We start from the raw sequence: 56,989 nt of genomic DNA on the forward strand, positions 1-56,989 counted from the left end.
CCATACGTCCCTCGAAAAGTCTGCACAAATCGCGATTTTTTTTCATTTGATTCTTATTCAAAATAACGATGAATTTTTCCGGCGTTTCGGATTTTCTGTTTTAATTTGCACAAACGCCCGTAAAATCGCAGAAAAAAAACCTGCAAAAAACTTTTTTTGTTCTCTGCAGGTTTTCTATTGCAAATAAAAAGATATCAGATTTCTCCAGAAACTTCCGGTGCTGTTCCTGTCATCTGTGCTTCCTGCTCAAAAATGGCTTCGAATTCAGCACGGCTCAGCTTCTCTTTTTCCATCAGCTGCTTTGCACACTCATGCAGCACATAGGAATGCTCCAGAATAATCTGTTTCGCCTGATCGTGGCATTTCTCGATCATCTGGCGGACTTCCTCATCGATGGCTGCGGCTACATTCTCGCTGTAGCTCTTCGTATGGCCCCAGTCGCGGCCGATGAAGACCTCATCCGAGTCGGAATCGTAAGCGACAAGACCAAGGTTCTCAGACATACCGTACTTCGTAATCATGGAACGCGCGGTAGCCGTCGCCTGTTTGATATCCTGGGATGCGCCCGTTGTGATATCGTCGAAGATCAGCTCCTCTGCCACACGGCCGCCGAGGCATACGGTGATGTACTGCATCATTTTGCCTCTCGTCTGGAACATATCGTCATTCTCCGGCTGCGGCATCGTGTAGCCCGCTGCGCCAGGACCTGTCGGGATAATGGAGATCGTATAGACCGCCTCCATATCCGGCAGCATATGGAACAGGATCGCATGGCCTGTCTCATGGTATGCGGTGATCCGTTTTTCTTTATCCGAAATGACTTTACTGCGCTTCTCCGCACCGATGCCCACTTTGATGAAAGCAGACTTGATATCGGCCTGGCGCACAAATCTTCTGCGGTCCTTTGCCGCCATGATTGCTGCCTCGTTCAGCAGGTTCTCCAGCTCTGCGCCGGTGAAGCCTGCGGTCGTCTGCGCGATCTGTTTCAGATCCACATCCTCGGCCAGCGGTTTGTTCTTTGCATGGACTTTCAGGATTTCCTCACGGCCCATGACATCCGGCGGTCCTACAACCACGCGGCGGTCAAAACGGCCCGGACGGAGAATCGCCGGATCCAGGATATCGACACGGTTCGTCGCTGCCATCACGATGATGCCCTCATTGACGCCGAAACCATCCATCTCAACGAGAAGCTGGTTTAATGTCTGCTCTCTCTCATCGTGGCCGCCGCCCATGCCGGTGCCTCTTCGTCTTGCCACGGCGTCGATCTCATCGATGAAGATGATGCACGGCGCATGTTTTTTTCCTTCATCAAACAGGTCGCGGACACGGGAAGCGCCGACGCCGACGAACATTTCCACGAAATCGGATCCGGAAATGCTGAAGAACGGCACGCCTGCCTCTCCTGCAACAGCTTTCGCCAGAAGGGTTTTACCGGTTCCAGGAGGGCCCACAAGAAGAACTCCTTTCGGGATTCTCGCGCCGACCTGTGTATATTTCTCCGGTGCTTTCAGGAAATCGACCACCTCAACGAGGTCTTCTTTTTCCTCTTTTAAGCCCGCAACATCGCGGAACAGGACTTTTTTGTCTTTGTCGGTGGACATATGGGCGTTGCTTTTTCCAAAATTCATCATTTTGTTTCCGCCGCCTCCACCGCCGCCCATGGAGCGGTTCATCATCGACATGCCGAAAAGAAGGATCATACCGAGCAGCAGGGCCGGCAGGACGGACGTCATGAAAATGCTGTCTCTCTGGACATTCTGTACGGTGTACGTTACATCAGCATCCTCCAGAAGGCTGATAGCTGCGTTTACGTCGGTCACATTGACCGTATAACTGTCACCGCCCTGCTCCTGTACCACGACGGAGCCGGTCGGCACTTCTTTGTTCTGGACAATCTGCGCGGATGTCACTTTGCCGTCTTTTACGGCGGTTTCAAATTTCTGCTGACTTGGGCTGCTGCCTGCGCTGATTTTTCCGGTGATGTAGAACATAGCAAGCACGATAATCACCATAAACGCCGCGTAGAGTCCAAATCCACTGCGCTGTCTGTTCATATTTTCTTTTTACTCCTCGTCTTCGTGAAACTCCACTACTCCGATGTATGGAAGATTCCGATATTTCTGTGCGTAATCCAGACCGTAGCCTACGACGAACTCGTCCGGGATATCAAAGCAGGTATAATCTACTTTGACATCGCGCACTCTGCGCTCCGGCTTGTCGAGCAGAGTACACAGGTGTACGGATTTCGGATTTCTCTTTTTCAGGATGTCGATCAGATAGTAAAGCGTTCTTCCGGAATCGATGATATCCTCCACAATCAGAACGTCTTTTCCTTCCAGCGGCTGATCCAGGTCTTTTACAATACGGACAACTCCGCTGGACTTGGTGTCATCGCCGTAACTTGATACGGACATAAAGTCAAGGCTTACCGGCACTGTGATGCGTTTTGCCAGCTCGCACATAAAGAATACGCCGCCTTTTAAAACGCAGATCAGGTGCACTTCTTTTCCTGCGTAATCGCGGTTGATCTGGTCTGCTACTTCTTTAATTCGTCTGTCTACTTCTTCTTCGCTTAATAATACTCTGATTGTCTCTTTCATCTGTTTTCCTCCTTACCAACGCCAATCTGTATCTGCAGAACTGCTTTCGTGTCTTCCCCGACACGGCCGCTCTCTCCTCTGCGATACCCCACGACCCACCAGATCTCCGGTCCGTCGGCGAGCAGCAGAATGGAATCCCGCTCCTCTTTCGGTATCTTGGCATCAATCATATAATCTTTTAGTTTCTTTTTCCCGCCTTTTGCGGTTACTCTCAGATAATCTCCGCTTCTTCTCGTGCGGAGGACAAGACCGTCTTTTATTTTATCACAGTCAAAGCATTTCGTATACTTTTTTTCTTCAATTCTTTCGGGAAAAACCGATGTTTTTTTCACAATCGTGACTGGATTTTCTGCAAATGCGAGACTTTTTCCCTCTTCCCACCCGGCCGGAACCGGAATTGGAACTTCTTCGCCGCTTTTCCTTTTCCGTTCTTCTTTTAAATGCACTCCCTGCTTTTCCAGGCGGAGCGTCTCGTATCCGCGCACGGCGGTGATTCCATACGGTAGGCAGACACTTTTTCCGACCTGCTTTTCAAAAAGTTCCCGCACAGATTCCAGATGCTCCCTGGTAAGATCCTTCCGTTTTCCCGCCAGCTGTTCCAGAACGCGCCGGATCACGTAGCGCTGCAGAAGAGGCGCTTCGCTGCTCACCGCATCACGCAGCACAACCGCATTTTTCTCTGCGGATGCATACCGCTCCATCAGCTGATCCGTCTGCTGCTCCAGATATTCCTCCGTTTCCAGCAGGTCCAGCGATGTCTGTGCCATATGCGCGGCAGTACGCGGATTGACCTCTTCGGTCAGATACGGCAGCACATGGTGGCGGATTCCGTTCCTCGTGTAAGCATCCTCTGCATTCGTGCTGTCCTCACACCAGGAGCACTTCCGGCTTTCCAGTTCCTGCCGGATCTCTTTTCGTCCGACGCAGAGAAGCGGACGGATCACATTCCCCCGCACGGGGCGTAAGGAGGCAAGTCCGGCCAGTGACGTTCCCCGTGCCAGGTGATGCAGCATCGTCTCCGCAACGTCATCCTGGTGATGGGCGAGCGCAATTTTCTCTGCCCTCTGCTCCTTTGCGCACGCTGCAAAAACTTCCTGCCGCGCCGCGCGTCCCGCCTCCTCCGTCGAGAGATGCTTTTCTTTTGCGATCTTCTCCACGGGACAGGAATAGAGATAGAACGGAACATCATATTCCCGGCACAGATTTTCTGCAAATGCCGCATCCCGCCCGGCTTCCGCGCCGCGCAGGTTATGGTTGACGTGGACAGCCAGCAGCGAAAAGCCAAGCGGCTCCTGCAGTTCCCGCAGCAGATGAAACAGGCAGACGGAATCCGCGCCGCCGGAAAGGCCGAGCAGCACGCGTTCGCCTGCCATTACCATATGATACTGTTCCATAAAGGCTCTTACTTTCTCTCGCATCCTTCGTTTTTACTCCTATTTTTTCCAGATTCTGGCGACCAGAACCGTCATATCATCCCGTGCGCGGCAGCCGCCGAGGCGCAGCACGCGTTCCAAAAGCTCCCGGGCAAATTCCCGCGGCTCGCTGTTTTTCACTTCGAGAAGAAGCTGCTTCATCTGCTCCGTCCTGTCCCCGGGCAGCGCGTCCAGCACTCCGTCCGTCATCATCACAAGGTAATCACCGTCGTACAGCTTTTTCGTTGTGGTATCAAAATCCGTCTGGGAAACGAGACCTGCGGCAAGACTGGTCGACTCCACAACCTCCACCCACGTATCCCGCCTAAGGAACGTCGGCGATGCACCTCCTTTCAAAAAGCTGCAGACGCCTGTGTAGAGATTAATCGAAGCAACATCAAACGTGGAAAACATCCCTTCCTTTGGCTGCAGCAGAAGCATCGAATTGATCATCCGTGCCGCCATGATCCGCGGGAATCCGGCGCGCAGGAACTGTTCAAACAGCTCCACCACCGTCTCGCTCTCCCTGTTTGCCTCGATCCCGGAACCCATGCCGTCCGACAGGCAGAGGACAAACTGGCCGTTTTCGCAGAGCACACTGTAATTGTCCCCGGAGATACTCTCCTGCTCCTTGGTGATGCGTCCCACACCGTAGAGAACCTGGAATTTCACATCCTCCTGAAACAGCACCGTCTGGTATTCTCCGCTTAAGACCTGTGCCCCGTCGCGTACCGCAACCATCGGGATTCCGCACAGGGAACCGATCAGTTCCGCCGTCTGGCGAAGCGTGATCCGGCAGTGACGGCCCGCTTTGACCGTCATATAGATCTGTAAATGCTCTTTCGGCCGCTCCTGGAGCCAGATTTTCTGGACGAAAGCCCCGTTTTTCTTCATCTGGCGGCAGATTTTTTCCGAGAGCTCGTCCGGCAGACTGTTGAGGCTGTACAGATCACACGCGGCGCGGTCCATAATCCCGGCGACTTCACTTAACTGTTCTGCCACCACGCGGCGGCTCTCCGCCACACGCCCCGACCAGAGCGCCGTCTGGCGTTCCTGCTGGTAGCGGTTCCAGAACAGTTCCAGAAAGCGGGAGCCGTTCAGGCAGGAGGCATTCCATTCGCCTTTTGCACGGCTGATCTCGTCCTCATCCCCGTCGGCGATTGTCTGAAGAAGTTCCTGGCACCGCTCGCGCGTCAGGTTTCCGTACTGCTCCCAGCACCACGACGCCTTCGCACAGCGGCTACAGACTTCCTGCTGTTCTTTTTCCAGAATCTTGTCCACCCGGCCCGTCTCCGGCATCACACTTTTTGACGGCATCTGGTAAAAGCTCTCTGCCAGAACGCGGAACGAATCGGCGTAGTGCTCCATCTGCAGTTTCTGCGGATGATTGTCATAGACGGCCGCTTCCCGGCGGCTTCTTCTGGCTTCCAAAAAAATTTTAGCCATGTCCCCTGCTGACAGCAATGCGCCGATCAGGAACATGGCAATGATCCACTCCGGCATGTTCCGCTCCTCCTCTCTTTGTTCTGGACTTCAAAGGGGACTGCGAAATCATGCCCTTTCTTTATCTGTTTTGTTTATTTCGACTGGGATTCTTTAAATAAAATCTCATTATCCTTTACCATGCCAAGTTTTTCTCTTGCCGTTTTTTCTATGTACTCATCGGTCTGCATGTATTCTTTCAAGGCGGTAATATCATCGGTGCGCTGCTTCTCCTCTTCAATCTGGCTGTCCAGACTGGAAAGACGGGATGCATTTGCATTGACCTTCTGCTGAAGGCTGATTCCCTTTACGGTAAGGACTGCAACCAGGCAGCACAGGACTACGGTAATTGAGAACTCTGTTGTACGGCTCTTCTTTCTGACTTTTTTCTTTCGGCCAGAATTCTTTTCTTCCCTTTCTTTCATTCTTTTCTTTACCCTTGCTTTCTATTTTCCAACCGTCTGCAGCCAAACTATCTGTTGTTTTTCGTCCGCAGACTTGTTTCTTTTGTTCTTACATGTGTAGTTACATCTTACCGTTCTTCCCATGAAATTTCAACCTTTTTCTCCGTTTTTTCATACTTTTTACCAGCCATTTTCCTGGAAAAGCGAGGATTCGCCCTGCTTTTTTGATTCCCTTTGCCAGAAGTTCCGGAAGAAAGCGTCCAAACGATGCGTGGTACAACGCAGCGCCCCCAAGGATGCCGCCAAACAGATACCCGCGGAGAATACCGCTGTTCTCTCCGTAAATCCGTACAAACAGATACAGCGCTGCCGCAATCCAGTAGCAGAGGTCCTCTGCTGATACCGCCGCATGGCTGTGGCGGATCAGTTTCCGCGCTGTCTTGATCAGATCGTACCAGAACCCCAGGACTGCCCCCTGCCAGATGGAACAGGCGAGCAGAATCAGCTCCCGGGTGACATACGCACTCATTTTTACCGGAACAGCCGCGCAAGCGCAGACCCCTTCTTCTGCAGCGGCCCATGTTCCGTATAGACCAGGCTGTCGATGCTGCCTTCGATATCCGCCTCTCCCTTTTCCAGCTCCAGGCGGCCCACATGCAGCTCTTTTCCGCGGATGGTAAGAACACCGCAGACGGTCACGAGCAGAACTTCGTTCTCATCAAAGCTTTTCACATCCTGCACGCCGCCAAGAGAAAGTGTTTTCCGCTGTTCCAGTAAAAGGCGGTGCGCCTGTTCGTTCATCTCTCCCATGCAAAAAACCTCCATACAATGGTCTATACACCCATTATATGAAGGTTTTCTCTTTTTATTCGCTGCACATGAATCCTGCCGCACTTCTTATAAGTAGCGGTAAAGCTCCTGTGCTTCTTCTTTTTTCACGGTTTCCTGCACATTCAGCACTTCTACCCTGACGGATTTACTTCCGAACTGAATTTCCAGTACATCTCCTGCCTTGACCTGTGCGGATGCTTTTGCCGGTCTGTCGTTGACGAGGACACGGCCTGCATCACAGGCTTCATTGGCTACGGTACGCCGCTTGATCAGTCTTGATACTTTTAAAAATTTATCTAAGCGCATAGATTTTTACTTAGTTCATCATGTCCTTTAAAGCTTTTCCTGCTTTGAATTTCGGAGTTTTGGAAGCTTTGATTTCCATGGTCTCGCCAGTCTGCGGATTTCTTCCTTCTCTTGCTGCTCTTTCGGATACTTCGAAGGTACCAAAGCCTACCAGCTGAACTTTCTCACCTTTCTTTAATTCTTCAGATACTACATCGATAAATGCTTTTAAAGCAGCCTCTGCATCTTTTTTGGATAAATTTGTCTGCTCAGCCATAGCTGCAACTAATTCTGTTTTGTTCATGAGTTTTACTCCTCCTGTATCTTACATTTGTTTTTTACATGGTACGCGGGCCCGCTGATACACACGACCTGCCCTGCCGGCTGTTTTTCTTCCGGATGATCAGTCTGTTACGTTGACCGGCTTTTTCGCGTAGCTGTATATATTTATATACTAATGCGTCTCTCTTGTCAAGAAAAAAGTCCCCCATACCAGCGGTTTTATGGCGATTTCCGCCCAAAACAGACTCTTTTCCACCGCACGGTTAAAAGAAGGATCCCTTAACAAACCGCAGCCAGTCTGCCTGCTGCGCATTGAGTGTTTTTAGTTTCTCCGTATTCCGCCCGGATATCCACGATTTTCTGCTTCCGTAGTAGCGGTTTGCCAGTTTCCAGTATTTCCACGGATAGGAAAGATAGAGGCGGAGTGTCTCGATTTCCCCCTCATTGAGCGGCCGTCTGGCGCTGTAGGCGTTTAAGATCCGTTCTGCCGCGCGCTCGCTCCAGCCGTGTTTTTCCAGAATTTTCCGCATAAAATAGCCAAGATCTGCCACCTGGAGATCGAAGTTCCACTTGTCGAAATTGACCGCCGTTTCGCCTCTGCCGTTTTCCAGCAGAATATTGTGCTGGCTGAATTCCCCGTGGCAGACGGCGCCTTCTTCGTCCGCCCGCTGCCGCAGTTTTTCATAGGAAGAAGCTTTCATTTCCGCGGCCGCCCGCTCTCCCTGTTCCAGATACGGACCAACGCTTGCAAGCAGCAGTTTTTCAAACTCATTTTTCTTCTTTTTCGTCTGCAAATACTTTCGGATCTTTCGAATTTCCACATTGTGGCGGATGCACTCCTCCACGAGGGATTCCCTCCGGTATTCCGTTTTCACCGGCAGATGAGCTGCCGTATGTAGCCGCGCCAGCGCGTCCGAGGCGCGGATGAGATCCTCACTGTTTCCCGTCTCACATTCCCGGCCCGGGTACCAGTTCCGCACAATGTACGTTCCTCCGTCATCCCCGCGCGTTGCAAGCGCTCCCTCTTCGTTCCGCAGAATCTGATCGCACCGCAGGAGCCCCGACTCCGTGATGCGGCACTGCAGAAGATACCGCTGCTCCAGTTTTTCCGCCGCCGTCCCGAACTCGCTGATCAGCTTATCCCCCTGTTCGGTGTGGCACAATAAAGCGCCCCGCACCCGCATTGTGCCGGAAGCCGTAAGGCCGTAATGGGACAGCACACTCAATCCATAATCATACAAGAGCCTGACTCCTTTCCCTGTTGTGATCGTTTTTGGGGTCACGATTCAATGTATGCGTATCCGCCCTGTGCCATGCATACTGGTTTTTGTTTTTTCTTTCATCCCAAAAGCAATGTTGAAAGTGTTTTCTTTTTCTCTTATTTTATTGTTTTTAATTTCACCGCATGGTAAAATATTCCAAACTTGACAGGGTGAAAAACACCTGTTATGGGGTTCTCTAAAATCATTTTATTTTAAGGAGGGTTTTTATGATTTTCTTACCACAGCCATCTTCTCTTTCCTACGGAGAGGGCACCTTTACGATTCACTATGACAGCCGCATTTTTCTCGATTCCGAGAGCCCGGCTGAGCTTTTTTCTGCCGCACAGCTTCTGCAGCAGGAGATTGAGGCACAGACAGGATTCCGTCCTGCCATCTGCCGCCGTCATCTGCCGGTGGGATCACACCTGATCTATCTGACTGCTTCTCCGGAATTATCCCGTGAGGCTTATACCCTCGCTGTCACACCGGAAAACATCACGATCTGCGGATCTCTGGAAAGCGGCGTTCTCTACGGCGTGCAGACACTCCGTCAGATGATCCGCCAGGCAGGTGCTGTTCTTCCAACCGTCCTGATCTCCGACAAACCGGCCATGGAAAACCGCGGCTTCTACCACGATGCGACCCGCGGACGTGTTCCGACGCTTTCCTATCTGAAACAGCTTGCCGACACCTTGAGCTTCTATAAAATCAATCAGCTTCAGCTCTACATCGAGCACAGCTATCTCTTCGACGATCTGACCGAGATGTGGCGCGACGATACGCCGCTCACTGCAGAGGACATCCTCGAGCTGGACCGCTACTGCAAGGGACTTGGCATTGATCTCGTTCCGTCGCTTGCAAGCTTCGGCCATCTGTACAAGCTGCTCTGCACGAAATCGTATGCACATCTGTGCGAACTGGAAGGCTCTGCTTCGGCTCCGTTCTCCTTCTATGACCGCCAGGCGCACCATACGCTCGATATCACAAACCCGGAGAGCCTCTCCCTTGCCAAACACATTCTTTCCGAATATATGCAGCTCTTCTCCTCGAAGTATTTCAATCTCTGCGCGGATGAAACGTTTGACCTTGGAAAAGGGGCTTCCCGCGCACTCGCCGAGGAAAAGGGAACCACCGTCATCTACACCGAGTTTGTGACAGAGCTTGCCAACTATATCACTGAATCCGGCCGCACGCCGATGTTCTGGAGTGATGTCATCAGCCAGGAGCCGGAAGTTTATCATCTCCTGCCGAAGAACCTGATCTGCCTCCACTGGGATTATGCGTCAAATGTTTCATCGGAGCGTCTGACCCGCCTTGCCAATTCCGGTGCCGAGCATCTGTATGTGTGCCCGGGCGTACAGGGATGGAACCAGCTCATCAACAAGTATCATGAGGCGTATGAAAACATTTCCAGAATGGCGCGCTACGGCCACGAATGCCATGCAATGGGACTTCTGAACACTGACTGGGGCGATTACGGCCACATCAATCACCCGGACTTCTCCCGCATCGGCATGATCTACGGCGCGGCGTTCTCCTGGAATGCAGACATTCTGCCGGAGGAGGAAATCAACCGCCAGATTTCCGTGCTGGAATTTGGTGATGCTTCCGGAAAACTCGTTTCCGTGCTCGATCTTCTCTGCCATCAGGATGCGTATCCGTGGCGCACTGCCGTTATGGTGCAGGAAGCACTCGAACTGCATCAGGACAAAGAAGAGGCTGCCGAACTGCTCCGCTCCTGCGCAGAAGGCGATGCGGATGCTTCCAACGCTTCGATCGACGCGCTCTGCGCCGTTCTGTACGAGAAAGCCGGCACCGTCCGCCCGGAGAACCGTCCGATGATCTATGCGTACCTGCTCGCCGCAGACGGCCTGAAAGTACTGAACCGCCTGCTGCCGTTCCTGCGCGCTTTCCTCCTTTCCGAGGGCACTCTGCCGGAGAAAGAAGACTGTTTTGCACTCGCCGGAGATCTCGAACGATGGCTGCACAGCTATAAAGAGCTGTGGCGCACCGTCTCCAAGGAGAGTGAGCTGTACCGCATTGCCCATGTCTTCTGCTGGTATGCGGATCTGCTGCGTGATCTGAACGCATAAAAAACAGTTCAAAAAAACAAACGAGAGCCGGGGACGGATTGTTCTGTCCCCGGCTCTCTTGTTTGCCGTTTTTGCTTTACAGCAGTGTTTTTACGTACTCTGTCAGGTATTCTTTTGTATTCTTCGCCGGATCTTTTATCACTTCTTCCAGCGCCGCGTTCAGGCATTCGCCGATTTTCGGGCCTTTCGGGACACCAAGTTCCATCAGATCTTTGCCGGAAACGGCCAGTGTTTTCAACGTAAAGCAGTCGCCGTTATCGAGAATTTCTCTGACGCACTCCCTTACCTTCCCGATCCGTTCCAGGGTTTCCTCCCGCTGGTACAGGCTTTTGGCCATCGTATCGGCTTCCTGCACGATCATCAGTTTTTCGAACAGCTCCGGGCCGAGTTTGTTCAGAATACGGCGGATCACCGGTTTCTCCGGAGCCATGCGGCAGTCATGCCAGCGGATCAATGCTGCGACCTGGCGGATGGTTTCGTTGTCGAATTTCAGACGGCGCAGAATCGCTTTCGCCATTTTCTCCCCCGCCGGTGCGTGGCCTTTAAAATGATCGATGCCGGCCTCATCCGTTGTGCGGCACGCCGGTTTTGCAATGTCGTGGAGCAGCATCGTCCAGCGCAGAATCGGATCTGCCGGAACGTGCTGCAGAGCGGCAATCGTGTGCTCACCGACATTATAGCAGTGGTGCGGATTGTTCTGCGGCGTTTTCATCAGTTCATCAAACTCCGGCAGCACAATCTTTGTAATACCCGCCTCATAGACGGCCTCCATGTACTCCGGCCGCTTCGAGATCAACAGTTTATTCAGTTCCACACGGATCCGCTCGGCGCTGATTTTTTCAAGCGTCGGTGCGAGTGCTATGATGGCATCCAGTGTTGCCGAATCGAGTTTGAAGCCGAGCTGTGCGGAAAAGCGGAGGGCACGCAGGATCCGCAGTGCATCCTCACTGAACCGCTCGGTCGGATTTCCGACACAGCGGATGACTTTGCGCTGTAAATCCCTGATTCCATCGAACAGATCCACAAGCCCCTCTTCGTTGTTGTATGCCATCGCATTGATCGTAAAATCACGGCGGCGCAGATCCTCGGCGAGGCTGGAGGTAAAGACCACTTCTTTCGGATGGCGGCCGTCCTCATACTCTCCGTCGATGCGGTACGTCGTGACCTCGTGCGCGCCGCTTCCGGCCAGAACTGTTACCGTTCCGTGCTCCAGTCCCGTATCCACGGTGCGGTCAAAAATTTCTTTTACCTGCTGTGGGGAAGCAGAGGTTGTAATATCCCAGTCGTCCGGCTCCCGCGCAAGAATCGTATCGCGCACACAGCCTCCGACCGCGTACGCCTCGAAGCCTTTCGCATGCAGGGAATCGATTACCATATTTACGCTTGGCGGCATTTTTATCTTCAAATTTGTTATCTCCTTTTTCTAAATCTGCTTTTCCAGTATAGCAGTTTCCTTTTTTTCCCGCAAGTGTGGTTGCGGTTGTATTTTGGGGATTGCATGTGTATAATAGAGGTTAATAAAATTCGAAAGGGGATTTACATTTTTATGAAACTGGATCGTTACCGAAAATATGTCCGGGCCGGCGTTACTGCCTTTCTGGTACTTGCAGCGTCCATGATTTTTTACTACCTGCTCTTCCACCAGACTTCTGTGCGGACCGCCTTTCACAATGTCCTCGACATTCTCTCCCCCCTGATTGCAGCCCTGATTCTCGCCTATGTGATCAGCCCGATCATTAACTTCATAGAACAGCGGATCATCGCCAGACTCTTTGCCCGGCACGGAAAAACACAGTCGGTACGCTGCAAAAAGCTTGTACGGGCGCTTTTGATTCTTCTGACGTACGTCGCCATGCTTTTCGCGCTGTACGGACTCATTGCGACCCTGATCCCGGAGCTGTTCTCAAGTATCACAAACATTGTCTCCAACTTCTCCAACTACGCAAACAACATTCAGGATTTTGCCACAAAAGTGCTGGCGAATTACCCGGAGATGCAGCAGACGGCAGACCAGTACATCTCCATGTTCTCCGCAAAGCTTTCCAACTGGCTGACCAATGACCTGATGCCGATGCTCCGTACGTTCCTTCTGAACCTCTCCGGACAGCTCGTCAACATGGTTACGTTTTTCAAAAACATTCTGCTTGGCGCGATCGTTGCGATCTACATGCTGTACAACAAGGAAAGCTACATTGCCAAGCTGAAAAAAGCAGTCTACGCGCTGCTCGGTCTGGATCACGGAAATGCCGTGATCCGCGACTGCCAGTATGTGAACCAGGAATTCAGCGGATTCCTCGTTGGAAAAGTCATCGATTCGATCATCATCGGTGCCATCTGCTATCTTGTGACGAGCCTGATCGGCACCCCGTACGCACTGCTGGTCAGCGTAATCATCGGTGTGACGAATATCATTCCGTTTTTCGGCCCGTTCCTCGGCGCGGTTCCATGTCTCTTGCTGATCCTTCTGATCGACCCTCTGCAGGCACTGTATTTCCTGATTTTCGTCGTTCTCCTGCAGCAGTTTGACGGAAACTTCTTAGGACCGAAAATCCTCGGCGAGACGACCGGCGTGTCCAGCTTCCTTATCATCATCTCGATTCTGATCGGCGGCGGCTTCTGGGGTGTCTTTGGCATGATCATCGCCGTTCCGGTCTGTGCCATTATCTGCACGGTCTGCCGCAACTTCGCCAACCGTCGTCTTGAAAAACATCACCTGCCGGATGACGATGCGTTTTACTTCCACATGGACCACATTGATCCGGAAACGAGACAGGCGATCCCATATCAGAAAAAGAAGATCGACGAGGCCGAAGTCTTCCACTTCCCGGGCTACCGGCTGCGCAAAGCGCTGACAAAGCTGGCCACGGAAGAGTCTCCGGTTGATGCGCCGTATACACCGGCAAAGCCTTCGACCGAAGAGAAAAACTCAGATTCTTCCGATTCCGATCAAAAATAAATCGTATCTTATAAAAATGCCTTCTGTGCAGACTGTTTTCATTCTGCACAGAAGGCATTTTCTTATTTTTGCTTTTTATTTCTCGATTACAACCGTGCTGAGTGTCTCTGCCGGAAGATCGACACGCATGATATGTCCGTTGACACGCAGGAAGCAGCCAGAATCCTCTTTTGTGCGGTTCAGCAGAATCACAACGTAGCTTCCGTCTGGATTGACTGCGGCCGTTACATCCAGGTTTGCTCCGTATTTGCTCCAGCCGATGCGTTTTGCACCCGGAGCAATGTATTTGGAAATATGGCCGATGTAGTGGTACATGATCGGTTTGCGGTAATGGAAATCATCATCCACAATCAGACCTGAGGTGAATCCCATCGGTACGTGGCGCGGGCCGCCGTCTTTGTCTACGAGGAAGTTCCAGTCGATCCAGCGGTTCATGCCGGCGTTCAGGTTTCCGATCATATCGTGTGCATAATCTGCGGCGTCAAGGTAATCGACGTACTCTGGTGTCTGGAAGTTCACCGGTCCGAAACCACCGTCGCCAAAACCGATTCTGCCCGGCATGTGAAGGGCACAGCACTCGGAAAGCATGAAGGTTTTGTCCGGGTATTTCTGTTTCATCAGCTCAACAGCCTCGAAGTGGTCGCCGGAATACCAGTGGAATGCGATACCGGCTACCATGTCCATGGTCTCCTCGTCAAGGACGGTCAGAACGTGCTCGATCATACGCTCTTTGTTGTGATCCCAGATGAAGATGCCGATCTTGTCCGTCAGGCCTGCTTTTTTCATCTCCGGATACAGATAATCTTTCAGGTAGGTTTTGGACTCTTCCGGTGTCCATACGCAGCTGTCCCAGGTGGTAGCCGCTACGGTCTCGTTCTGCAGGCTCAGCATCGTCACCGGGATTCCCTCATCGAGGTATGCCTGCAGATATTTTACGACGTATTTTGCCCAGCTTCCGTAATACTCCGGTTTCAGGCTGCCGCCGTGGTTTCTCTGCGGAATCTCTTCCGGAACCGGCATTCCCATTGCACCGTAAACAGCAGCATCATTCTTTGCGATCTTCGGTGCAGTTTTCCACTGATACGGCGGAGACCACGGGCTCATCAGAACACTGATCGGCTCTGCAGAGATTTCGATGGCTTTTTTCAGCATCGGAAGGACATATTTGCGGTCGCGGTCGATTGAGAAGGTTGCCAGATCCGGGTCTGCAATCGGGTCTGCGACTGCCTGATACTCCTCAAGGGAATAGTCACAGCTGTCGATCGGCACGCGGACAAATCTTGCATGAAGGCCGTCCGGTCCGAAAATATCCTGTAATGCCTGATTCTGTGTTTCCTCATCCATACGAGACAGCAGGTATGCGCTGCTCTCGGTCATGGCGCCGCCGAAGCCCTCGATGGTCTGGAACGCAAAGTCCGGATACAGGTTGATGACGTTCGACTCAATCATTTTTACGCTCTTGGACTCGTCTTCCGGTGCCAGCGCTTTTTCCCAGGTTTTTGCTTCCCCTTTTACATGGTACGTTGTAATCTGTTTTGCTTTCATTTTCCACACTCCATTTTTCACATGTTTTGCGGCATTTACTGAAAATCCGCTGTTTCATGCTTCCACTATACCATGCTCTCTTCTTCTTGTTTAGTGCCTTTTTGGGCAGAAAATCAGGGCATTTCCGCTTTTCTGATTCTTACCCACTGGCCCATCGGGCGGTCTCCTTTTTCCTTTTCATACCGCTTCTGCATTTCCTTCATGCTGCAGCCGTACCGCTCTTTAAACAGACGCGACACCGACTTGTAGTTTTCGCAGCCGTGTTTCGGCAGAAGTTCCATGATCCGCGCCTCGGGATGCTGCAGGTCGCGGCAGATCCGGTCGAGCCGGATTTCATACAAATACTGGTAGACCGTCAGACCGAGGTACCGTTTCAGAAGCTTCGACAGATAATTCGGCGTATAACCAAAGTGCTCCGCGACCTGCGCCACCGTCAGCTTTTTGGCGTAATGCTCCTCAATATACCGCATGACCTCGCGGATCTGCTGTACGGCCTTCTGATTCTGCGGAATGTGTTCTTTTCCGATCCGCACCGCATAGTCCACCAGTAAGCGGTACAGCGCTTCAAGAAGAAGGCTGTCGAATTTTAACTGATACCCTTCTTTCTGCGCACCGTACACCTCGTCCATCTCCCGGAGAACTGCTTTGAATTCTGCGAGTTTTTGTTTTTCCGCCTCACTGGCCGGTCTTTCATCCACAACAAAGTAAAGCTGATCGTAACGCTCCATGTACTGCAGCAGCATCTCGTACGGAACCTGCAGGACGATGGCCTGATTCGGATAGGCTGTCACGGCGTGGATCGTGCCGGAGTTGATGACGAGAAGTTCATCTGCCCCGATCTGCCGCTCGCCGCCGTCACCGAAACGCACCTTCAGACGGCCTTCCAGAAGATAAATGATCTCCAGATCGTTGTGCCAGTGCGGCGGGTTGCTGTAGCCGCCGTCGTCGATGCTGTGGAAAAAGCGGATGCCGATATCCCCGTTTGCCGTAATCCATTCGAAATTGCTCTCCATGGTGCCCTCCCGTTTCTTGTCTTTTCGTGTATACAGACGAAGCGCGTCTGAACTTTCTGTTCGTTCAGGCGCGCTCCTTCTATTATCTTTTCTGCTACAGGGACATGGTAATTTCCCGCCCTGTGCGGTGGTATTTCTGAAAAGTGACTCCGGACGCCTTCATCATCCGTTTCGATGCGATCACGGACGGGGTGTCCGCGTACTTGTCGCAGTCGTAGATCACCGTTTTGATTCCCGCCTGGATAATCGCCTTGCAGCACTCGTTGCATGGGAACAATGTCACATACAGCTTGGCTCCCTCGAGGCTTCCACCGCGGTAATTCAGGATGGCGTTCAGTTCACTGTGCGTTGTGTAAAGATACTTGTTTTCCAGCGGATTTTCACTTGTCTTTCCCCACGGGAACTCGTCGTCCGAACAGCCTCTCGGGAAACCGTTGTATCCCATGGACAGAATCTTGTTGTCCTCGCTCACAATGCAGGCTCCCACCTGTGTGTGCGGATCCTTCGAGCGCATACCGGCAAGCTGGGCAACTGCCATGAAATATTCATCCCAGGAAATATAATCCTCTCGTTTATCGCTCATACCCATTTCCCCTGTGTTTTCTTAACGTACTTTGCTTCCGCTCTTATTTCGTACCGAAGATACGGTCTCCGGCATCGCCGAGGCCTGGTACAATGTAGCCGTGCTCGTTCAGATGGTCATCCAGTGCTCCGACGAAAACATCGACATCCGGGTGAACCTCATGCATTTTCTCGATTCCTTCCGGAGATGCGATGATGCACATGAAGTGGATCTTCTTTGCGCCTTTTTCTTTCAGCATGGTGATGGCTGCCGTTGCAGAACCGCCGGTTGCCAGCATCGGGTCGGTTACAAATACTTCACGGCTTGCGATGTCTGACGGAAGTTTGCAGTAATACTCAACCGGTGCCAGGGTTTCCGGATCACGGTACAGACCGATGTGTCCGATTTTTGCTGCCGGAATCATAGCCAGCATACCTTCTACCATACCAAGACCGGCACGGAGGATCGGCACAACTGCCATTTTCTTTCCTTCGAGCTCTTTTACGGTTGTTTTGCAGATCGGGGTTTCAATTTCAACGTCTGTGAGCGGCAGCTCTCTGGTTGCCTCGTAGCACATCAGCATTGCAATCTCGCTGATCATCTCGCGGAACTCCTTGGAGCTTGTGTCTTTCTTTCTGATAATACCGATTTTGTGCTGGATCAGCGGGTGATCCATGATGACTGTTCTTGCCATTTTCCCTTCTCCTTTGTTTAAAATTTATTCATTTTCGCCTTCATGCTCAATCAAGTGAATCCGGCGTTCGTGACGCTCTTCTCCGGAAAATGGAGTGTTCAGGAAGGTTTCTACGATTTTGATTGCAAGGCCAGGGCCTACAACGCGTCCTCCCATCGCCAGTACGTTGGCATCGTTGTGCAGGCGGGTTGCCTCTGCGCAGAAGCAGTCGGTGCAGAGTGCTGCACGGATTCCTTCCATTTTGTTTGCCGTGATAGAAATGCCGATTCCGGTTCCGCAGATCAGGATTCCCTTATCACACGTTCCGTTCTGGATCGCATGGCCTACTTTTCTGGCGTAAACCGGATAATCAACTGCCTCGTTGCTGTAGCATCCGAAGTCCTGATATTCCAGTCCCTGTTTGTCCAGATATGCTTTTACCTCCTGCATCAGCTCATATCCGCCGTGGTCGCATCCTAAAGCTATCATTGTTCTTCCTCCTCTTTCAGCCGCGCAAGAACACCTTCAATCAGGAATTCCAGCGCTTCATAACATTTTCCGTATTCGGTAAGCGGTTCCCCGTAAAGGGCGGGGATGTCTCCTGCCAGCCGCAGAAATCCGGCGATCGTCTGCAGATGGGGCGCATCCGGGAAGTCCTCACGGATCTTTTCCCTCTGACTGTCCTCCATCACAAGAAGCAGCGTTTCGTCGTTGATGTCCTCCGCGGTAAGCGGTGTGGTGGTGTGGTCTTTGGCCGAAAGCCCGTTGCGCGCAAGCACTGCCTCTACCTTCTGGTTGACCGGCTGCGGAAACAGAACGACAAGCCCGCGGGAACCAATTTCCATCGGCCACGGAAGCTCTTTGCTCTGCAGAATCGCCTTCGCCATCGGTGCGCGCGCGGTATCGTCCGCGTCCACAAATAAAATCCTGCTGTAATGTTTCACTGTTATACCTCTGCTACTTTGTGGCCTGCGGCTTTTAACAGGCGGTTCATGATCGCCTGCCCCATACGCGGGGTGTCGAAAGCCTCGGAATAAATCACTTCCACGCCGTCCTCATCGAAGTCGCGCAGAATCGCAAACAGGTGATGCGCGATCGTCTCATCTTCGGCGCGCAGCCCGATGCTCTTGATATCTCCTGTGGTGTACTGCTCCCGTGTCTCATCGGTGCAGATTACGCCCACTTTCTTTCCTGCCTTTTCCTGTTCTGCGGCAAGGCGGTTGATTTCCGGAATCACCCGTTCCATCTCGCCCTGGATAATCGTAAGGTCTGCCTTCGGCGCATAATGTTTGTAGCGCATGCCCGGTGCCTTCGGACGCACATGGCTGTCCTCCGCAATGATTCCCGGATCGACACGCACGGTTCCAAGCACTTTTTCCAGCATCTCTTTGTTGTAATAGCCCGGGCGGAGAATCGTCGGAATCTCCTCTGTAAAATCGACGATGGTGGATTCGAGGCCGATCTCGGCGTCTCCTCCGTCGATGATACAGTCAATTTTGTCCCCCAGATCCTCGATCACATGCTCGGCTTTCGTCGGGCTCGGCCGGCCTGATGTATTGGCGCTCGGCGCTGCGATGAAGCCGCCTCCGGCTAAGATCAGTGCGTTTGCCACTTTGTTGCTCGGGTAGCGCACGGCTACGGAGGTAAGGCCTCCCGTCGTCTCGAGCGGAACGGCATTTGTTTTCTCAAAAATCATCGTCAGCGGTCCCGGCCAGCATGCGGCTGCCAGTTTGCGTGCACTCTCCGGCACGTTTGCCGCTACGGTTTCGAGGTCCTCCATTCTTCCGATGTGGACGATCAGCGGGTTGTCCGACGGACGGCCCTTTGCCGCATAAATTTTCTCGGAAGCTTTGGCATCCAGCGCATTTCCGCCAAGACCATATACGGTCTCGGTCGGGAATGCCGCCAGACCACCGTTTTTCAGAATCTCTCCTGCTTTTTCGATCGCGCTCTGATCTATGTTATCTTCTGTCATCCTGGCAATCCATGCCCTCATATGTTTCTTCCTTCTTTCCATCTGTTCCAGCGCACAGTGTTTCCATCTGCGCACACTGTTTTGATTATACCATTTTCCGGCGCAGTTGAAAACCCTTGATTTAAAGAAGCTCTTTTAACTGAGCCGTGCGGTACGCCTCGATCAGTTCCTTTAATTCACGGATGCGCTGCCGGATCTGCCGTCCCTGATCCGTATCGCCGACTAACTGGCGCTTCATGTTGTACCGCACCGCCACCTGGCGTGAGACGATATCCTTCTCCTCCTGGATTGCTTTTTCCGTCGATTCAAACGGCTCGTGCGCGGTGAGGCTGAGGCCGTACGAGTTGTAAATCAGCGTGTAACCCGCGATGCCGGTTTCTTTGTGGTACGCCCTGCAGAAGCCGCCGTCGATGATCAGCACCTTGCCGCCGCATTTGACCGGGCTTTCACCGGCACTCTGGTGTACCGGGACGTGGCCGTTGATAATATGTACATTTTCACCGGCAAGCCCGAACTCCTGTAAGATCCGGTCCGCCGTCTCCTCTTTCTCGATCAGGCGGTAATACGCGTTTTTCACCTCGGTCCAGGTCTCTTTTTCTGCGAGGAAATACCGCTCAAATGTTGTCATCTTGTCGCGGCCGTACAGCGGGGAATTCGGCGCGGTCCACAGATACCACAGTGTATTGCGGCCCTGCTCCCGTTTTTTCGGATCGCGGCTTACAAATGCGCGGCGCACGTTGTGCTCGAGGATATCGTACAGTGCTTTTCCCTTGTATTTCTTTCCGTCGACCTGTACCTCTTTTAAGGTGCCGTCCTCATTCATCGGCATGCAGCCGTGGTACAGCAGATTTCCATTGTAGACGCGGTAGAGGCTTCCTTTTTTGAGCAGGAAATCGACGTGCGCCTGCAGTTTTTCGCTGTTGCGGAAGGCGAAGATCAGCTTATCGAGCACTTCTGCCTCTTTTTCGGTCAGCTCGTCCGGATGCGCCGGGTCGATGGTCGGAAAACCCGTGTCACGCAGGGCATACGTTTTCTCCCCAATCGTCACCGTTCCGTTCTGGTAATCGATCTGTTCCAGCAGACGGCGGTTTTCCATGCCGTATTCCGGGTTTTCACGGATCAGACGGTTCTCGAGCTTTAACTGCATTACGGTGATGGCCTTGTGCATGCGGCGCTCCAGCATCTGCTGGGAATTTCCGCTGTCCTCGCCGCCTTTTGCGGCAAAGCATTCGCACGGATCATCGCCGTACGTCTCGAGAGCAAAGGTGGCAAGCGGAAGCATATTGATGCCGTAGCCGTCCTCCAGCACATCGAGATTGCCGTAGTGGAGGCAGATGCGGATCGTGCTGGCCACGCACGCCGGCTGGCCGGTCGCAGCGCCCATCCAGAGCACATCGTGGTTGCCCCACTGGATGTCGAGGGAATGGTAATTCATCAGGCAGTCCATGATTTTATACGGCTCCGGACCGCGGTCAAAGATATCGCCGATGATGTGGAGATGATCGACAACGAGACGCTGGATCAGTTCTGCCACGGCAATGATGAAGTTCTCGGCGCTTCCGATTTCGAGGATAGTCTGGATGATCGCCTCGTAGTATGCTTCTTTGTCGAGCACCTCCGGCTTTTCGGTGATCAGCTCCTCGATGATATAGCCATAATCCGCCGGCAGGGCTTTCCGCACTTTGGCACGGGTGTATTTGGAAGAAACGATTTTGCAGACGTCGATCAGGCGGTACAGCATGACCTTGTACCAGTCATCGATATCCTCCTGCTGTTTTTTCTCCATCTCCAGGCGCTCTCTCGGGTAATAGATGAGGGTCGCAAGCGCGCGTTTTTCCGAGATGCCGAGCGTGTGGCCGAAAACATCGTCAATCTTCTTTCGCACGGCACCGGAACCGTTGCGGAGTACATGAGAAAAGGCTTCGTATTCGCCATGAATATCCGAAAGGAAATGCTCCGTGCCTTTGGGAAGGTTGATAACGGACTGCAGATTGATGATTTCGGTCGCTGCTTTTTCGATGGTCGGGTACAATTCTGCGAGATATTCCAGATAATTTTTTTCGTTTTCCATGAGGACCTCCTGCCTGGGTTGTTTTTTCTTATTTTATAACGAACTCACCCTCGGCACAACCCTTTTTCTTCTTTCGATACATCGGGTGCGTCCCCTCGTGGAAAATATAATAGCTCACATAATCTGTGAGAAAAATTCCCACTGCCGAGAGCAGATACCAGATTCCGAAAAACCACGGGCAGATCAGCCCATCGCAGAAGGAAAACGGCAGCGCACTGTAGTCCCACATACGGTAATGCAGCACCCGCAGGGAAAACATTCCCGAATACAGTTCGATGGCCGTAATCAGGACGGCGGATACCATCATCTGAAACGCCGGCGGAAAGCGGCGCAGCCCGGCGTCTTCCAGCATTCCGATTCCTGCAAGGGACAGTCCTCCGGCAATGCCCATCAGGCGGAAGCTGTAACCGCGGTAGGTGACTTCGATGGCAAGATAGATGCAGTAGCCCAAAAGAAAAAACAGCAGATACTTCTTTGCTTTCATTCGTTTTTCTCCCATTCTAATTGAGAATCTTTTCTATATTCCCAGTATCTCTGTCTTTTCTCTTTTTATCCGCTTGCATTTTTTCTTTTCCATGTTACAATACTTTCATGTTTCGAAAGAAGTTTCGAATAGAAAGGACAGAAAAAAGAATGGCATTTAACCCAATGAAGTTAATGGAATTAAAAAATCTGAGAGACCGTTTCGCCCAAAACCACCCGAAGTTCGTAAAATTCATGGGCGATCTCGCATCCTCCCAGATCGAAGAGGGAACGATTCTCGAAGTCACGGTGAAAAAGCCGGACGGGCGAACGATGGTTTCCAATATCAAGGTGACTGCTTCGGATCTTGAAATGCTGCAGGCAATCAAACAGATGTAACATATTTTTCGTGGCAAAAAGCCGCTTTCGACGAGCGGCAGGCTTTTGGACGCACGGTATTCCTCGAGATACTGCGTCACCGTCTTTCCCGTCATTTTCCAGAAGAGGCGGCAGCAGACCTCGCGGGACAGATGCACTTGCTCACCAAGCTTTTCGAGCGAAATCACGGATTCTGAATGTGTATGGATATAGTCCAGCAGCTGTGCGGCACATTTTTTCCCTCGAACATCCACAGATCATCGTGGTTGACCGTCAGCGGAAAGGTTTCTGTTCCGTGCTCTTCCAGTTCGCGCCTGGTATCGTCCACCAGCATTATCATTTACTTTGTGTTCTGTTTCATCAACGGCTTCACCGGCGGTTTTGGCATCTGCCTGGGCCAGCGGTGCAGCGCGAAGGATGAACAGGGCGTACGCGCTTCGCTGATCCAGACCGAAGCGTTCAACATTCTGATGTGCATCGGTATTCTTCTGCTGCGCCATCCGATCGTCGAACTGTTTCTTTCGAATCCGACCGCAGAAATTTACCATTACTCCGATGCATTCCTGACGATCGAAGCGCCGTTCTACTTCCTGCTCGGCCTTCTCGCCGTCTACCGCACCTCGATTCAGAGTATGCAGAACGGACGCGCACCGTTTGCCGCATGCATGATCGAGCTTGTGTTGCGTCTTGCTGCTACCGTCTGGCTGTCACGCTTCTTAGGCTACACCGCCGTCTGCATCGCAAGTCCGCTTGCCTGGTTCGGTGCGGTTGCACTGCTGATTCCAGTTTACTATCGGATGATGATGAAGCCTGTAAAAACAGTGTAATCAAAATTGATCCACCGGATATTGATATGCCTGGCAACACAAAACCCGGAATCCTTTCGCTCCTCTTCTGAGGTTTTGAAAAGATTCCGGGTTTTTTATTTTTCTGTTTTCTCTTCCCAGATTGTCTCCAGATTTTTTCCATCAATCCAGATACAGCGGTACACCCGCTTCATCTGCTCATCCAGTTCCGCTTCCCGGTCCGTCTTTACAATCACATGGCCGATCCGGTCAGTTCCATCTGCCATGGCAGAAACTTCATGCCCCTCCGGATAATCCAGGACAAGCTCCAGCCCTTCCTGACGCAGACGTTCGATCTGCTCCCGGTCAATTTGTGTGATGGTTCCGCTTACCGGGCTCAGCAGCAGCTTTGCCATGCACGGACAGCTTTCCGTCTGCTGAAAGTCTGTTTCTTCCCCGAGGGCGCTTTTGATCATCTGCTCATAAAAATCAAATCCGTAATACGTTGAAATCAGCTCCGGAATGCAGGTTGCTCCGGTTCTTCCGCCCATCTCAATGATCCAGACCTTTTCGCCGTCCACAAAGACATCCGCATTGACGGAGCACTGATCGGCACCGGACGCGGTGACGGCCATCTGCATCTGGCGGGCAATTTCTTCCCGCAGTGCCCCGCTGCATCCATACGGAAATGCGTGGCCGACCGGAACGGTCGTGTGTGCGCCGCGGTATACAAATTTCGTGTGCGGTGCCAGAAAGACTAATTTGTGGTTCTGCACAAATCCATCCGCGCCGATCTCCGTTCCGCGGAGGAAATTTTCAACCAGCACATAATCTCTTGCCGAACCGTTTCTCGCATTTTCATACGCTTCTTCGATCTGTCCGGAATGCTCCACCACGGTAATTCCGCGGCTTCCTGAACTGTCCACCCGTTTTACGACAACCGGGTATCCAAGCTGTTCTGCGGCTTTTTGTGCCTCCTCTGCGCTTCTTACCCGCATCCCGTCTGCCGCGGAAACGCCGCCCTGCCGGAATGCGTCTTTCATCTTTGCCTTATCGGTCAGAATTTCCGCCGCCTCATACGGAATGCCGGACAAATGCATCTTTTCACAGACATAGCCGATTGTGCTGACGGCCACATCGGTTCCCGATGTACAGATTCCGTCGATCTGTTCTTTTTCCGCCGCCGCAAGAATCGCTTCTTTATCCCGCGTATTCAGTTCATAAATTTTATCTGCAAGTGCAAACCCCGGATAATCGCCGGGAATACTCACTACGACCGTGTAAAGACCCATTCTGCGTGCAGTCCGGATCAGCGGCACCTGGTAAATACCGGCGCCTAAAATCATGATTTTTTTCACTTTTTTTCTTCCTCATCAGATACGTTAATGGTTTCCCGCACAATATACTGCGGCGTGCGGTTCAGAATCAGAATCATCTTTCCGAGGTATTCTCCGATGATGCCGAGCACCATCAGAATCAATCCGGAAAAGACAACGATGGCGCAGATCGTCGAAGACCAGCCAACCATCACGGTCGGATCGATGAGCTTTCGGATGGCAATCATGATGGCTGCCAGAAAACCGCCGGCTGCAGAAACTCCGCCGAGAACGGACGATATGCGAAGCGGAATTACAGAATAGTTCCAGTAGGCAAGCCACAATTTGATCAGTTTCTTTAACGTATAGTTGGAAGTTCCCACTGCACGTTTGAAATGCTCCACCTTTACATTTCCGATTTTGTGTGTCGTGCGGTAGAAAATGCCGTCAATATAGGGATTGAAGCTGTCGTATTTTACCACCTCGTCCTTAATCTGGCGGGTAATCATCCAGAAATTGCTGGAAACGATGTCTTTTGGCCGTCCGAGAAGAATCCGGGAGGAAACTTCGTTCAGTTTGCTGGTGACATTTTTCAGGAACGAATTTTTCCGTTTCGGATAGCAGCCGTAAACCAGATCGTATCCTTCTTCCATCTTGTGGATCAGTTTGCTGATCTGGGACGGATGTGTCTGCATGTCATCGTCCATGCCGAGAATAAAGTCTCCTTCGGTGTAGTGGAGTGCCGCCATCAGCGCATTGTGCTGGCCGAAATTGCGCAGCAGGTTGATGCCCTTGACATTCTGATACTGCTCACCGAGCTTCTTGATCTCCCCATACGTATTGTCTTTCGGGGAACCGTCGTTCACCAGGACAAATTCGCAGTCATATCCGTCCATTTTCTTGAATTCTTCCATCACCATCTCTACAACTTTCCGGATCGTTGCCTCGGAATTATAGCATGGAATGACTATTGAAATCAGTTTCATTTTTTTCCTCCATCGGTATCGTTCAGAATGCAGTCATAGAACAGCGGCGTGCCTCCGGTATGGATAAAAAGCACATCGCAGTCCTGTAACTGATGTTCTTCTATGTACTGCTTCATTCCCCAGAATGCCTTTCCGGTGTACGTCGGATCCAGCGGAAGGCCGTTCCGGCAGAATTCTTCCCGGATCACCTGTAAAATCCGCTCATCGTACTGGCCGTATCCGCCCTGGCGGTATCCCATTTCCAAGTGAAGCTCCTGCTCCCATCCGTCCGGCAGCACCAGCTGATTCTTCGCAAAATAATCGGAAATGCCGCTCTCCATGATGCGGATGGCGCGGTCGTACTCGCGGGATGAAATCGAAAGGCCGATGATCTGCTCCGTTCCCTGCTCGAGCAGTTTTCCGCTTACCAGGCCGCACTGGGTCGAGCCGGTTCCGGATGCCGCAAAGATATGAGAAAAAGAAATGTTCTGTTCTTTCTCCCACGCACGAATCTCGCGGTAGCCATCCACGTAGGCCTGTACCGGTGTGCCTTCATTGCCCGTTCCGAATTTATCGCCGAAAATATAATATGGGTGATATCCCTCTTCTGTCAAACGGTTCATCGTCTGCTCGACGGTCTGTGCAATCTCTGTTTTTCTGCACGGAATGACTTCGGCTCCGAGCCATTTCATCAGACGGCTGTTGTTGGTTTCGATCGGGTGTTCTTCGTTTTCTTCGGAAGAACAGATCATATAGCATGGAATCTTTTCCGCACAGCACAGGTTCGCCAGCACACGGCAGAGGTTGGATCTGCTGTTTCCGTAAATGATCATGCAGTCTTTGTTTTTCTCCTGCATGTCACGGAAAAAGGCGCGTCCGATCCGCACTTTGTTTCCGCCCAGGGAAAATGGGAGAAGATCCTCTCTCTTGCAGTACAATCGGACGTTTCTGTCGTTTGGAAATTCCAGTTTCTGAATTGGTGTACGTATCATTGTTTTTCCTCTTTTATTCTTGTTTCAACTCACAGTCGGTATTTTCACGGAGTCTGACATGTCGAAGTTTCTTTTAACAATTCATCCCACCGCTTTAGAAGCGGGGGACTTCTTGTCTACTGGTGTTAAATTCCGGCATGTACCGGAAGCTTTTCCCTATTATAGACTATTTTTCTCTGCGTGGCAAGCCGTGCCGGAAACAGGAAAAGTCCGCCGGTTTTTGTTTTCACATCTGCCGGCGGGCTTTGGGGATTTTTTACGTATTCTGTTTTTTCGTCCGGGATCTGTTCAGGCTTCCTGCGGTGCGGCAAGATTGGCCACAATCCGCGCCACCTGGGCTATCTCCGGGATTTTTGTGTACTCGGCGCAGCTGTGTACCTGATTCATCGAGGTTGCGATGACAAGCCCTTCGATGCCGTGCTGTGCAAAGACGTTGTTGTCGCTGCCGCCGAAAGTTTTTTCGAATGCAGCGGTCAGGCCTTCTTCTGCAACGGCGCTCTCGTAATGTTTTGCGGCGGCGCTGGTGAGCGGTGTCTCATAGGCGTGGATATTCAGCTTTTCTTCCCAGACCAGCTTCGCACCAATCTTCTCTGCCTCCTGCTGGAAGGTTCTGTGATACGTTTCCAGAAGCTCCATCGCCGTCTCGTGGTTCAGGCTTCGGATTTCGCCTTCAATCACGCAGCTCTCCGAAATGATATTGGTGCCGGAGCCGCCGCCGATTTTTCCAATGTTGGCAGTGGTGCTTTCATCCACGTGGCCCTGCGGAAGCTGTGCGACTGCGCGGGCGGCCGCCTGGATGCTGTTGATGCCGTCCTCCGGGTGAAAACCTGCATGGGCGGCTTTTCCCTGGATTTCTGCTTTAAAAGATACAAGGGTCGGAGCTGCATAGGCTGCCGCGCCGATTGCCCCGCTCAGGTCCAGAACGTACGCTTCTTTTGCCTGCACCTGGCTGTAATCGAAGGCATTCGCACCTTTGCAGTACAGCTCCTCACCAGTTGAAATCAGGATTTCGATCGGGCGGTGCGGCGCTCCTGCCTCAGTGATGTGGCGCACGGCCTCATAGATCGCGGTCACACCGGCCAGATCATCGGCGCCGAGAACAGTTGTGCCGTCGCTCGTTACGGTTCCGTCATCGTGGAAAACAGCCTTTTTCCCTTTTGCGGGCTCCACCGTGTCCATGTGGGCGGCAAAGAGAACCGGCACACCGTCAATACTGCCCGGGATGCGTGCAAACAGATTGCCCGCATTCGAACCGGTCTGCTCCTGTGTATGATCTTCTGTAAAATTCACTCCGATTTCGGCGAATTTTGCTTTCAGAGTGTCCGCCATCTCGCGCTCCTCCAAGGACGGCGAATCAATCGACACCAGCTCTGCCAAAAACTCCCCGATTCTTTTTTCATCTATCATATCCAACTACCTTCTTTCTTTGGCTGCGTCCGCAGTGCGGGCTTTCGCCCTATCAAAAGAGAATAAAACAGAAAATTTCGTGCGAGCACTAAATTTCCTGCTTCATTCTCTTTTGGCACTGCTCAATTTAAATAACATACTCCGGCTGCGCCATAATATGCATCTTGCTGAAGAACTCTCTCGTTCTCTGATTCTGCGGATGCTCGAATACTTCCTTCGGAGTTCCGTCTTCTACTACATGGCCTTTATCAAGGAAGATCACACGGTTCGACACATGGCGGATAAAGTTCATCTCATGGGAAACCAGAAGCATTGTATATCCCTGTGCCGCAACTTTTTTAATAACATCCAGAACCTCTCCAACCAGCTCCGGGTCAAGGGCTGAAGTCGGCTCGTCGAGCAGCAGAATCTGCGGTTTCATGGCAAGGGCTCTTGCGAGCGCCACCCTCTGCTGCTGTCCGCCGGACATATGTTTCGGATAGTGGTTTGCCCATTTCTCCATGCCGACCAGTTTCAGTTCTTCTAATGCAATGGCTCTGGCCTCGTCTTTTTTCATCTTCTTGACAACAATCAGGCCTTCCATCACATTTTCCAGTGCGGTTTTCTTCTCAAACAGATTGAACCGCTGGAACACCATTCCTGTGTTCTGTCTTAAATACAGAAGCTCTTTCGGTTTCCGCTCGGAAAGGTCGATCACCTTGTCCCCGATCGTCACCGTTCCCTTCTCCGGTGTCTCAAGGCGGTTAACGCAGCGCAGAAGCGTTGATTTTCCGGTTCCGGAAGGACCGATGATTCCCACAACATCGCCCTGTTTGATCTCGAGGCTGATGTCGTCGAGCACCACGTTGTCGTTATATTTTTTGGATAAATGATCAATTTTTATCATTTTTCTTACCCTCCCCGTTTGCGGACGCCAGCTCTACCTGGTCCGGAATCCGGATTTTATTTTCAATTACGCGGATGATCTGCTCGATCACCAGCGTTACCAGCCAGTAAATGATGGCCAGTGAAACGTAAACTTCAAAGTAGCGATACGTTCTTCCTCCAATAATCTGGCCCTGTGCGGTAATCTCGACAACAGCGCAGGTAAAGGCAAGAGACGTTCCTTTGATGATACTGATAAAAGAGTTTCCAAGGGTCGGAAGCGCAACCTCAAAGGCCTCCGGCAGAATGATGCGGCGCAGTGTCTGCGGATATGTCATGCCGAGCGCATGCGCTGCTTCGATCTGGCCCGGGTCAACGGACTGCAGGGCTGAACGGATAATCTCAGCCATAAAGCCCGACTGGTTCAGTCCCAGAGCGATCATTGCATAGACAAAACCGGAAATATTGGCAACCGCCAGATTCGTTCCGAACTGCTGGTTGATTGCCTTGAACATCATGGGAATACCAAAGAACGCAACGTACAGCTGTACGATGACCGGCGTGCCGCGGAGCAGTGAAATCAGAAGATTCGTAATCTGCGTCAGCACTCTGATTTTTTTCATTTTGATGATCGCCATCACAAGTCCCAGTCCCAGTCCGATCAGCATGGAAACCACGGCCAGCTCCAGCGTGATCGGCAGCTTTGTCAGCAATTCTGGTATGGATGAAAATACCAGTGAAACGTCAAATAATTTTCCCATGATTTTTTTCCTCTCTTACACGTATTTTTCTACCAGTACACAGGTAAAGCCAAGATTTTTCTTCGGCTTTTTCGGCTCTTCGTCTTTCTTCGGTGCATGGTGGTCGTATACCGACAGGTCAGCGTCCGGATTTAGTTTGTAGCCTAATTTCTCATAAAAGCCTGCGGCGCGGTCCTGGCTCGTGATGACGATGTGAGCGACACCATATTCTTTCAGCCATTTCTCAGCGGCTTCGATCAGCACGCGGCCGTATCCGCTTTTCTGTTTTTCTCTGACAACACAGACACGCTCGATTTTTCCTGTCTTCTCTGCCGGGAATGCGATGCGGCAGCCGGCTACCGGCTTGTGATCTTCTGTCAGCAGAATCGCCTGCAGATCATCTTTGCTCTCGTCCTGTCCGAATTCCAGTTCAATCGGAATGTTCTGTCCCAGACAGAACGCATCGGTTCTGACGTAATCATATGCTTTGTATTTCCACTCTTCGCTTCCCTTTTCTACCCGGTAAATTTCTGCCATGTTTTTCGCTCCTTTTAGAATTGGGAAACGGATGTTCTCGATCCGCTTCCCGTCTGTTTTGTAATCTCTTCTGTTTTTATTTCGAAAACGATGTACTAGTTTGGTGTCTCATCAAAGTATTTCTCGTCCGGGCTGGTGTCCACGCCAAGATACTCGGTTGTGATCTTGGAAAGGGTTCCGTCCTCTTTCATCTCTTTTAAGGCTTTGTCAACATCCTCGCGGAGTGCTGCGCCCTCTTCGTTCTTTCCAAACAGGAAATAAGTATTGTTCTGCGGGAACAGGAAATCTTCGGTCTCCTCATCGATCTCGTTTGCTTCCAGCTGACCTTCCAGTCCGAACTGCGGAAGCAGGTTGTCGATGATCGGTCCGTCGTCGATTGCCACATCAGCGGTTCCATCTACGATGTGCTGGTAGCGGACCTGGAAGTTTGCATTGGAATATACGATATTGATCTGGTGATCCGGGTTGTCTGCATTCCATTTTTCCAGTGCATTTGCGGTAAGGCTTCCTGCACTCAGCTCAATTTTGTATCCGCGGTCTGCCAGATCGGTAAGAGAAGTCAGCGGCTCATCGCCGGTTCTCTGAATGTATTCGTTGAAGCTGGTTTTATATGGTAAAGAGAAGTAGTAGGATTCTGCTCTCTCATCGGTATATCCATAGTTGTTGACTGCGATGTCGTACTGACCGCTCAGCACACCCTGCAGTGCATCTGCCTGCTCAATTTTCAGTTCATACTGCGGAAGGCGGTTGAACACTTCTTTTACGATATCGATATCGACACCGGTCAGCTCGTTGTCATCATTTACGTAAAAGTACGGTGCCAGTGTGCCGCTTGTTACAGCTTTGATCACTTTTTTCTCACCGGAATCCGATGCGGAGCTGCCGTCTGCGGAAGATGATGCTGCGGAACCACTGCTGCTTCCTGCACTTGCTGATGCATTGCTTCCGCATCCTGCAAAGCTTGCTGCCAAAAGGCCCGCCGCTGCCAGTACTGCCCAGAATTTCTTTGTCTTTTTCATAATAAAATCCTCCTCATTTTCTCGTTCTTTTCAGTTCCGGCCGCGCCCCGGCTGCCTGAGAGTGTTCCACCAAGGCGCCCCGGATTCTTCTGTTTTTCTTATAAAAGTCCTTTCAGCGGATTAATCGATGCATCCACGGAAAGTACGCCGTTCTTCGGGTTTCTGTCTTCCCATTTCGGACTGTTCCAGATCGTTTTTGAGATTTCTCCTGCGTAATCCTCGTAGGTCTCTCCCTCCGGATGGCGAAGGAATACTTCGTCCGGTGTTTTGCTGAGTGTTCTTCTCGATCCATCGTCTGCCATCAGCTTCTCGAAATCTACTTTTGCAAGGATTCGTTCGTTGTATCCGCGGAAGAGAACCTCACCTAATTTCTTTCCAGGTCTCGAAAGTGCCAGCACCTGCGGATCGCTTCCGTGACGGAAGGCCGGGATCGCATACAGCTCTTTTAAGTAGCCCCAGATATTTTTGTACTCACGAATCGGTTTCTTCACCGGTCCTACGTTGTGGAAGTAGCTGACATCCCAACGGATCAGAGTGACGTAAGCGCGGACATCGCTGTCGGTGATGTAGTCGCCGAACAGGAAACGGTTCGTCTCCAGCCGTTTGTCCAGCTTATCGAGGGATTCATAGAAATCTTCGTATGCCTCATCGTATGCTTCCGGTGACTGGCAGAATGCCATGCGGTAATGGCCGTTGTTGACATGCGGGAAGAGCCAGTCGTTAAACTCATCGATCTCTTTCCGGAATTTTTTCGGGTACAGGTCCGGCGCATCTTTTGGCTGGAATGGACGGAACTGCACTTCGAGGTAGTTCGTCAGGCGGTGATAATCGTTGTTCACAGCCTTTTTCTCTTTGACATCCACCAGGGTCGGTGTCGTTGCTCTTCCTTTGAAGTCCGGGTTTGCTCTTTTATAGAACTCACTTAAGAAGTAAGCGCCTGTCGCCGGATCCTTGAAATCCGGATACTGTCCGAATGCATGTCCGTAACGGTTTGTCTCGCCGGATGGGGAAACTCTCGTCTCCGAGATCACATCCTGCAGTCCCAAAAGCTCCCGCACGATGATCGGACGGTTGGACCAGTTGCATCCGGTTGCCCAGTAGATCCCGAAGCGGTTTGCTTCTGCTTTCAGGTCGCCTTCTTTATCGCCGAATGGCTGGATAAATGCATTTGGCTGACGGATGAAAGCGCCGCGCTCATCGATCTCTACAAGGGTTTCATTTGGTCTTGGGTCTACTCCGACTTCTGCTGCAAACTGTTCTGCCAGTGCATCGGTGTATTTGATTTCTTCGGTTTCTTTATTTTCAACTGGGGTGAAGCTGCATCCGCATCCGCTCATGTTTTGTCCTCCGTTTTTCTATGTCTGTTTATTATCTATTCTTATTTTGTTCATTCGCATTTCTTCTAAAAAAGGTTAAAAAAACAGCAGGCATTCGTTCCGGCCTGCCCGCACATGCAATTTCTGCTATGCTTTTTCTGCCTGCGAATGTTTCTTATTTTTCTTTCTTCTGATTGGAGCTGCAGCAACAGCAACAACACATCTCCATCATTCTGTTCTCCTGCATTCGTCTGTTGTCTGTTTTTTTCATTTGCTGTTCTCCTTTCCTACTAAGTCGATATGTTTTATGTGTTTTTCGATTACATGGCATATTATAATGCATATTTTTTCTATGCGCAACCCATAAAACGCCTTTTGGTAATTGTTATTTTGATGAATCACTTATAGGTTTTTCCTATTGGTTAGTCATACCAGAAAGATATTACTTATCACACCTGTAGGCTGATTTTGCTTTTTCCCGGCCAACCGCCGCAACTTTTGCAATGTGCTCAAAATTTGATACCGTTACCTTAGAGCAGATCCGCCGGATATGATCCGTTCCTTAAAAGGACGCATCCACTTCGCCCACATCCGCAATCTGAAGTTCCACAGCCAGCAGGATTTTCGCATGAACGATTTCGCCTTTGCCCCGATGCTTGCAAGCATGGCTGGAAACTGGGTGGAAAACGGGGAGTACCCGGCGAACCTGGAGTTTCTGAAAGAGATGGTAGAAAATATCAGCTACAACAATGCTGTTTCATATTTCCTGTGATTTTCGCATGCCTTATTGACAATTATTCCCACATACCGTACAATAAAAGGGATTACTGATCAACGAAAGGATTACAGAAACATGGACGACTCAGGCAGTATGCCTCGACGATGCTTTATTTTCATGATTTGATAAACGGAGACATAATCTATCTTTGATTCCGCCAGATTCAAGATAGGTTATGTCTTTTTGTACATTTTTTGCATCGTGTCCCGGTTTCCTAAGAAAGGAAAAACAAATGAACAGCGACATTGTGTCACTCATCATCATTCTCATCTGCGTCATGCTCTCAGCCTACTTTTCGGCGACGGAGACTTCTTTCACCTCGCTGAACCGCATCCGCATGAAAAATATGGCAGAAAAAGGCGACAAGCGGGCGGAACTGGTGTTAAAGTTGCTGGAGAACTTTGACAAGCTGCTCTCCACGATTCTCGTCGGCAACAACATCGTCAACATCGGACTCAGCTCCCTTGCCACGGTGCTTTTTATCAAGCTTCTCGGCGGCGACTCCGGTGCGACGGTTTCCACGATCGTAACCACTATCGTGGTCCTGATCTTCGGCGAAGTTTCCCCGAAAAGCATTGCAAAAGAATCCCCGGAGACGATCGCCAAATTTTCCGCACCGTTTCTCCATATTCTGATGATCGTTCTGACCCCGGTGACGTTTCTCTTTTCCCAGTGGAAGAAGCTGCTCTCCCGCATCTTCAAATCCTCGGAAAACCACGGCATCACCGATGAGGAGCTGATGACCATCGTCGAGGAGGCGACCCAGGAGGGCGACATCGACGACCAGGAAGGCGATCTGATTCAGAATGCAATCGGCTTCATGGAGATGGAGGCCGCAGAGATTTTTACTCCGCGTGTCAACGTCATCGGCATTCCGCTCGATGCGACGAAATCCGAGATCGCTAAGACTTTCTCCGACACCGGATTTTCCCGGCTGCCGGTGTATGATGATGATATCGACCACATTGTGGGAATTGTGTATCAGAAGGATTTCCATAACCACATTTACCACACCAACAAACCGCTAAGCAGCATCATCCGCCCGGCGCTCTTTGTAACCGAGAATACGAAGGTCGGCCCGCTGCTGAAAAAAATGCAGGCGAAGAAATCGCATATTGCCATTATCATCGATGAATTCGGCGGCACAGACGGTATCATCACCATGGAAGATATCCTCGAAGAGCTCGTCGGCGAAATCTGGGATGAGCATGATGCGGTTGTACAGGAAATCCAGAAAGTTTCCGAAAACGAATACCTCGTGACCGGAACGGCAAGCATCGATAAGGTGTATGAAGAGCTCGATATTGACAAAGAATTTGACGTCTTTACGGTCAGCGGCTGGATCATGGGAATTCTTGAACGTGTACCAAAAGAGGGCGATCATTTTGTCTCAGACGGGCTTGATGTAACTGTATTGAAAATGGCAGACCGCAGAGTCGACAAAGTACGGATTGTGCGGCTCCCCAAAGAAGAAAACGAACAGTAAGCGATTGATATGATTTGCATACAAAAACGGATCGAACATCTCGATCCGTTTTTGTATGTTCTGTATCTCAATTTCGCATGGCTCTGAATGGTTACAAAAATTTTATAATCTGACACGTAGCGCAAATGACCTTCTCTATGGTATCATGGAATCATAACCAACTTAAAAGGAGGTCTGCCTGTTGCTTAAATTTCACCGAACAAATCTACAGGAAAAACTGATGGAAGCCCTGAAAGCAGTTCTGCCGATTATCGTTATTGTTTTGCTTCTTGGCTTCACGCTTGCCCCTCTTCCGTCCGGTGTTCTGACATCATTTCTGATCGGATCTGTTCTTTTGATTCTTGGCATGATGTTTTTTACCCTCGGAGCGGATCTGTCCATGACGACCATCGGCGAACGCGTTGGAACTGCCATGACGCGTTCCCGGAAACTACAGATTGTTCTGCCCCTGTCTTTCTTTCTTGGATTCATCATTACTATCTCAGAACCGGATCTGCAGGTGCTGGCCGAACAGGTTCCTTCGGTTCCAAACTCTGTGCTGATTCTGGTGATTGCCTGCGGCGTCGGTCTTTTTCTGGTCGTCGCATTACTTCGCATGCTGATTGGTATCTCACTTTCCCGGCTTTTAATTTTCTTTTACCTGATCGTATTTCTTCTCGCCTTCTTCGTCCCTGACAACTTTCTTGCTGTTGCCTTTGATGCAGGCGGTGTCACAACAGGTCCCATGACAGTTCCCTTTATCATGTCCCTCGGTGTCGGCATTGCTGCAATTCGAAGCGATAAACATGCTGCCGATGACAGTTTCGGACTTGTCGCTCTCTGCTCCATCGGCCCTGTGCTCTCGGTTCTTCTTCTGGCACTGATCTTTTCCCCGGAAGGAACCTATCTCATGCCCTCTGTCGCGGAACCGGCGGATTCTATCGCACTCTGGCAGATGTTTTATCGTGAGTTTCCTTCCTATATGAAAGAAATTGCGATTGCATTGCTCCCTATCATCGCATTTTTTGCTGTCTTTCAGATTGCTGTCTTAAAACTTGATCAAAAAACACTGGTGCGCATTATCATTGGTCTGGTTTACACGTATGTCGGTCTTGTTCTCTTCCTGACAGGTGTAAATGTCGGCTTTATGCCGGCCGGTATCCTTCTTGGCGAGCTTTTGATGTCACTTTCCTGTAAATGGCTCATCGTTCCCGTCGGCACACTCATCGGCTACTTTATCGTTATGGCCGAGCCTGCTGTTCACGTTCTGACACAACAGGTCGAGGAGATCACATCCGGCTCGATCCCCGCTTCTGCCATGCGCTACAGTCTCTCCATCGGTGTCGCCGTCTCTGTCGGTCTTTCCATGATCCGCGTTCTGGCCGGATTTTCGATCCTCTGGTTCCTGATCCCGGGCTACGGACTGGCACTGGGTCTTTCTTTCCTTGTGCCGAAAATTTTTACTGCGATTGCTTTTGACTCCGGCGGTGTTGCATCCGGCCCGATGACCACAACGTTTCTTCTTCCCTTTGCCATCGGTGCGTGCAGTGCTGCCGGCGGAAGCATCGTCTCTGACGCATTTGGCATTGTCGCTATGGTTGCCATGACACCGCTGATCACAATTCAGGTTCTCGGTGTGGTTTACCGGTTCGGTACACGGCACACCATGAAGGAGGAACCATCCCTTACCACCTGGGATATTCAGCATGATTTCGAAATTATGGAACTGTAAATACCGCATCAAAAGGAGGAACCTCGGATGCATCCATTTTATCTTATGCTCACTGTGGCAGACCGCAGACTGGGCGAAAAATATCTGAATTTTTATCTGGAACACCAGATTGACATTCAGTTTGTCACTCTGGGACGTGGTACCGTCAGGGATGACATGCTGGACTATTTTGGTCTGGAAAGCCATGAGAAAGCGATCCTCTTTTCCCTCATCTCACTGGAACAGTGGCTGGAAATCCAGCATGGTTTGTGGAAACAGCTTCATATTGACATTCCCGGAACGGGAATCGCATTTCTCATCCCCTTAAGCAGTATCGGCAGTCGTGGACTGTTTACCTATCTCTCCCAGAAACTGAACGTTGAACCGAATAAGGAGGAAACCATCTTGCAAAATACAGAATATGAAATGATTGTAGCCGTCACAAACCAGGGATATACCGAACCTGTCATGCAGGCAGCACGCAGCGCAGGCGCTGGCGGTGGCACAGTAATCCATGCAAAAGGCACTGGTATGGAGGGTATGGGAAAATTCTTTGGTGTTACACTCGCTGCTGAAAAAGAAATGATCTTTATCGTCACAGAGACTGCAAAGAAGAAACAGATCATGCAGACCATTATGGAACAGGCCGGCATGACCACAAAAGCAAAAACCATTCTCTTTTCCCTGCCGGTCACCCATGTATGCGGTCTTACGCCATCGGATGCGTTTTCTCCACTCGATACTTCTTCGGTGACATCCCATACCGCTCCTTGAAAATCCGATGAAAATAACTCATATTCTCATACCCGACCCGCTCACTGATGTCCGCCACGGAAAGTCCCGTTGTCTCCAACAGATAGGCAGCCTGGATCAGGCGCTTGTTCTGTACAAGCTCGGTATAATTCTTTCCGGTCAGGCGACGGATCATACGGCTTAAGGTATAAAAATCGTAGTGAAGTTCTTCCGAAAGCTCCAAAAGGCTCCCTTCGCGGTAATGCTCCTCTATGTAGCGGTATACACCAAGCAGCATCTCCTGCTCAAAATACTGCTCCCCCACCTGTACACGGTCGGTATAGTTCATCAGCTGCAAAAATAAAAGCCCCATCGTAATCTGATTGATGCTTCGCTTATTGCTCTGATGATGCAATAATGTCCAGACAAGGTTTTCAATCAGATTCTGCACCGGAAGAACATCCGCGATTTTGTAATGCAGATAGCAAAGCGGTGCCTCCCCACTTTTCAGACAACCGACAATAAAATCCTTCAGCTGATTCTCTTCCGTCCCAATCATCTGCAGCGTCTGGTCGAAAAATTCCGGCAGAATCAAAAAGTTGACCGCGATATCGTCATGTCCCGCCGGTTCAATTTCCTGTACTGCGCTCTGATTCAGAATCAGCAGCTCTCCCGTTTTTAACTCGATCCGGTCACCATTGATCGTATGAACAGTGCTTCCCTGACACATGTAAATTATCTCGACATAATTGTGACTGTGTGCAGGGAAACGGATAAACCGCGTATGTGGCCGGATGTCAATCAGTTTTCCCCGCTCCAGCAGCTTTCCCGCATCCATCACAAACTTCTGCCCGCTCGAATACCGCTCTTTTTCTACTTCTGTCTTTCCGTCCAGAATCGCCTGCTCCTCCTCGGTGATCCGGGACAGCTCTGCTATAATTTCCTGTTTCACGATGATTCCTCACATTTTTCACGTTTTTTCTGCTTTCTATTATATTCCATTCTGATGCAAATAAGCAATGTACTTTTTCTTCTCGCTTTCTGATAAATATTCTTTTCCTGCGCAGAAAAACAGCAAGTACTACACTGCCAAGTGAAGCGTAACGAAGATTCTCTCTTTACAATTTCACTTTCTTAAAGTATACTTTAAGAAGTTATTCTACTATTCAAACTCTATCGTTCAAGGAGGTTTTTTCATGGAACAGCAGACCTATACCATTCGTGAAATGTCCGAGCGTTTTGGGCTTCCGTCCTCTACGCTTCGTTATTATGAGGAGATCGGACTTTTGACGGATGTCATTCATACCGAAAGTAAGAAACGAATTTACACCCAGCAGCACATTAACTGCATGACCGCAATTCTCTGCTTCAAACGCACCGGCCTTCCGATTGCGGGGATTCAGGAGTTTTTCCGGCTTGAGAACGATATCCCGGGAAATATTGACCAGATGGTTGCCATTCTCAAGGAACATGAGCAGAATACACGCGAAAAAATCGAGCGCATGGAATCCGATCTGGAGCATATTCAGCAGAAAGTGCGGTATTACAGCGCGGTTCGCGATGCGATTAAAAATGGGGATGAAATGCCGTCGTGGGATTCCTGTGGCTGTGAGGAGAAGGCGCAGTAGATTTCTCTCCAGGCTTTTCCGCCGCAGACACACACAAGTTTCAAAAGAGCAGGTAAGAAAAGGGACCAACATCCACTTTTCTTACCTGCTCTTCTTATTTTTTCTATCACCTTTGCCCTTCATACCCGGAATTTTTTCTGCATTTCCCGTATAAAATCTTTTCCGCGGAAGAAAAACAGCCCGATCAGGTACAGAACACTGATGCCCACGCAGATCACGGACGGCCAGGTGATGCGGACGGTTCCCGTCAGCCACAGGATCGCCGGAACGATTCCTGCTGCTCCGGACTGCATCAGATAAAAGAGGTACTCACTGACCTCCATTTTGTACGCTCTTGCCAGAATCTGCATCGTCGCGCCATTCAGAAGAACGGCGAGCGGAATTGCAAAATCGACAGACCAGCCGATCCAGCCCGTCGCATAATCCCACAGAACCGCACCGATCATAATAAAGATCAATTGCCACATACTGTTTTTGAGTGGATTTTTCCGTTTCTGATATCCCACCCGGATCAGAAGCCAGGCGCAGAACACACCCGCTGTCGCATAACCTGCCCACCACATCTGCGGCGTTGCAAGGAAATTCATCATCCAGCAGAGTACGACAGCTGCGATGCAGGTGAAAGAAAAAATTTTCAATCCCAGTTTGGCCGTCCCGTGCGGCTGTTCTTTCTGTCCCGGAAAATCTTTTTCCTCCTGTTCACAGACAATGCCCTCTTTCTGCAGCAGATGCATCAGGTTCCGTTCAATATTGGAATCGGCGATTTTAGATGTGATTCCAAGCACCATGCTGTCACCGTAGGAGCAGGAACACATCTGTACTTTGTCGGTGCTGGTGAAAAATCCGAACCGTTCAATGTATGTTTCATACTCCGGCGGCATCTGAATCCGGCCGATATTGGAATAGACAGTCGTAATGCTTCGTCCGCCGAGCGTCGTGCCCGCCATCAGCGCCAGATTTTTGATTTCCAGCGGCACGGCGCGCAGCACCGGATTCCGCTCGATCCGCACCAGATCATTCATACGTGTGGAAATCTCCTGCTTCAGCGCCTCTTTCTGCATCGCGGCTCCCGTGATCTGCAGGACATCCTCAAACGATGCCTCCGGCCCAAGATCACAGGCAATCTCGATCCAGCTCCAGAAATTCGTCATCGATGCAGATGGGAAAAAGTTACGCAAGTTGGCTGGAACCATCAGAGAAACCGGCTTTTTCAGCCTGCTTTTCGGGATTTCTTCATATACCGCATATACCAGCGCCGCCGCAAGGTACGCCGTTACCGACACACCATGTGCTTTTGCGCACTTATGAACTGCTTCCGCAGAAAGCAGAATCTCAGTGATTTCCATCTCCTCCTGCTCCAGATACTCGCCTTTGATCTGGTATGCCGGGCGGCTTTTTTCTTTTTCACTTTTCTTTCCGGTGTAATACTGGGAAAAGCTGTCCTCCTCGAAATCTGTCTCTGTCAGCATGTCTTCGCTGACCTTTGAAAAGATTTCCCCGGGATGACACAAAATCAGATAATTGCTCACCAGTTCTTTCAGAAACAGCATCGCGCCGGTGCCGTCTGTCAGGGCATGGAATACTTCGAAATTGATTCGGGTTTTATAGTAAGAAACCTGGAAAAGAAGCGTTTTGTGGTCGGGTACGTAAATCTTACTGCATGGCGGACGCTTTTCCTCTTCTACTTTTGCTGGCAGATCGCGCTGCTCCAGATAAAACCAGAAAAGACCTTTCCGCAGTACCATGGAAAACACCGGGTAATGCTCCATTGTCTGCTCCAGCGCTTTCTGCAGCAGATCCGCCTGGATGTCCTCTTTCAGTTGGCAGTAAAACCGGAAGACTCTCGTATCCTTTTTTCCGGTGGCCGCCGGAAATGCCTGTGCCGCGTTGTCCAGCTTTCTCCAGCGCGAAGAATGTTCTTTCTTCATTTTCTATGCCTCCTTACGCCTTCCCGGGTGTCAATTGTTTCTTCATCTTTGAGATGTTTTCCAGTTCTTCATCTGCATTTTTCTGCTGTTTTTCTTTCCTTAAAAATGCATTCATATACTGAAAACTTTCCTGCACATATAGGTGCTCAATGCCAAGCGCAAAATAGCCGTGCAATGCTCCCTTGATCCGATGATGTTCAACCAGATTGCCAGCCCTTTTCAGCTTTTTCGCATAATCCTCGCCCTCATCACGCAGCGGATCGTACTGCGCCGTCAGTACCAGCGTGTCCGGCAGTCCCTGCAGATTTTCTGCCAGTACCGGTGCAAAGTACGGATTTTTGCGGTCTTCTTCGGTCCGCTGATACAGAATTACATAATCTTCCATTTTAACACTAGTTAACAAGTAACCTGTCCCATTGGTTTTCACAGATTTATATGGTGACGCTTCCGTATAACAGGAATTTACCGCCGGATAAATCAGAATCTGTTTCCCCGGCAGCAGTTCTTTTTTGTCCCTCGCCATCAGGCAGACCGCAGCCGCAAGATTTCCTCCTGCGCTGTCGCCCATGATCGTGACATTTTCCGGCGTTACCTCCGGCAGAATCTCCCCGCGCAGCATTGCCTGGGCGGCGGCGTAGCAGTCTTCTAAGCCTGTCGGGAAACGATGCTCCGGTGCAAGACGGTATTCTACCGATACAACAATCTGCCCCGTTGACTGCGCCATGCGTGCGCAGACACGGTCGTATGTCTCCACACTCTCGGTTGTCCAGCCGCCGCCATGGAAGAACAGAATCGCTTCTTTTGCACCATGCTCCTCCATTTTTTCATCCGGGAAGAACAGCCGAATCGGAACCTTGTAGTCCCCATTATATATTTCCATATCCAATTTTCGCAGAAAAATACGGATCGGATCCAGCTTCTTGATATCGGCAAGCCGACGGGCGGATTCTACTTCAATTCCGCCGTAGGACAATACATTTAAAATGGCTTTGACTGCTTTTTTCATTCGCTCTCTCCTCTGTTGCTATTTTCTGCTTCTGTTTTTCGTCTAGTTGCAATGTACTGCTTCAAAAATTCATACATCTGCTCATCCGTTGGCGGACAGCCTTTCAGATTGCATGCGAACCCGGAAGTACAGCTTCCCACACCAAGCGCCCCGCTCGTTCCCCGGTATCCCTGCCCGATGCAGATTTTTTCGTGGAGTTCCTGCAGCAGTCCTTCCTCCTTCAGCCGGTCAAGCGCCGGGATCAGATAGCCGTAGCAGGCACTGCAGGACTCAACTTCCTCTACGGCATCCTGCAGTTCCACGATCTTCCGTTTTTCCGGAATCACTCTTTTTTCACCAATTTCGCCAATTTGGCGGATTGAAAGCCGTGTAAGATCAGCGCTGCCCACGCCCAACTCTTCTGCCATTTTGACATACGGGACATCTTCTGGCTTATAATGCAGTTCCGCGCAGACATATGCATCGATCAACACCGGATCTAACCCAGCGAAAAGGCGATTCATAATAAACGGATTACCGCCATCCTCAAAGTCAAGATCTCCGCAGATATTATCCACCAAAATAAAATCCTGATGAATCCCCAGCCCCAGATGCGCAATTGGCCGATGAAGTCCCATGGCATGAAAATGACGTTTTTCTTTATTCGGCAAGAGACCTTTCATGTTTTTCAGTGCGCAGGTAATTTTAGTCTGGCAATGGCCTTTCATGACTGGGACATTGATCATAAAATCCACCTTTTTCGCACATTCGCAAATCTGAAGTTCCATATCACCACACTGCACCGGCATGCTTTTTTCCTTCTGCGCATCGATAAGTGGAACACCGTACTGTTCCGAAAGCATACGGTATCCACAGACCTCAAACGATTCCTCCGTCTTATCTCCTACCCAGGAGCCTTCCATGATTTGAAGGTTAGTAAATCCGTTTTCCTGAAGATATTCGATAATCCCCGCAACCACCTCCGGATGTGTCGTCCCTCCAAACTCCGCTGGGACAGGTGCTACCAGATTTGGCTTAATACCGATGAGACTGACCTTCGAAGGAATGAGCGCAGCTAAGGCACATTCGTTCAAAAGCTGTTTTGTCATTTCTTTATATTCCATTCCCTGTATCTGGATAATTTCGTTTTTATTCATTTGGTATTGCGGCCCCTTTATTCTGATTTAATTTTTTCTGACATTCGATATTCTTTAGTATATAATAATTACTATTTTCTTTCAACTCATCCGAAAACAAAATCATTTCCTGTGAACTGTAACCATTTCCATCATCTCCAGCTTCATAGAAAATTAAGCACTGTATGCTTGTAAGATTTCCAATCGCATTGTATAATAAATGGAAGACGGTACACAGAAAAAGTACCTCATTAGAAAGGAACTGACATGAGTTTTGAAGATGATTTAAAGGATGTCGGCGACAGTATTGGAAAGCTTGTGGATAATGCTGTGAATTCTCAGGATTTTCAGGAATTAAACCGGAAGATTTCAGACACCATCAACCAGTTTGTCTACCCAAACCGGAAGGGACCATTCCGTGCAAATGGCACACCGGAGCCGTCCCGCGGCTATTCCGCAGATACTTCCTACAGCAGCCAGCATTCTTCCCATAATAATACAGCGCAGCAGACCGGACCGCATCACTATTCCTACGGGCCGGGAGGCACGATGCCGGGTAAGAGCGCGAACCCGGTTCCCAAACCTTCCCATACCTGGCAGACCCCCCAGAATACGGAATGGAACAGCCGCATACAGGAACGTCGTGTACTGCGCGAACGCTTTATGCCCTCCACCGATCTTGCACTTGTCGGCGGATTTCAGACGGCCGCCGGCTGGGGTGTCACCGGACTGTTCGGCTGCTGCACAGCGCTTAGTCTGTATTCCTTATTTGCAGGTCCGGACGGCAGCGCGCTGATTCCTTCTCTTATTTTTGCCGCATTTACCATCGGCGGCGGCATTCTTCTGAAAAAGGGAAGTAAAAACCGGCGTCTGGTCCGCCATTTCCGCCAGATCTGTACGCTGATCGGCACAAAGGAATATATTTCCACGAAAGAACTCTGCGACAGTATGCACTGTGAAAAAGGCGAGCTTCTGACCGATATTACGACCATGATAGATAAATCCATGCTGCGCCAGGGCCACCTCGACGAGAATGGTACCTGTCTGATGGTGACAAATGACTGCTACGACCAGTACCGCGCAATGCTCGCCAGCCAGAAGGAACAGCAGATTGCTGAACAGAAAGCACGTGAACAGCTCGAGGCCTCCGGTGTAACGCCGGAATACCAGCAGATGCTGGAAGAATGTGAATCTTATATTCAGAAGATCCATCAGTGCAACCTGGATCTGCCGGGTGAAGTCATCACAGCCAAGCTGAGCCGCCTCGAAACGGTTGTTACCCGGATTCTCGAGGAGGCAAAAAAGCGCCCGAAGGAAGCCGCCGCCCTGCGGAAATTTATGGATTACTATATGCCGACAACCTGGAAGCTGCTCGACGCTTACCGTTCCTTTGAGAACGAACCGATTCAAAGCGACAATATCCTCCGAACCAAGAAGGAAATCGAGGATACACTGGATACCATCAATGCCGCATTTGAAAAGCTGCTTGATGATCTGTTCCAGACAACGGCATGGGATATTTCTTCTGACATCTCTGTTCTGCAGACGATGCTGGCGCAGGAGGGACTGACAAATCAGGCAGGTCCGTCAAAGCAGGATATTGAGCCGCTTCACATGTAACTATTCAAAGCTATACAATTGAAATCAAATCACCGGTTACGTTTCCGTACCGAAGAAAAGGAGAATAGAAAACATGAATGATTTTGTAAAGGACACCACTGAAATTCCAAGTTTAAGTTTCGGTGCTCCGGAGCCGGAACCGGAGCTTCCGGTACAGCAGCCGGAAGAAAAGAAAGAGGTCATGGATGATTCTGTTCTGTCCGACGAACAGAAAGCCATGGTGGATGCCTTTGTTTCCCAGATTGATCTTGCCAATACAAACGGCATTCTGCAGTACGGTGCCGGTGCACAGAAGAAAATGGCAGACTTTTCCGAGAAAACGCTGGAGAACGTCAGAAGCAAAGATCTCGGGGAAGTCGGCGATCTGCTCACCTCTGTTGTGACAGAGCTGAAAACGTTTGACGCAGAAGAAGAAAAGGGACCATTCTCTTTCTTTAAGAAAAGCACGAACAAAATCAATGCAATGAAAGCGAAGTATGACAAGGCAGAGGTGAATGTCAATAAAATCTGTGACGTACTTGACGGCCACCAGCGGCAGCTTCTGAAAGACATTGCCATTCTGGATCAGATGTATGCACAGAACCTGAATTATTTTAAAGAGCTGACGATGTACATTCTCGCCGGAAAGAAAAAGCTGGAGCTGGTACGTTCCACAGAACTCCGTGATCTGCAGAATAAAGCGCAGATGACCGGAAAGGCCGAAGATGCACAGGCTGCCAAGGATCTCGAAGATCTCTGCAACCGATTTGAGAAGAAACTGTATGATCTGGAACTGACCCGTATGGTTTCGATCCAGACAGCGCCGCAGATCCGCATGATTCAGAACAGCGATTCTGTAATGGCCGAAAAGATCCAATCCACACTCGTCAACACCATTCCGCTCTGGAAAAACCAGATGATCATTGCACTCGGCGTTCATCACTCGACTGAGGCTGCCAAAGCACAGCGCCAGGTTTCGGATATGACAAATGAGCTTCTGAAAAAGAATGCGGAGAATCTGAAGATGGCAACGATCGAGACTGCAAAAGAATCTGAGCGCGGTATCGTCGATATGGAAACCTTAAAACAGACGAACCAGAGCCTGATCTCTACCCTCGATGAAGTGATGAAGATTCAGGAGGACGGCCGCCAGAAACGTACCGCCGCTGAAGTTGAGCTGGTACAGCTCGAAAATGATATTAAGAAAAAAATGCTGGAGCTTTCTGCAGGCGGACAGCACTGATACTTTTTGTATCCTATATAAAAAAAACGGAGACGCCGCTTTTTCTGTGGTTTCTCCGTTTTTTACGTCCTGTCTTACCCTTATCTCGGGCGTTCTGCCTTTTCATTCTTTCTTCGGTATTCCGTGAAATAAAATTCAATATCAAAGCAGGTCTGCTCATCGCCCTCTTCTACCATCTCCCAATCCGGTGATTCGTCAAGATCCTCAAAGAAGGTATCCGCCTGATACGTCATGTCGATTCGTGTGACATATGCCGTATCACAGTATGGGAGAAGCTGGCGGTAAATTTCTCCGCCGCCCGCAACATAAATATCGTCGTCCTCGTACGGCTTTAACACTTCCATCAGCTCTTTGATACTGTGGACAACGGTTGCGCCGCGGACAGTCCATTCCGGATCACGGCTTAAAATGATATTCGTTCTGCCTTTTAACGGCTGGCCTGCCGGGAGGGTAGCCAGCGTTTTTCTTCCCATTACTACAACGTGTCCCATCGTAGTCTCACGAAAATACCGTAAGTCAGACGGAATGCTCACAAGAAGTCTTCCCTGATATCCAAGTCCCCATTTACGGTCTGCGCTTAAAATTGCTTTCATTTTGTTTCCTCTTTCTGCTTTATTTTCTGATCCATGCTGCCGGACCGGAATCCTTCCAGATCCAGCGTAAGGTAGGAAAAGCCGAGATTTTTCAAGTATTCTGTGATCTCCTCCCGTTTTTCCAGCACCCCGCCCATCCGCTCCGGCGCGATTTCCAGACGGACGATATCGCCATGGACACGCAGGCGGAGATTTTCTTCTGCTCCAAACATTGTATGCAGCCATGCTTCGCCCTCTGCAATGCGGTCCAGCAGATCATAATTGATTTCTGCTCCATAGGGGAGGCGTGTTGCCATGCACGGGGTGGACGGACGGTGTGCAACGGAGACGCCGTATTCTGCCGCAAGCTCCTTTACCTCCGCTTTTGTCACATGACAGGCTGCAAGCGGACTGATCACGCCGTACTCTTTCAGTGCTTTCAGCCCCGGACGGTACACGTGCAGATCGTCCTCATTCGTTCCGTCAAGCACCTGGTTCACGCCGTGCGCATGGGCAAATTCCAGAAGTTTTCCAAACAGATGATGCTTGCAGAGATAGCAGCGGTTTTCCGGATTGCAGCGGATTGCCTCCTGCTCCAGTTCATCAACATAAAGGACTTCATGAACGGCACCGACTTCTTTTGCTACTCTTGTCGCAGTCTCCAGATCACAAGGCGGATGCAGCCGTGTCTGAAACGTTACTGCGTAAACTTTTGTGCCATGTTTTGCTGATGCGTCCATGACCAGCTTCAGCAGCAGACTGCTGTCCACTCCGCCGGAGAACGCAAGGCAGAGATCCTGTTTCGTGATCTCATCGATTCTGGCAAGCAATGCTTTTTTCTTTTCCTGTAATTCCATCGTGTCTGTCTTCCTTTCCCGTAAAATATCCGATGTCTTTGTAAAAGAAAATCCATCGGCGGCACTGCTGCCCCGATGGATTTTCTCATGCAGGTATTCCTGTTTTAGCTGTAAGTCGGATCGCTTCCAAAAGCACCGCCGGTCCATGTATAACGGGTCGGGTTTGTCAGCGGATAATCCAGATTGTCGCCAATGCGGACAGTTGTTCCGCTGCTGACATTATAATAGATCCATTTCGCATCGATTGCAGCCAGTCTGACACAGCCGTGGGACATCGGTGATCCAAGAGAATTGAAGTCCACTGCTGAAATGTTGCTCAGATCTGGTGTGCTGCTTGCTACGCCATGGAAGTAAACAGCGCCATAAATCTGTGATACATATGGTGCCCAGCACACATAATCTTCACCTGTCATCTGCTTCTTTTTCAACTGCCAGCCGATTTTATATGTTCCTGCTGCGGTGTAACTGATCGGATTTCCTACGGAGCAGATCATGGATTTGATCGGCGTATCGTAAGCACCGGTTGCACTGTTGTAGCCGTAAATGGTTACACGTCCGCGGGTTCTGTCTACTGTGATATACTTGGAAGACGGATTGAAAATGCTTGTCACATCCTCCATCAGAGAACCGTCTGCTTTGCGGTAACGGCGGTATTTTCCGATGTACTCCCATCCTTCCGTGATTCTGCGTCCGGAAGCATCGAATTTGTACTGTTTTCCATTGATCGTAGCGGTGCAGTTCTGATATCTTCCGCCCCAGCTTCGGAAATAATACTGAGAACCGTTCAGTGTCAGCCACTGATCATGATACATGCCGCCCCAGCTCTTGAAGTAGTACCAGTTTTTATCATGAAGAATCCACTCGTCATGTGCCATGCCGCCCCAGCTCTTCATGTAATAATAGTTACCGTCATGGTAAACCCAGCCGGTCAGCATTTTTCCATCTTTATCCAGATAATAATAATTTTTATCATAGAGGAACCAGCCTTTTTGCGTCCGTTTGGTTCCATCTGCATTAAACCAGTACCAGGTATCGCCGGACTTGCCCCATTCGTTTCTGTACATACCACCCCAGCTCTTGAAGTAGTATTTTCCATCGAGCCATTCATTGGCAAGCATGGTTCCATCGGATTTCAGATAATACTCATTCCCTTTGTAGGTCAGCCAGCCGCCGGTGTATTTCTTTCCGTTTCCGTCAAAATAATACCATACGTTGTTGACTTTTGCCCATGCATTTTTGTAGGCTGCACCCCAGCTGCGGAAGTAATAGGTGTTATCCAGCCACTCATTAAAAGCCATTTTTCCATCGGCTTTCAGATAATAGCTGTTTCCATTGTAATCCAGCCAGGAATTCGTCAGCAGTTTTCCGCCGTCTGCAGTTGCCCAGTACCAGATCGTCTGCGTGCTGGTTTTAATTTTTTTCCATCCTGTTGTCGTCGAAACGGCTCCGTCAGCACCAACGTAATAATAATTTCCATTATAGCTTCCAACATCGTTGACACGCATGCCGCCCCAGCTCTTGAAGAGATACATGGTTCCGTTCACATTCAGCGCGTTGTCTTCCATATGACCGTCTTCATGGAGATAATATTTATTTCCATCGTAATTGAACCAGCCTGTCCGTACGCCGCCCCAGCTTCGGAAGCTGTACCATTTTCCATCAATCTGTGCCCAGCCGGATTTATTTTTCTGATTACCGGTTTCCATCTCGTAACTTCCGGTTAACAGATATCCTTCTTCATCGAAAGATGCCGGTTTCAGATAATAAAGGCTGTTGTCTACCATCTGCCAGCCGGAAAGAAGTTCTCCAGTTTCTGCATCCACCAGATGCCAGATGGAATCAACGGTCAGCCAGGCTACCCTACGGTCCCCTTGCTGATATACAGTATGATTTCCAAGCGATACCGTGCCGTCTTCATTCAGATAGTAGGTATGTGCTTCACCGTTTCCATCGGTAACGACCTGGAAACCTGGCTCTTTGATGCGGGCTCCTTCCTCACCAAACAGATATGTTTTATCTCCTACCTTCTGGGTCTTGCTCCAGATGGCATAGCCGTTTTCATCCGCATAGTAATCGTCTACGCTTCCATCATTAAATTCGAGTGTAACAAGTTCATTTCTTTTCAGTTCCGGTGCAAATACTTTTCCTTCACAGATACCCTGCTGCATCGAACCAAGTCCGTCTTTTGCAGGATCTTCCCCTTCTGTATTCAAGTAGTAGGTTCCGGTTTTTCCATCTTTATCCGTAAGTTCTACTTCACCGGTCAGCATGTAGCCGTTTTCATCAAACACATAACCGACACCGTCGATTTCTATTGGTCCGGTAGCAGCTACCACCTTATTATTCTCATCCAAAACTCCGTACTGAAACAGTTTCTTTCCATCTTGCTCAACACTGTTCCAGCCTTCTTTCAGACTGCTTACCGCTGAATCCAGTGTCGAGATCTCGGAAGGAATCTCAGTTGGTGTTGTGATCGGCGCTTCGGTTGGAGCCGGAGTCTCGCTCGGTGTAACCTCTGGTGTTTCCGTCGGTGCCGGAGTTGTTTCTTCCGCCTCACTCTGTACTGTGGTTTCACTTTCCGAGTTTACCGGTAATGGACTGGTTTCTGTAGAAGCTGCATACGCACCGGCTGGGGTAACACTTACCATGACGCCAAGTACGGCCGCGGCCAGAAACTTTCTTTTCATTCTTATTCATCCTCCCATTGTTTACTCTTATTCAATTTATAGCTTACTACATTTTTCCATCTATTTCAAGTTATCCGGCAGTAAAATACCTTACAAATTTCTTATGATTTTTTCCTGTTTTTCGGGCAGAAAAAACCTCCTGACACCGGTTTTCTGACCGGAAACAGAAGGCTTTTTACTGTTCTTTTATTCGTTTACCGTGGTAGATCCATAGATCTCTGTCTGAAGTCTCGAGATGGTTGATGCAAAGTCCGGAACGAGCATCTCACCCTTGCTGGAGTACAAATCGTCGTACGGTACACGGCTCTGTACAATCTCGTAGGACAGAATTGTCGGCAGCTCTCCGATCAATGTCATCAATGTAGACTGATCAATGTTATGGGTAACACTTGGAAGAATGGTATCCGCCAGTGCACTCAGTTCTGTTACGCTTGACGATTTCATTTTCTGCATCATCTTGCTTAAAACCTCTCGCTGACGCTCCGTTCTCTGATAATCAGAATTTCCAACGTAACGGATTCTTGCATATGCAACTGCCTGATAGCCATCCACATGCTGCTCTCCGCCTGCTGTATACTGATGGGCGGAAGCATCCACATTACGGAGTCTGCACATTTCATCAACATAGTGGTTCGCTACACGGATTTCATCATCGCTCGGCGAAAGCTCGATTCCGCCGATGGCATCGATAATGTCAATCATGGAATCGAAGTCAACACTTGCATAATTGTCAATCGGCAGTTTGTAGTTGTCCTCGATGGTTCGTACAACCAGCGGACCGCCGCCGTATGCGCAGGCTGCATTCAGTTTTTTCACACCGACATCCGGGATATTTGCATACAGGTCACGCATAAAGGATGTCATGTGGATCTGTTTTGTATCTTTATTGATGGACATCAGAATCATGGAATCGGAGTTTCCATACCACGTTTTGTCACGACGGTCAACACCGATCAGCAGAATGTTGTACACGTTATTGTTGTTTGGAAGTTCAATGTCCTGTGTCTCATTTAAAATCTCAGACTGCAGGGCATCCGTCTCCTCATCGGTCAGCCCGGTACTTTCGGTCTCAACCTCTGTGGATTTATTGATCGTGATTTTATCGTCGCTTACATAGTTACTCTTGCTGTAATAGTGATTGATTACAGCATAGACACCGACGAGCACAACCAGTACAACTACGAGAAGGATGGTGAGCACATTAACCCAGCCGAATTTCTTCTTTTTCTTTCCTGAGGAATGGCGTCTTTCCGGGATTTCACCCTCGTCATCATATTCTTTTCTCATAACGACCTCTTTCATTTTCTTATTTTTCCGGTATTTTCCAGCCGGATATCGTTTATAATATAGTCAAAAAACGGACTGCTGTCAAGTGCGCAGTCCGTTTTGATTGATTTCCGTTTGCAGTTCTTTTTCCTACCGCTGCATTTTCTCCCACTGGTTCAGTGCAGCCTCAATGACTTTGTCCATATCGTAATACTTGTATTCTCCAAGTCTTCCGCCAAAGATAACCTTCTCTTCTTTTTCCGCAAGTGCGGCATATTTCTGATAAAGCTCCTGGTTTCTGGCATCGTTCACCGGGTAGTACGGCTCCATCCCCTCTTTCCAGTCGGTGGAATACTCTCTGGAAATGACTGTCTTTTTCTGGGTTCCGAATTCGAAATGCTTGTGTTCGATCACACGCGTATACGGTGTCTCCCGATCGGTGTAATTTACTACAGCCACGCCCTGATAATTGTCGGTATCCAGCACTTCTGTTTCAAAGCGCACCGTACGGTATTCCAGCTTGCCAAGTGCATAATCGTAAAACGCATCAATCGCTCCGGTGTAAATCACTGTCTCACCCATCGCCAGGTACTTTTCTTTATCTTCCAGAAAATCAACACCTGTCTGTACATCCGCTTTTTCAAAAAGCCGCTCTGTCAGAACGTTATAGCCGCCAATCGGAATTCCCTGATAAAGGTCATTGAAATAGTTGTTGTCATACGTAAAGCGCACCGGAAGCCGTTTGATGATAAAGCTCGGCAGCTCACTGCAGTCTCTTCCCCACTGCTTTTCTGTATAACCCTTAACCAGCTTTTCATAAATATCTTTTCCAACCAGTTTGATCGCCTGCTCTTCCAGATTTTTCGGCTCTCCCGGAACAGCTTTTCTCTGCTCTTCGATGATTGTTTTCGCCTCTTCCGGTGTGCGGATTCCCCACATTTTACTGAAGGTATTCATATTGAACGGCATATTATAAATTTCGCCTTTGTAGTTGGCAATCGGCGAGTTTGTATAACGGTTGAATTCTGACAGCGAATTGACAAACTGCCACACCTCTTTATTCGAAGTATGGAAAATATGCGCTCCATACTTGTGTACATGAATTCCCTCGATTTCTTCGCAGTAAATATTTCCGCCTGTATGATCTCTTCGTTCCAGTACAAGACAGCTTTTCCCTGCCTGACCGGCAAGATAAGCAATCACTCCGGAATACAGACCGGCGCCAACCAGAACATAATCATATTTCTTCATTGTTCTTTCTCCTTACAGTTCTTCCCCAAGTCCCGTCCGGATGGAATTGACAAGGAACTGCAGAGCTTCCTCCTCGTCCTCTCCCTCGCAGAACAGCTCAATTTCGTCTCCGCATTTGACGCATGCGCCAAGGACGCTTAAGACGCTCTTTGCATTTGCTGTATTTCCATCTCCGTAGTGGAATGTAATAGATGATTTAAACTGCATTGCCTGTTTGCACAGGGTTCCGGCCGGGCGAAGATGAAGGCCGGTTGGATTTTTCACGGTCACTTTTCCGCTTACCATTGGTTTCCCTCCTAATTTGTTCCTGTCGTTTTATTTGCTACTGCTTTTTCTTTGATATGAATCGTTGTCTTGACACTGTCTACGAGCTCATAGCCATCCGGCAGTGTGATTTTTACCGGTACCTCGTAATCCCCGACACCCATTCCATTCAGATCTATGGATGCGTTGATCTGGGAAGTATCTAATTTGGCCAGATTTTTGTCCGATGCTTTAATGCGGATTGCAAGCTGTGTCTGATCATACAAAACGGTATAAGTGGACTGAAGATTGCCCGTCTCGATCTGATCGACATCAAGTTCAAATTCCCTGCTCTCATTCGGCATAACCGTTACGTGAACGGTAACGGATGCAGACGAACTGGAGGATACTTTCAGATCTGTCACATCGGCGAGAACATCGCTTAAGTCAACCGTCGTCTCCACATCGGAGCGCTGTCCTGCAACGGAGGTATAGTCTTCCGAAATTTCAATCGTATTGCCTTCATCCGCCAGCTTTGCAAGTGCCTCCTCGGATCCGGCAACGGTGATTTCCTCCGGTGTGGTATAGATATTTTTAATCTGATAGCCGTCTGCCGGAGTTCCACTGTACAGTGCACTCAGCTTAATACCAGATACACGGCGCCACAGTTCAATATCCACATCCACCTGCGGGGAGCCGTTGTCGAAATTCAAAAATTCCATCTGGGATTCCGGCATCTCATCCTGGTTTTTATCAATAATCATCAGATCCGCCGTGACGGTTCCGGAGCTTCGCATATTGGTTACATCTACTTTTGCCACAACACTGCTGATCTTATTGATCAGGGACGCCGGGCCGGAAATGGTGATGCTCTCCGGATCGGAAGTCATCGTTCCCACTTCGTAATCTTTTGCCGGTTTCGTATTTCCTGCGTCAATTGTGATCGGAAATTTCGCACTGTCCACATCTTCGATTTCCACAGGGATTGTCGCTGTGACCGTGCTCAGTTTTTCCTGTTTTACCATCGAGCACGTTGCCTTGATCGGCACATAAACAGGGTTGGTATCCATCGTTACAATCTGGGTCAGATCGGCCGTAACGGTGATATCCGATGCTTTCAGCCTGCTGACAACGGAGTTGTTATCTGTGACGGTAACGGTGACCGTCTGGTATTCCTCCGCAATCTGGTATGTTTTCTTTCCGGCTGCGATGTAGGCTTCATTGGTCACCTGCACGGGGACATCAAAGCGTTCTTTCACAATCGGGTCATTCACACTGACCACAACGTACCAGATTACAATGGCAATCAGGATAGAAAGAATTTTCAAAGGGAGATTGTTCAGAATCTTTTCCAGAATTTTCTTTTTCATTTCTTCTCTCCCTCCACTTTCTGACGCATTCCGCGGATATGCCATCCTTTCTTCTCTTCCGGCTTTTTCGCGAGCTTCTGGATTTTGTGAAGCTGCTCCCGAAGGTCGCTCGGTGTTACTGCCGTGTGGAGTTCTCCGCCGGAAGCATACGACACATTTCCGGTTTCCTCGGAGACAATAATCGTAAAGGAATCCGTCACCTCACTGATGCCGACACCTGCACGGTGGCGTGTTCCAAGATTCTTGTTCAGATCCATGTTGTCGGACAGCGGCAGGTAACATGTTGCTGCCGTGACACGGTTGTTCCGTACAATCACAGCTCCGTCGTGCAGCGGCGTATTGTGTTCGAAAATATTGATCAGCAGCTGGCTGGTCAGAACGCCGTCAATCGGGATTCCGGTCTTTTCATATTCCTCCAGGGTGATGGTCTTTTCGATGACGATCAGCGCTCCGGTCTTTACTTCTCCCATTTCAAAACTGGCCCTTACCAGTTCATTGATGGTTTTGTCACTGAACCGTTCATTTTCCTCCTGGCCGCTCGCAAAAGAAATGGCAGACAGCGGATTCTTTTCTCCAATCTGCTCGACCACTCTTCGAAGCTCCGGCTGAAAGATAATTACAACCGCTGTGATCGCCGCCCCGCCGATGTTTCCGAACAGCCACAGAATCGTCTGCATTTTCAGCACGTTTGCAATGATGACAAAGACACCAATCAGAAAAATACCTTTCATCAGCGTATAAGCCTTTGTATTCTGCAGCCAGCGGATCAGGTGATAGACGAAAAATGCAATGAGCAGAATCTGCACAATATCAATCAGTTCAATTTGTTTTGGCAGCCCGTAGTCTGCCGTTCTTGTGACAATCCAGTTCCACACGCCACGCACACTGTCACTTCCTTTCTTTTCCCCCGGCCGGTTTTCTTCTGATTTTCAAAATTCTTTTAAAGATCCTTTAAGGTGTCCTCCAGCATGCTCTTATAATCCACATCCTGATAATCGCCCTCGTCCAGCGGCGGAATTTCTTCTTCCTGAATTTCTTCTTCCTGAATTTCTTCTGTTTCGTTTATTTCTTCTATTTCTTCTTTTTCCTCGATCTCATCAAGATCCCTGCTGTTCCCGGATTCTTCTGTATGTCCAAGATTTGCCAGAGCATCGAGTTCCTCGTCTGTCAGATCCGGTTCTTTTTTCTTTTCATTCCGAATATAAGTCACACGGCGCTGTGCCTTTGTCACATTGAATTTTGGAACGGCTTTTACGTAGTAATAATAATCGTCGTCATCATATTCCAGGTATTCTGTCCGGGTGTAGTCTGCACCGAACAGGAAAAACTCCAGAACAAATCCAACCAGACAGCCGGCCGCCGCCCCGATCAGAACCATCGGGAGTGCAATCTGTACATCCAGTGCCAGGCTTCCGGCAATCATAATAACCGCATAGGCAACCGAACCTGCCACAATGGAAATCTGCCATGCATAGTCCGCACTGCTGTGGCGGACTGCATTGACAAGAAGTACGGTCAGTGCGCAGGCGATCAGAACCAGCAGCATTTCCTCATTGCGGAAGAGGCCGTTGAAAAATTCCTGTACGACCGCCGTGATCTCCGGTGCTTCCGCCGCATGAATCAGCGGCTCCATCTTTCCATGAATCATGTCGCACATATAGTAGACAACGATACCGCAGGCCGCAGAAAATGCGGAGAGCGGCGTACCGGCAAGACCATAGGCAACCGGAACGGCAGATGGCACGTGAAGCCAGAATGCGAGCGGTGTCAAAAGGAGTGCCGGCGCATCCTTCGGCACAAAGCGAAGATATAGAAACCAGAGCACCAGCAGAACCAGCGCCGCAAGACCCGCGATTACCATGTGAAGTGCAAAGCAGTGCCCAATGATCACCAGCATTGCAAGGAAAACCATTCCATTCAATGGCAGGATGGCGCAGATCAGTGACAGTATCAATACCACATACATGCTGTTCAGCATCTTCAGATAGCCGAGATTGGAATTAATACTACGAAATACAGCAAGAGCGAGCAGAAATTTCACAATCGGAAGTACGATTCCGCTGCAGGAGCCGTAAAACTCTTTTAATTTTTCTTTCAGTTCGATCAATACTGTCATGTTTCCTTCCTCCTGCGCCCGGATTTCTTCCCGCTTTTTTCCTGTTCCTCATACATGTTCTGCAGGTCATCCAGCTCTTTTCCATACCATTTCAGCTTTTTCTGTGCTCTCTGGTAACGGATCGTGCTGATCACATACACGGCAATGGAATAGACTGCCAGAAAACACAGATAGGACGCGATCAGACACCCCGCTGCAAACTGCAGGTCGATTGTGTCTATCTCGTCCAACAACCATTCAATATGATATAAGACTGCAACCGCAAGTACCAGAATGTATCCGATGGAAGCCAGAAAAAAATTTTTCAGAAGCTCTTTTCCGATGTAATCACTCCGAAAATAACGGCCGATTCGTAAGGCATTTTTTTCTTCTTTTTTTTCGAAAAAAGCCAGTTTTGTCATCTGACGAATCCTTTTTTCGTCCAACATGCCTCTTGGTCTCCTCTTCCCGTTCTAAATTATGTTTATTTTACCATATATTTCCGATATTGGAAAGCTATTCTCAAAATATTCACACACTATTTGTTACAGTTCACTGGTACCCAGCGAACTGTAACATTCGCTGCCCTCATTTAAAGTTTTGCTTCGCAAAAGGAGGGCTGCTCACACCTGAATCACTTTCTTACGCAGCGAAACAGCAAGTGTTTCACTGCTGAGTGAACAGTAACCACTATTTTACAATTGCCGCACAAACAAAATCCACCTGTTCTGCTCCATTCACTTTCAACAGTGACGCAATGGCATCAACCGTGCTTCCCGTTGTGTAAATGTCATCTACCAGAAGAATCCGGCAGTATTTCATCTGTCCCGGCTTTGCCAATGCGAAAGCTCCCTCCAGGTTTTTCCGCCGCTCGGCGGGACCAAGCTCTTTCTGGCGTTTTGTTTTTTTCACACGGCGGATCAGGCGGGCATTCATGGGAAGTTCCATTTCTTCTGCCAGCTTTTCTGCAAATACCTCCGCCTGATTGTAGCCGCGCTGCCGCTGTCTCGCCGGATGAAGCGGCACCGGAACGAGCACCTCCGGATTTCTTCTCTGGATCTGCTTTCCCACATAGGAAAACGCCGCGTGAGCATAAAATCCGGCGTATTCCTGCCGTTCATGATATTTGAACCGCATCAGGGAAGCCTCGAGTTCCCCGTGGTAACCGTACGGCGCAAAACCGCGGTCGAAGCTGTGCCTCGTTCTGCTGCAG

The 56,989-nt window shown here is 49.9% G+C and carries 55 protein-coding genes and 1 pseudogene (1 of these 56 cut by a window edge); 12 read left to right on the forward strand and 44 right to left on the reverse strand.

Annotated elements, in window-relative coordinates; translation table 11 throughout:
- On the forward strand, nucleotides 1–187 hold a 187-nt coding region (locus tag ACY2VW_RS00795), incomplete at its 5' end, for a hypothetical protein (RefSeq protein WP_461876671.1).
- Nucleotides 188–194: 7 nt separating this feature from the next.
- On the opposite strand, the gene ftsH is transcribed toward ACY2VW_RS00795, so the two are convergent.
- The 10 genes from ftsH to ACY2VW_RS00845 all read right to left on the reverse strand — a co-directional run bounded on the left by ftsH (nucleotide 195) and on the right by ACY2VW_RS00845 (nucleotide 8,540).
- Entirely contained in the window at nucleotides 195–2,057 is a 1,863-nt protein-coding gene (gene ftsH / locus ACY2VW_RS00800; RefSeq protein WP_461876673.1) for an ATP-dependent zinc metalloprotease FtsH, read from the reverse strand.
- A gap of 9 nt (nucleotides 2,058–2,066) precedes the next feature.
- Nucleotides 2,067–2,603, reverse strand: a complete 537-nt coding sequence (hpt, locus tag ACY2VW_RS00805; RefSeq protein ID WP_117801456.1) for a hypoxanthine phosphoribosyltransferase — start codon at nucleotides 2,601–2,603, stop codon at nucleotides 2,067–2,069.
- Nucleotides 2,600–4,021, reverse strand: coding sequence for a tRNA lysidine(34) synthetase TilS (tilS, locus tag ACY2VW_RS00810; RefSeq protein ID WP_461876674.1), 1,422 nt, complete (start codon nucleotides 4,019–4,021; stop codon nucleotides 2,600–2,602). Before tilS ends, hpt begins: the two co-directional genes overlap by 4 nt.
- Nucleotides 4,022–4,036: 15 nt before the next feature.
- Entirely contained in the window at nucleotides 4,037–5,518 is a 1,482-nt protein-coding gene (locus tag ACY2VW_RS00815; protein WP_055218705.1) for a SpoIIE family protein phosphatase, read from the reverse strand.
- Between the two features lie 74 nt (nucleotides 5,519–5,592).
- Nucleotides 5,593–5,922 carry an FtsB family cell division protein gene (locus ACY2VW_RS00820; protein WP_022462107.1) on the reverse strand — a complete coding sequence of 110 codons (330 nt, stop codon included), beginning with the start codon at nucleotides 5,920–5,922 and terminating at the stop codon, nucleotides 5,593–5,595.
- 100 nt (nucleotides 5,923–6,022) lie between these two features.
- Complete coding sequence (gene yabQ / locus ACY2VW_RS00825) at nucleotides 6,023–6,430, reverse strand: spore cortex biosynthesis protein YabQ (protein WP_022462106.1); 408 nt, start codon at nucleotides 6,428–6,430, stop codon at nucleotides 6,023–6,025.
- A 2-nt stretch (nucleotides 6,431–6,432) separates the two neighbouring features.
- A complete protein-coding gene (gene yabP, locus ACY2VW_RS00830) occupies nucleotides 6,433–6,711 on the reverse strand; it encodes a sporulation protein YabP (RefSeq protein ID WP_330410109.1) in 279 nt (92 codons plus the stop codon).
- Between the two features lie 87 nt (nucleotides 6,712–6,798).
- Nucleotides 6,799–7,038, reverse strand: coding sequence for an RNA-binding S4 domain-containing protein (locus ACY2VW_RS00835; protein WP_022462104.1), 240 nt, complete (start codon nucleotides 7,036–7,038; stop codon nucleotides 6,799–6,801).
- Between the two features lie 10 nt (nucleotides 7,039–7,048).
- Complete coding sequence (locus tag ACY2VW_RS00840; RefSeq protein WP_022462103.1) at nucleotides 7,049–7,321, reverse strand: HU family DNA-binding protein; 273 nt, start codon at nucleotides 7,319–7,321, stop codon at nucleotides 7,049–7,051.
- A gap of 241 nt (nucleotides 7,322–7,562) precedes the next feature.
- Nucleotides 7,563–8,540 carry a CotS family spore coat protein gene (locus ACY2VW_RS00845; RefSeq protein ID WP_461876675.1) on the reverse strand — a complete coding sequence of 326 codons (978 nt, stop codon included), beginning with the start codon at nucleotides 8,538–8,540 and terminating at the stop codon, nucleotides 7,563–7,565.
- Between the two features lie 248 nt (nucleotides 8,541–8,788).
- Here ACY2VW_RS00845 and ACY2VW_RS00850 point away from each other — a divergent pair, with 248 nt between their 5' ends.
- The gene (locus ACY2VW_RS00850; RefSeq protein ID WP_461876676.1) at nucleotides 8,789–10,654 is read left to right on the forward strand and encodes a beta-N-acetylhexosaminidase; all 1,866 of its coding nucleotides are present in this window, start codon (nucleotides 8,789–8,791) and stop codon (nucleotides 10,652–10,654) included.
- 76 nt (nucleotides 10,655–10,730) lie between these two features.
- Here ACY2VW_RS00850 and ACY2VW_RS00855 read toward each other — a convergent pair whose 3' ends face one another.
- A complete protein-coding gene (locus ACY2VW_RS00855; RefSeq protein ID WP_461876677.1) occupies nucleotides 10,731–12,059 on the reverse strand; it encodes a CCA tRNA nucleotidyltransferase in 1,329 nt (442 codons plus the stop codon).
- 141 nt (nucleotides 12,060–12,200) lie between these two features.
- On the opposite strand from ACY2VW_RS00855, the gene ACY2VW_RS00860 reads away from it, so the two are divergent.
- Complete coding sequence (locus ACY2VW_RS00860) at nucleotides 12,201–13,610, forward strand: AI-2E family transporter (RefSeq protein ID WP_158554975.1); 1,410 nt, start codon at nucleotides 12,201–12,203, stop codon at nucleotides 13,608–13,610.
- Nucleotides 13,611–13,685: 75 nt separating this feature from the next.
- Here ACY2VW_RS00860 and ACY2VW_RS00865 read toward each other — a convergent pair whose 3' ends face one another.
- From ACY2VW_RS00865 to ACY2VW_RS00905, 9 genes are all read right to left on the reverse strand, one after another.
- Nucleotides 13,686–15,155: a glycoside hydrolase family 30 protein gene (locus tag ACY2VW_RS00865; RefSeq protein WP_022462098.1), complete on the reverse strand. Its 1,470-nt coding sequence runs from the start codon at nucleotides 15,153–15,155 to the stop codon at nucleotides 13,686–13,688.
- Between the two features lie 113 nt (nucleotides 15,156–15,268).
- Nucleotides 15,269–16,168, reverse strand: a complete 900-nt coding sequence (locus ACY2VW_RS00870) for an AraC family transcriptional regulator (RefSeq protein ID WP_117801464.1) — start codon at nucleotides 16,166–16,168, stop codon at nucleotides 15,269–15,271.
- Between the two features lie 94 nt (nucleotides 16,169–16,262).
- On the reverse strand, nucleotides 16,263–16,751 hold the full coding sequence (locus ACY2VW_RS00875; RefSeq protein ID WP_022462096.1) for a deoxycytidylate deaminase: 489 nt from the start codon (nucleotides 16,749–16,751) through the stop codon (nucleotides 16,263–16,265).
- A 43-nt stretch (nucleotides 16,752–16,794) separates the two neighbouring features.
- Complete coding sequence (upp, locus tag ACY2VW_RS00880) at nucleotides 16,795–17,424, reverse strand: uracil phosphoribosyltransferase (RefSeq protein ID WP_022462095.1); 630 nt, start codon at nucleotides 17,422–17,424, stop codon at nucleotides 16,795–16,797.
- Between the two features lie 24 nt (nucleotides 17,425–17,448).
- Entirely contained in the window at nucleotides 17,449–17,892 is a 444-nt protein-coding gene (gene rpiB / locus ACY2VW_RS00885; protein WP_055218692.1) for a ribose 5-phosphate isomerase B, read from the reverse strand.
- Complete coding sequence (locus ACY2VW_RS00890; protein ID WP_461876678.1) at nucleotides 17,889–18,347, reverse strand: arsenate reductase/protein-tyrosine-phosphatase family protein; 459 nt, start codon at nucleotides 18,345–18,347, stop codon at nucleotides 17,889–17,891. The genes rpiB and ACY2VW_RS00890 overlap by 4 nt, the downstream gene beginning before the upstream one ends.
- A gap of 2 nt (nucleotides 18,348–18,349) precedes the next feature.
- Nucleotides 18,350–19,399: an L-threonylcarbamoyladenylate synthase gene (locus tag ACY2VW_RS00895; RefSeq protein ID WP_461876679.1), complete on the reverse strand. Its 1,050-nt coding sequence runs from the start codon at nucleotides 19,397–19,399 to the stop codon at nucleotides 18,350–18,352.
- A gap of 100 nt (nucleotides 19,400–19,499) precedes the next feature.
- On the reverse strand, nucleotides 19,500–21,449 hold the full coding sequence (locus ACY2VW_RS00900; protein ID WP_461876680.1) for a fructose-1,6-bisphosphatase: 1,950 nt from the start codon (nucleotides 21,447–21,449) through the stop codon (nucleotides 19,500–19,502).
- A 28-nt stretch (nucleotides 21,450–21,477) separates the two neighbouring features.
- Nucleotides 21,478–21,933 carry a putative ABC transporter permease gene (locus tag ACY2VW_RS00905; RefSeq protein WP_461876681.1) on the reverse strand — a complete coding sequence of 152 codons (456 nt, stop codon included), beginning with the start codon at nucleotides 21,931–21,933 and terminating at the stop codon, nucleotides 21,478–21,480.
- A 149-nt stretch (nucleotides 21,934–22,082) separates the two neighbouring features.
- On the opposite strand from ACY2VW_RS00905, the gene ACY2VW_RS00910 reads away from it, so the two are divergent.
- On the forward strand, nucleotides 22,083–22,310 hold the full coding sequence (locus ACY2VW_RS00910) for a hypothetical protein (RefSeq protein ID WP_461876682.1): 228 nt from the start codon (nucleotides 22,083–22,085) through the stop codon (nucleotides 22,308–22,310).
- Between the two features lie 245 nt (nucleotides 22,311–22,555).
- Nucleotides 22,556–23,116, forward strand: coding sequence for an MATE family efflux transporter (locus ACY2VW_RS00915; protein WP_461876683.1), 561 nt, complete (start codon nucleotides 22,556–22,558; stop codon nucleotides 23,114–23,116).
- A 95-nt stretch (nucleotides 23,117–23,211) separates the two neighbouring features.
- Here the strand turns inward: ACY2VW_RS00915 and ACY2VW_RS00920 are convergent, their stop codons facing one another.
- From ACY2VW_RS00920 to ACY2VW_RS00960, 9 genes are all read right to left on the reverse strand, one after another.
- Entirely contained in the window at nucleotides 23,212–24,432 is a 1,221-nt protein-coding gene (locus ACY2VW_RS00920) for an ATP-binding protein (RefSeq protein WP_461876684.1), read from the reverse strand.
- Entirely contained in the window at nucleotides 24,429–25,376 is a 948-nt protein-coding gene (locus ACY2VW_RS00925; RefSeq protein ID WP_461876685.1) for a glycosyltransferase family 2 protein, read from the reverse strand. The genes ACY2VW_RS00920 and ACY2VW_RS00925 overlap by 4 nt, the downstream gene beginning before the upstream one ends.
- Nucleotides 25,373–26,347 (reverse strand): 1-aminocyclopropane-1-carboxylate deaminase/D-cysteine desulfhydrase, encoded by a 975-nt coding sequence (locus ACY2VW_RS00930; RefSeq protein WP_461876686.1) that lies wholly within the window; start codon nucleotides 26,345–26,347, stop codon nucleotides 25,373–25,375. Before ACY2VW_RS00930 ends, ACY2VW_RS00925 begins: the two co-directional genes overlap by 4 nt.
- Nucleotides 26,348–26,635: 288 nt before the next feature.
- Nucleotides 26,636–27,754, reverse strand: a complete 1,119-nt coding sequence (locus tag ACY2VW_RS00935; RefSeq protein WP_461876687.1) for a M20/M25/M40 family metallo-hydrolase — start codon at nucleotides 27,752–27,754, stop codon at nucleotides 26,636–26,638.
- Between the two features lie 127 nt (nucleotides 27,755–27,881).
- Nucleotides 27,882–28,640 (reverse strand): amino acid ABC transporter ATP-binding protein, encoded by a 759-nt coding sequence (locus tag ACY2VW_RS00940; RefSeq protein ID WP_461873693.1) that lies wholly within the window; start codon nucleotides 28,638–28,640, stop codon nucleotides 27,882–27,884.
- Nucleotides 28,627–29,379 (reverse strand): amino acid ABC transporter permease, encoded by a 753-nt coding sequence (locus ACY2VW_RS00945; RefSeq protein WP_022462083.1) that lies wholly within the window; start codon nucleotides 29,377–29,379, stop codon nucleotides 28,627–28,629. The genes ACY2VW_RS00940 and ACY2VW_RS00945 overlap by 14 nt, the downstream gene beginning before the upstream one ends.
- A 15-nt stretch (nucleotides 29,380–29,394) precedes the next feature.
- Nucleotides 29,395–29,895 carry a GNAT family N-acetyltransferase gene (locus tag ACY2VW_RS00950; RefSeq protein WP_461876688.1) on the reverse strand — a complete coding sequence of 167 codons (501 nt, stop codon included), beginning with the start codon at nucleotides 29,893–29,895 and terminating at the stop codon, nucleotides 29,395–29,397.
- Nucleotides 29,896–29,990: 95 nt separating this feature from the next.
- Entirely contained in the window at nucleotides 29,991–30,914 is a 924-nt protein-coding gene (locus tag ACY2VW_RS00955; RefSeq protein WP_461876689.1) for a transporter substrate-binding domain-containing protein, read from the reverse strand.
- Nucleotides 30,915–31,012: 98 nt separating this feature from the next.
- Nucleotides 31,013–32,251 (reverse strand): glutathione S-transferase C-terminal domain-containing protein, encoded by a 1,239-nt coding sequence (locus ACY2VW_RS00960; protein WP_461876690.1) that lies wholly within the window; start codon nucleotides 32,249–32,251, stop codon nucleotides 31,013–31,015.
- A gap of 622 nt (nucleotides 32,252–32,873) precedes the next feature.
- Between ACY2VW_RS00960 and ACY2VW_RS00965 the strand changes: the two are divergent.
- From ACY2VW_RS00965 to ACY2VW_RS00980, 4 genes and pseudogenes are all read left to right on the forward strand, one after another.
- Nucleotides 32,874–33,002: pseudogene (locus tag ACY2VW_RS00965) on the forward strand (glucuronate isomerase); the annotation flags it as partial.
- A 238-nt stretch (nucleotides 33,003–33,240) separates the two neighbouring features.
- Entirely contained in the window at nucleotides 33,241–34,494 is a 1,254-nt protein-coding gene (locus ACY2VW_RS00970) for an HlyC/CorC family transporter (RefSeq protein WP_461876691.1), read from the forward strand.
- A 220-nt stretch (nucleotides 34,495–34,714) separates the two neighbouring features.
- A complete protein-coding gene (locus ACY2VW_RS00975) occupies nucleotides 34,715–36,205 on the forward strand; it encodes a DUF1538 domain-containing protein (protein ID WP_461876692.1) in 1,491 nt (496 codons plus the stop codon).
- Nucleotides 36,206–36,232: 27 nt separating this feature from the next.
- Nucleotides 36,233–36,958, forward strand: a complete 726-nt coding sequence (locus ACY2VW_RS00980; protein WP_461876693.1) for a P-II family nitrogen regulator — start codon at nucleotides 36,233–36,235, stop codon at nucleotides 36,956–36,958.
- Here ACY2VW_RS00980 and ACY2VW_RS00985 read toward each other — a convergent pair.
- Entirely contained in the window at nucleotides 36,894–37,868 is a 975-nt protein-coding gene (locus ACY2VW_RS00985; protein WP_461876694.1) for an AraC family transcriptional regulator, read from the reverse strand. The genes ACY2VW_RS00980 and ACY2VW_RS00985 overlap by 65 nt on opposite strands.
- A gap of 244 nt (nucleotides 37,869–38,112) precedes the next feature.
- Here ACY2VW_RS00985 and ACY2VW_RS00990 point away from each other — a divergent pair, with 244 nt between their 5' ends.
- Entirely contained in the window at nucleotides 38,113–38,544 is a 432-nt protein-coding gene (locus ACY2VW_RS00990; protein ID WP_461876695.1) for a MerR family transcriptional regulator, read from the forward strand.
- Nucleotides 38,545–38,663: 119 nt separating this feature from the next.
- On the opposite strand, the gene ACY2VW_RS00995 is transcribed toward ACY2VW_RS00990, so the two are convergent.
- The 3 genes from ACY2VW_RS00995 to ACY2VW_RS01005 are packed head-to-tail and all read right to left on the reverse strand — an operon-like array spanning nucleotide 38,664 to nucleotide 42,614.
- Nucleotides 38,664–40,472, reverse strand: coding sequence for a DUF6320 domain-containing protein (locus ACY2VW_RS00995; protein ID WP_461876696.1), 1,809 nt, complete (start codon nucleotides 40,470–40,472; stop codon nucleotides 38,664–38,666).
- Nucleotides 40,473–40,485: 13 nt separating this feature from the next.
- On the reverse strand, nucleotides 40,486–41,478 hold the full coding sequence (locus ACY2VW_RS01000; protein ID WP_461876697.1) for an alpha/beta hydrolase: 993 nt from the start codon (nucleotides 41,476–41,478) through the stop codon (nucleotides 40,486–40,488).
- Nucleotides 41,475–42,614: a DUF362 domain-containing protein gene (locus ACY2VW_RS01005; protein ID WP_461876698.1), complete on the reverse strand. Its 1,140-nt coding sequence runs from the start codon at nucleotides 42,612–42,614 to the stop codon at nucleotides 41,475–41,477. The genes ACY2VW_RS01000 and ACY2VW_RS01005 overlap by 4 nt, the downstream gene beginning before the upstream one ends.
- Before the next feature lie 246 nt (nucleotides 42,615–42,860).
- Between ACY2VW_RS01005 and ACY2VW_RS01010 the strand changes: the two genes are divergently transcribed.
- The gene (locus ACY2VW_RS01010; RefSeq protein ID WP_461876699.1) at nucleotides 42,861–44,213 is read left to right on the forward strand and encodes a 5-bromo-4-chloroindolyl phosphate hydrolysis family protein; all 1,353 of its coding nucleotides are present in this window, start codon (nucleotides 42,861–42,863) and stop codon (nucleotides 44,211–44,213) included.
- A gap of 73 nt (nucleotides 44,214–44,286) precedes the next feature.
- Entirely contained in the window at nucleotides 44,287–45,435 is a 1,149-nt protein-coding gene (locus tag ACY2VW_RS01015) for a toxic anion resistance protein (protein WP_461876701.1), read from the forward strand.
- 80 nt (nucleotides 45,436–45,515) lie between these two features.
- Here the strand turns inward: ACY2VW_RS01015 and ACY2VW_RS01020 are convergent, their stop codons facing one another.
- From ACY2VW_RS01020 to ACY2VW_RS01070, 11 genes are all read right to left on the reverse strand, one after another.
- Nucleotides 45,516–46,028 carry a dihydrofolate reductase gene (locus ACY2VW_RS01020; protein ID WP_441761465.1) on the reverse strand — a complete coding sequence of 171 codons (513 nt, stop codon included), beginning with the start codon at nucleotides 46,026–46,028 and terminating at the stop codon, nucleotides 45,516–45,518.
- Nucleotides 46,025–46,864: an ATP-dependent sacrificial sulfur transferase LarE gene (larE, locus tag ACY2VW_RS01025; RefSeq protein WP_461876702.1), complete on the reverse strand. Its 840-nt coding sequence runs from the start codon at nucleotides 46,862–46,864 to the stop codon at nucleotides 46,025–46,027. Before larE ends, ACY2VW_RS01020 begins: the two co-directional genes overlap by 4 nt.
- Before the next feature lie 104 nt (nucleotides 46,865–46,968).
- A complete protein-coding gene (locus ACY2VW_RS01030) occupies nucleotides 46,969–49,551 on the reverse strand; it encodes a L,D-transpeptidase family protein (RefSeq protein WP_461876703.1) in 2,583 nt (860 codons plus the stop codon).
- A 186-nt stretch (nucleotides 49,552–49,737) separates the two neighbouring features.
- Nucleotides 49,738–50,838, reverse strand: a complete 1,101-nt coding sequence (locus tag ACY2VW_RS01035; RefSeq protein ID WP_461876704.1) for an LCP family protein — start codon at nucleotides 50,836–50,838, stop codon at nucleotides 49,738–49,740.
- 129 nt (nucleotides 50,839–50,967) lie between these two features.
- Nucleotides 50,968–52,068 carry a UDP-galactopyranose mutase gene (gene glf, locus ACY2VW_RS01040; protein WP_461876705.1) on the reverse strand — a complete coding sequence of 367 codons (1,101 nt, stop codon included), beginning with the start codon at nucleotides 52,066–52,068 and terminating at the stop codon, nucleotides 50,968–50,970.
- Between the two features lie 12 nt (nucleotides 52,069–52,080).
- Entirely contained in the window at nucleotides 52,081–52,353 is a 273-nt protein-coding gene (locus ACY2VW_RS01045) for an HPr family phosphocarrier protein (protein ID WP_022462230.1), read from the reverse strand.
- 11 nt (nucleotides 52,354–52,364) lie between these two features.
- Nucleotides 52,365–53,681, reverse strand: a complete 1,317-nt coding sequence (locus ACY2VW_RS01050; protein WP_461876706.1) for a CdaR family protein — start codon at nucleotides 53,679–53,681, stop codon at nucleotides 52,365–52,367.
- On the reverse strand, nucleotides 53,678–54,565 hold the full coding sequence (gene cdaA, locus ACY2VW_RS01055; protein ID WP_330410111.1) for a diadenylate cyclase CdaA: 888 nt from the start codon (nucleotides 54,563–54,565) through the stop codon (nucleotides 53,678–53,680). The genes ACY2VW_RS01050 and cdaA overlap by 4 nt, the downstream gene beginning before the upstream one ends.
- 56 nt (nucleotides 54,566–54,621) lie before the next feature.
- Nucleotides 54,622–55,797: a hypothetical protein gene (locus ACY2VW_RS01060; protein ID WP_461876707.1), complete on the reverse strand. Its 1,176-nt coding sequence runs from the start codon at nucleotides 55,795–55,797 to the stop codon at nucleotides 54,622–54,624.
- Complete coding sequence (locus ACY2VW_RS01065) at nucleotides 55,794–56,225, reverse strand: hypothetical protein (protein ID WP_461873668.1); 432 nt, start codon at nucleotides 56,223–56,225, stop codon at nucleotides 55,794–55,796. The genes ACY2VW_RS01060 and ACY2VW_RS01065 overlap by 4 nt, the downstream gene beginning before the upstream one ends.
- Before the next feature lie 241 nt (nucleotides 56,226–56,466).
- A protein-coding gene (locus ACY2VW_RS01070) for a ComF family protein (protein WP_461873667.1) crosses the window boundary here: on the reverse strand, nucleotides 56,467–56,989 show its 3' portion. Its footprint extends 197 nt past the window's final position; only the last 523 of its 720 coding nucleotides appear in the window; the start codon falls outside the window, past its right edge; the stop codon is at nucleotides 56,467–56,469.

This window comes from Fusicatenibacter sp., from assembly GCF_977045365.1.

Excerpts from the sequence above, each read along its gene's own strand:
- larE (WP_461876702.1), bottom strand. The coding sequence starts at position 46,864 with ATGGAATTACAGGAAAAGAAAAAAGCATTGCTTGCCAGAATCGATGAG.
- ACY2VW_RS00875 (WP_022462096.1), bottom strand. The coding sequence starts at position 16,751 with ATGAGCGATAAACGAGAGGATTATATTTCCTGGGATGAATATTTCATG.
- ACY2VW_RS01065 (WP_461873668.1), bottom strand. The coding sequence starts at position 56,225 with ATGTTGGACGAAAAAAGGATTCGTCAGATGACAAAACTGGCTTTTTTC.
- ACY2VW_RS00895 (WP_461876679.1), bottom strand. The coding sequence starts at position 19,399 with ATGAGGGCATGGATTGCCAGGATGACAGAAGATAACATAGATCAGAGC.
- ACY2VW_RS01000 (WP_461876697.1), bottom strand. The coding sequence starts at position 41,478 with ATGAAAAAAGCAGTCAAAGCCATTTTAAATGTATTGTCCTACGGCGGA.
- glf (WP_461876705.1), bottom strand. The coding sequence starts at position 52,068 with ATGAAGAAATATGATTATGTTCTGGTTGGCGCCGGTCTGTATTCCGGA.
- ACY2VW_RS00925 (WP_461876685.1), bottom strand. The coding sequence starts at position 25,376 with ATGAAACTGATTTCAATAGTCATTCCATGCTATAATTCCGAGGCAACG.
- ACY2VW_RS00935 (WP_461876687.1), bottom strand. The coding sequence starts at position 27,754 with ATGATAGATGAAAAAAGAATCGGGGAGTTTTTGGCAGAGCTGGTGTCG.
- ACY2VW_RS00910 (WP_461876682.1), top strand. The coding sequence starts at position 22,083 with ATGGCATTTAACCCAATGAAGTTAATGGAATTAAAAAATCTGAGAGAC.
- ACY2VW_RS00975 (WP_461876692.1), top strand. The coding sequence starts at position 34,715 with ATGGAAGCCCTGAAAGCAGTTCTGCCGATTATCGTTATTGTTTTGCTT.
- ACY2VW_RS00930 (WP_461876686.1), bottom strand. The coding sequence starts at position 26,347 with ATGATACGTACACCAATTCAGAAACTGGAATTTCCAAACGACAGAAAC.
- ACY2VW_RS01030 (WP_461876703.1), bottom strand. The coding sequence starts at position 49,551 with ATGAAAAGAAAGTTTCTGGCCGCGGCCGTACTTGGCGTCATGGTAAGT.
- ACY2VW_RS00815 (WP_055218705.1), bottom strand. The coding sequence starts at position 5,518 with ATGCCGGAGTGGATCATTGCCATGTTCCTGATCGGCGCATTGCTGTCA.
- ACY2VW_RS00955 (WP_461876689.1), bottom strand. The coding sequence starts at position 30,914 with ATGAAAAAGACAAAGAAATTCTGGGCAGTACTGGCAGCGGCGGGCCTT.
- ACY2VW_RS00980 (WP_461876693.1), top strand. The coding sequence starts at position 36,233 with ATGCATCCATTTTATCTTATGCTCACTGTGGCAGACCGCAGACTGGGC.
- ACY2VW_RS00850 (WP_461876676.1), top strand. The coding sequence starts at position 8,789 with ATGATTTTCTTACCACAGCCATCTTCTCTTTCCTACGGAGAGGGCACC.
- ACY2VW_RS00970 (WP_461876691.1), top strand. The coding sequence starts at position 33,241 with ATGAACAGCGACATTGTGTCACTCATCATCATTCTCATCTGCGTCATG.
- ACY2VW_RS01020 (WP_441761465.1), bottom strand. The coding sequence starts at position 46,028 with ATGAAAGCAATTTTAAGCGCAGACCGTAAATGGGGACTTGGATATCAG.
- ACY2VW_RS00940 (WP_461873693.1), bottom strand. The coding sequence starts at position 28,640 with ATGATAAAAATTGATCATTTATCCAAAAAATATAACGACAACGTGGTG.
- ACY2VW_RS01005 (WP_461876698.1), bottom strand. The coding sequence starts at position 42,614 with ATGAATAAAAACGAAATTATCCAGATACAGGGAATGGAATATAAAGAA.
- ACY2VW_RS00900 (WP_461876680.1), bottom strand. The coding sequence starts at position 21,449 with ATGGAAAACGAAAAAAATTATCTGGAATATCTCGCAGAATTGTACCCG.
- ACY2VW_RS00960 (WP_461876690.1), bottom strand. The coding sequence starts at position 32,251 with ATGAGCGGATGCGGATGCAGCTTCACCCCAGTTGAAAATAAAGAAACC.
- ACY2VW_RS00950 (WP_461876688.1), bottom strand. The coding sequence starts at position 29,895 with ATGGCAGAAATTTACCGGGTAGAAAAGGGAAGCGAAGAGTGGAAATAC.
- upp (WP_022462095.1), bottom strand. The coding sequence starts at position 17,424 with ATGGCAAGAACAGTCATCATGGATCACCCGCTGATCCAGCACAAAATC.
- ACY2VW_RS00865 (WP_022462098.1), bottom strand. The coding sequence starts at position 15,155 with ATGAAAGCAAAACAGATTACAACGTACCATGTAAAAGGGGAAGCAAAA.
- ACY2VW_RS01045 (WP_022462230.1), bottom strand. The coding sequence starts at position 52,353 with ATGGTAAGCGGAAAAGTGACCGTGAAAAATCCAACCGGCCTTCATCTT.
- ACY2VW_RS00945 (WP_022462083.1), bottom strand. The coding sequence starts at position 29,379 with ATGGGAAAATTATTTGACGTTTCACTGGTATTTTCATCCATACCAGAA.
- yabP (WP_330410109.1), bottom strand. The coding sequence starts at position 6,711 with ATGGGAGAGATGAACGAACAGGCGCACCGCCTTTTACTGGAACAGCGG.
- rpiB (WP_055218692.1), bottom strand. The coding sequence starts at position 17,892 with ATGATAGCTTTAGGATGCGACCACGGCGGATATGAGCTGATGCAGGAG.
- ACY2VW_RS00820 (WP_022462107.1), bottom strand. The coding sequence starts at position 5,922 with ATGAAAGAAAGGGAAGAAAAGAATTCTGGCCGAAAGAAAAAAGTCAGA.
- ACY2VW_RS01060 (WP_461876707.1), bottom strand. The coding sequence starts at position 55,797 with ATGACAGTATTGATCGAACTGAAAGAAAAATTAAAAGAGTTTTACGGC.
- ACY2VW_RS01010 (WP_461876699.1), top strand. The coding sequence starts at position 42,861 with ATGAGTTTTGAAGATGATTTAAAGGATGTCGGCGACAGTATTGGAAAG.
- ACY2VW_RS00905 (WP_461876681.1), bottom strand. The coding sequence starts at position 21,933 with ATGAAAGCAAAGAAGTATCTGCTGTTTTTTCTTTTGGGCTACTGCATC.
- hpt (WP_117801456.1), bottom strand. The coding sequence starts at position 2,603 with ATGAAAGAGACAATCAGAGTATTATTAAGCGAAGAAGAAGTAGACAGA.
- ACY2VW_RS01050 (WP_461876706.1), bottom strand. The coding sequence starts at position 53,681 with ATGAAAAAGAAAATTCTGGAAAAGATTCTGAACAATCTCCCTTTGAAA.
- ACY2VW_RS01015 (WP_461876701.1), top strand. The coding sequence starts at position 44,287 with ATGAATGATTTTGTAAAGGACACCACTGAAATTCCAAGTTTAAGTTTC.
- yabQ (WP_022462106.1), bottom strand. The coding sequence starts at position 6,430 with ATGAGTGCGTATGTCACCCGGGAGCTGATTCTGCTCGCCTGTTCCATC.
- ACY2VW_RS00995 (WP_461876696.1), bottom strand. The coding sequence starts at position 40,472 with ATGAAGAAAGAACATTCTTCGCGCTGGAGAAAGCTGGACAACGCGGCA.
- tilS (WP_461876674.1), bottom strand. The coding sequence starts at position 4,021 with ATGCGAGAGAAAGTAAGAGCCTTTATGGAACAGTATCATATGGTAATG.
- ftsH (WP_461876673.1), bottom strand. The coding sequence starts at position 2,057 with ATGAACAGACAGCGCAGTGGATTTGGACTCTACGCGGCGTTTATGGTG.
- ACY2VW_RS00835 (WP_022462104.1), bottom strand. The coding sequence starts at position 7,038 with ATGCGCTTAGATAAATTTTTAAAAGTATCAAGACTGATCAAGCGGCGT.
- ACY2VW_RS00990 (WP_461876695.1), top strand. The coding sequence starts at position 38,113 with ATGGAACAGCAGACCTATACCATTCGTGAAATGTCCGAGCGTTTTGGG.
- ACY2VW_RS00840 (WP_022462103.1), bottom strand. The coding sequence starts at position 7,321 with ATGAACAAAACAGAATTAGTTGCAGCTATGGCTGAGCAGACAAATTTA.
- ACY2VW_RS01035 (WP_461876704.1), bottom strand. The coding sequence starts at position 50,838 with ATGAGAAAAGAATATGATGACGAGGGTGAAATCCCGGAAAGACGCCAT.
- ACY2VW_RS00870 (WP_117801464.1), bottom strand. The coding sequence starts at position 16,168 with ATGGAGAGCAATTTCGAATGGATTACGGCAAACGGGGATATCGGCATC.
- ACY2VW_RS00860 (WP_158554975.1), top strand. The coding sequence starts at position 12,201 with ATGAAACTGGATCGTTACCGAAAATATGTCCGGGCCGGCGTTACTGCC.